The organism is Hydrogenophaga sp., assembly GCF_026125825.1.
GTDB lineage: Bacteria > Pseudomonadota > Gammaproteobacteria > Burkholderiales > Burkholderiaceae_C > Hydrogenophaga.
Window position 1 is genome coordinate 1 of the sequence record NZ_JAHCKK010000003.1, and the last position, 56,538, is coordinate 56,538.

Below are 56,538 nucleotides of genomic sequence, written 5' to 3' on the forward strand. Positions count from 1 at the left end.
CCAAGCCGCCTGCGCCCAGCCAATTCCGCTTCCGGCCAAGAGGGAGCGGGGCAATGAATCTTTGGAAGACACTGAAACTGGGGGGCGCGGCGCTGGCCGCCACCGTGGCGCTTGCGATCGCAGCGCCGGATTTGGCGCGCGCGCAGGACACCGTCACGGAGGCCGTTGTCGAAGCGGTCGAGGCGGTGACAGAGGCAGCGCCCGAAGCGGCGGAAGAAGCCGCCGCCGAATCCACCATTGATAGCGGCGACACCGCCTGGATGCTGACCTCCACCATGCTGGTCATCCTGATGACCATTCCGGGCCTGGCCCTGTTCTACGGTGGCCTGGCCCGCTCGAAGAACATGCTGTCGGTGCTGATGCATGTGTTCGTCATCTTCTCGCTGATCACCATCCTCTGGTGTGTCTACGGCTACAGCCTGACCTTCGTGGGTGAGGGCAAGTTCGTGGGCGGCTTCGACAAGGTCTTCCTCAAGGGCATCACGGCCGACACGCTCTCGGGCCTGCTGCCGACGATCCCCGAGTTCGTCTTCGTGGCCTTCCAGTCGACCTTCGCGGCCATCACCTGCGCGCTGATCGTGGGCTCGTTCGCCGAGCGCATCAAGTTCTCGGCCGTGCTGCTGTTCTCCGTGATCTGGTTCACCTTCAGCTACATCCCGATGGCCCACATGGTCTGGGGCGGTGGCCTGCTGGGCGCCGACGGCGCGCTGGACTTCGCAGGCGGCACCGTGGTGCACATCAACGCCGGTATCGCCGGTCTGGTGGGCGCCTATGTGGTCGGCAAGCGCATCGGCTACGGCAAGGAAGCGCTCACGCCGCACAGCCTGACGCTGACCATGGTCGGTGCCTCGCTGCTGTGGGTGGGCTGGTTTGGCTTCAACGCCGGCTCCGCAGGTGCGGCCAACGGCGTGGCCGGTCTGGCCTTCATCAACACCATCCTCGCCACCGGCGCGGCCACGCTGTCCTGGATCGCGGGTGAAGCGCTGCACAAGGGCAAGGGCTCCATGCTGGGTGCCGCCTCGGGTGCCGTCGCCGGTCTGGTGGCGGTCACGCCGGCCGCTGGCTTCATCGGCCCGATGGGCTCCATCGCCCTGGGCCTGATCGCTGGTCTGGTCTGCCTGTGGGGTGTGGGTGGGCTCAAGAAGATGCTGGGTGCCGACGACGCGTTCGATGTGTTCGGCGTGCACGGTGTCGGCGGCATCGTCGGTGCCATCCTGACCGCGGTCTTCGCTGCGTCCAGCCTGGGCGGCGTCAAGGCCGACGACTACGCCATCGGCGCACAGCTGTGGGTGCAGGTCAAGAGCGTGCTCGTGACCGTCGTCTGGTCGGGCGTGGTCTCGTTCGTGGCCTACAAGATCGTGGACATGATGGTCGGCCTGCGCGTCAGCGAAGAAGCCGAACGCGAAGGCCTGGACATCACCTCGCACGGCGAGACGGCCTACAACCGCTGAGTTCTCCTGGGATCGGCCTTCCCCCCGGGGGAGGTCCAGCCCGCGAGCCGAAAGGCCCGCGGGCTTTTTTCATGGCTCGGCCTCTGCCGCGATCCCCCTCGGGTGGGGGGCCCCTGCCGCGCCTATGATGTGCGCCGGACACACACCATCCAGGAGGAGCCCATGTCCCGTGCAACGTCCCGCTTTGCTGCTGCCGCTCTGTTCGCCATGGTCTGCCTGAGCAGCCTGCCGGTGCAGGCCGCCAGCGACGGCCAGCGCAAGCCCCCGTCCAAGGTCACGTTCCACCGGGCCCCTTCGGAAGAGGCGCCCGCTGCGCGCGAGAAGCGCCTCCAGCGCGAGTGCAAAGGCCGCGCCAACGCCGGCATGTGCATGGGCTACACCCGGTAGGCCCTGCCGGGATTGCATCGCCGCGTGCAGAAAATTCAAAGCCGGCGCAGGGCGGCGCGACTACCATCGTCGCCATGTCCTTCCCGTCCCACGAGATCCCCGGTGAACTGATCGACCGGGTCCGAGCCGCCGCGGCCGCGCGCTCCCCTTTGCACCTGGCCGGTGGCCACACCAAGGCCTTCTATGGCGAGGCGGTCGCGGGTGAGGTCCTGTCCACCACCGGCTGGTCGGGCATCGTCAGCTACGAGCCGACCGAGCTCGTGGTCACCGTGCGGGCAGGCACGCCGCTGGCCGAGCTGGAGGCGGTGCTGGCCGAACGCGGCCAGTGCTTCCCCTTCGAGCCGCCGCACTTCGGCCCTGGTGGCACCGTGGGGGGCATGGTCGCCGCGGGCCTGGCCGGCCCGGCGCGCGCCAGCGCCGGCGCGGTGCGCGACTTCGTGCTCGGCGCACGCTTCATCAATGGGCGCGGCGAACTGCTCACCTTTGGCGGGCAGGTCATGAAGAACGTGGCCGGTTACGACGTGAGCCGCGTGCTCGCGGGCTCCCTGGGCACGCTGGGCGTGATCACCGAGGTCAGCCTCAAGGTGCTGCCGGTGGCACCGGCCGAGGCCACGCTGGCGTTCGCGCTGGGCCAGCACGACGCGCTGGAACAGCTGCACCGCTGGGGCGGCCAGCCGCTGCCGCTCAACGCCAGCCGCTGGGCGGCAGACCGCCTGACCGTGCGCCTGCGCGGCGCGGTCGCGGCGGTGGAGGCCGCCTGCGAGCGAATGGCGCGCGAGGCGGGTGGCACCCGCCTGGAGCCGGCGCAGGCCGGCCGCGATTGGGCCGACGCCCGCGACCACCGACTGCCCTTCTTCCAGGCGCCAGCCGCCGGGCTGGGGCTGTGGCGCCTGTCGGTGCCGCAGACGGCACCGGTGCTGGACCTGCCCTGGGCCCCGCTCATCGAATGGCAGGGCGCGCAGCGCTGGCTGTGGGCGCCCGCCGGGGCGGCCGGCCAGATCCGCGCGGCCACAGCCGCCGTGAATGGCCATGCCACGCTGTTCCGTGCCGGGGCCGATGGCGCACCCGGCGTGCCGCGCTTTGACCGGCCGGATGCGGCCATCCAGACCATCACCCAACGCCTGCGCGCCGAGTTCGACCCGGCGGGCATCTTCACGCCGGGCCGCATGGGCTGACCGGAACCGACCATGCAAACCCAGCTCTCTCCCGAATACCAGCAGCGCGCCGATGGCCGCGCGGCCGAAGCCATCCTGCGCAAGTGTGTGCACTGCGGCTTCTGCACCGCCACCTGCCCCACTTACCAACTGCTCGGCGACGAACTCGATGGCCCACGCGGGCGCATCTACCTCATGAAGCAGGTGCTCGAAGGCGCCGAGCCCACGCGCAAGACCCAGTTGCACCTGGACCGCTGCCTCACCTGCCGCAATTGCGAAAGCACCTGTCCCAGTGGCGTGGACTACGGCCACCTGGTCGACATCGGCCGCCAGATCGTGGATGAGAAGGTGCCGCGCCCGATGGGTGAACGGGCCGTGCGCTGGCTGCTCAAGGAAGGCCTGACCTCGCCGCTGTTCGCGCCGGCCATGAAGCTCGGGCAGGCGGTGCGCCCGCTGCTGCCCGGCGTGCTCAAGGACAAGGTGCCCGCGCCGCGCGCGCAGGGCGTCTTGCCCACGCGCACGCACGCGCGCCGGGTGCTGTTGCTCGCGGGCTGCGTGCAGCCGGCGATGATGCCAAGCATCCACGCCGCCACGGTGCGCGTGCTCGACGCCGCTGGCATCCAGGGTGTGCTCGCGCCCGAAGCCGGTTGCTGTGGCGCGGTGAAATTTCACCTCAATGACCAGGACGGCGGGCGTGCCCAGATGCGCGCCAACATCGACGCCTGGTGGCCCTTCATCGAAAGCGGCGTCGAGGCCATCGTGATGAACGCCTCGGGCTGCGGCGTCACGGTGAAGGAATACGGGCACCTGCTGCAGGACGACCCCGCCTATGCCGCCAGGGCCGCGCGGGTGAGCGAGCTCACGCGCGACCTGAGCGAGTTGCTGCCCGCGCTGGTGCCCGTGTTGCGGCCCTTGTTGAAACGTGCGCCCGACGCGGCGCGCGTGGTGGCCTTTCACCCGCCGTGCACGTTGCAGCACGGCCAGCAGCTCAAGGGTGGGGTGGAGCAGCACCTGGGTGCGCTGGGCTTCACCGTGCTGGTGGCGCAGAACGAGGCCCACCTGTGTTGCGGGTCTGCGGGCACCTACTCGGTGCTCCAGCCCGAGATCGCTCACACCCTGCGCGACCGCAAGCTCGGCCACCTGGGCGAGCTGCAACCAGCGGTGATCGCCAGCGCCAACATTGGCTGCATCACCCACCTGCAGAGCGGGACGGCCACGCCGGTGCGGCACTGGGTCGAGGTGCTCGACGAAAGTCTGGCTTGACCCTCCGCGCCGGCTTCGCCGGCGCCCCCAGGGGAGTCAGCTCAACGCCGCCTCGATGTCCTTCGAAAGCTTCTCCGGCGCATCTTGCGGCGCGTAGCGCTTGAGCACCTTGCCGTCCTTGCCCACGAGGAACTTCGTGAAATTCCATTTGATGGCCTTGCTGCCCAGAAGGCCCGGCGCCTCGGCGGTGAGCCACTGGTACAGCGGGTGCGCGTTCGCGCCGTTGACGTCGATCTTGCTCATCATGGGAAAGCTCACGCCGTAGTTGAGCTGGCAGAAACTGGCGATCTCGTCGTTGCTGCCCGGGTCCTGAGCGCCGAACTGGTTGCTCGGGAAACCCAGCACCACCAGACCCCGCGACCCGTAGGTCTGGTGCAGCTTCTCCAGCCCGCCGAACTGCGGCGTGAAGCCGCAGGCGCTCGCGGTGTTGACGATCAGCAGGGGCTTGCCCTCGAACTGCCGCAAAGGCACGGGCTTGCCGTCGATGGACTGGGCTTCGAAGTCGTAGATGCTGCTCATGCGGGGGCTCCTGGAACGGGGTGGATGCAGTGTGACGGATTGTGCGCCGGGGCGAAGATGTACGACGAAAGGTGCATTTGCCGGCGCTGGCGTAACGCTTCCCTCTTCCAGCCCCCTGGGCGCGCGGGCATACTGGCCCGCAACATCCGATAACAAAGCTGGGGCTGGAGATGGTGGCTGCATACACGGTGGCGCTGGTGGGTTTCTCGCAGGCCGAGTCGTCCACATTTGAATCGTTCTTCCGTCTGGCGTCGCGCCGCCCTCCGGGCTACCTCGTGCAGGACGAGGTCATGGACGCGCAGATCCTCATCGTCAACGCCGACAACGTGCAGGCCGTGCAGTTGGTGCGCGACGCCGAACTGCCCGGCCGTGTGATGCTGGTGGGCAGCGCCGACGGCGGCACCGGCTGGCCTTTGCAGCGCAAGCCCGTCAAGCTCGTTGCCATGCTCGCCGCGCTAGACGAAATCGTGGGCGCGACCCGTCCTGCGCCGGTGCGCCGCCGCGCAAGCGGTGCGGCCCAAGGCGCCGGGTCCTTCCCGCCGTCCCAGTTGCAGGGCCTGGACGCGAGCATGAAGCTGGCCAGCGGGCGTGCGATGCCCATCGAGCACCCGCCTCAGGTGTCGCCCGGCGCGGGCGCCGACCGGGGCTTTGCCCTCACCCAGCCGTATGGCGCCTTGTTGCCGCTGCCCGCCGTGGCGCCGGCCGCGCGCGCCGGCCGGCGCCGCTCGCCCGACACCGAGTTCCCGCCCACGCGGCCGCTGTTGCGCGGCGAGGCCGTGGCTTCTGCGCGCGGCAGCACCGCGCCAGCGCCCACGGCACGCCCTGGCGTGATGCGCATGACCGACTTCGGCAGCCTCGAAGACCTGCCCTCGCCGGCTGCGCCGCGCACCCGATCACCCAGGTCGCGCCTGAGTGCCGACAAGACGCCCGTGCCGGAGGTGCCGCGCGGCGACATGCTGCTGGTCGCCGAAAGCCTGGTGGAAGGGCGCATCCTGCTCAAGCGCTTCAAGAAGTACGGCTTGAGCGTGGACTGGTCGCGCGAGGGCGCGCAGGCCCTGGTGATGCTCAAGGCCCATGCCTACCGCGTGGTGGCGATCGACCGCCTCAAGGGCGAGCCCGACGCCAACCACATCTGCCGCGCGGCCAAGCAGGCCAAGGGCCCCAAGGGCGCGCCCGTGGTCATCATGTTCGCACCCACCGCCGGCAGCATGGACCGCATGAAGGCCGGGCTGGCCGGCAGCGACGCCTACCTCTCGCGCTCGGTGGGCGAGGCCGAGCTCTACAAGGTGCTGGCGCAGCACCGCCTGGTCAGCCTCAACGGCTTCGCGCCGACGAACATCGGCTTCTGACGCGGGCCCGGCGCGCCGGGCGATCAGCCGTGCAAGTCGTCGCGGCGCGCGATTTCGAGCAGGCGCTCCAGCTCGTGCGGATGGCGCTTCTGGTTGTCGCGGTGCCACAGCGCGATCAATGCCATGCAGCCGGCCACCAGCACGCCAAAGGCCGTGATGGCCGCGAACGCCGACCAGCCCATGCCGGTGGAGAAGCTGTAGAGCGCGCCCAGGCTCAGGATGCAGGCCTGTTCGTTGAAGTTCTGCACCGCGATCGAGCGGCCCGCCCCCATCAGGTTGTGGCCCCGGTGCTGCAGCAACGCGTTCATCGGCACCACCAGGAAGCCGCCCAGGCCGCCCAGCAGCACCAGGAAGGGCGCGGCCAGCCAGACGTTGTCGATGAAATTCATCAGGATCACCAGCAGCCCCATCGCGATGCCCAGTGGCATCACGCGGGTGGCCTGGTCCAGCCGCATGCGCATCGAGGCGATCACGGCGCCCACCGCCGTGCCGATCGCCACCACGCCCACCAGCGAGGAGGCCTGGGTCGTGCCATAGCCCAGCGCGGCGCCGGCCCAGGCCAGCACGATGTAGCGCAGGTTGCCCGAGACACCCCAGAACAGCGTGGTGGTGGCCAGCGAGATCTGGCCGAGCCGGTCGCGCCACAGCCGGCTGTTGCAGCGCCAGAAATCGGGCAGCAGGGCCAGCGGGTTCTTCGGCATGGGCCGCGGCGTCACGCCGGTGAGCGGGATGCGGGTGTTGAACCAGGCCGCCAGCGCGTACACCACCACCAGCGCGGCGATGGCCGCCTCGGCCGCGTGGTGGATGCCAGGCAGGTCGACGGCCAGCAGCCGGGCCGAGATCCAGGGGCTCACCAGCTGGCCGCCGAGCAGCACGCCCAGGATGATGGAGGCGATCGTGAGGCCTTCGATCCAGCCATTGGCCTTCACCAGTTGCGAAGGCGGCAGCAGTTCGGTGAGGATGCCGTACTTGGCCGGCGAGTAGGCCGCCGCGCCCAGGCCCACCAGCGTGTAGGCCAGCAAGGGATGCACACCCGCGAGCATGAGCAGGCAGCCGGCCACCTTGATGGCGTTGCTGATGAACATGACCTGGCCCTTGGGCCTGGCGTCCGCGAAAGCCCCGACGAAGGGTGCGAGCACCACGTAGAACAGGGCGAAGAGAGGCACCAGGGCGGCGCTCTGCCATTCAGGTGCGCCGCGTGTGCGCAGCAGTTCGATCGCAGCCACGAACAGCGCATTGTCCGCCAGCGAACTGAAGAACTGCGCCGTCATGATGGTGTAGAAGCCGCGCTTCATGGAGATGATTTTGTGTGCCGGGATGCTTCAGCCAGGGGGAGCTGAGCCGATGGGCCGGCCTTTTTTATGCGACAGTTGACGGGTCTCCAGACGATGCCGGGTTATAGCACGCCACCCTGAAAATACCGGGGCGGGTTCCACCGGGTTTTCACCCCGGCAGTCCAACCCGCGACTTCCCGCACGCCGCCGCCCCTCGACGAAGACAGCCACCCGCCATGCCCCGTCCCATTCTTGCCACCGTCCATCCTGACGCCCTGCAGCACAACCTGGCGCGCGCGCACCATTTCGCGCCCGATGCGCGCGTGTGGGCCGTGGTCAAGGCCAATGCCTACGGGCACGGCATCGAGCGGTGCTTCGACGCGCTGCGCAGCGCCGACGGCTTTGCGCTGCTTGACCTGGCCGAGGCCGAGCGCCTGCGCGCGCTGGACTGGCGCGGCCCCATCCACCTGCTCGAAGGCGTGTTCGAGCCGCGCGACCTGGAGCTGTGCTCCCGCCTGCACCTGTGGCACACGGTGCACTGCACCGAGCAGATCGACTGGCTGGCCGCGCACAAGACGCAGGTACCGCACCGCGTGTTTCTCAAGCTCAACAGCGGCATGAACCGCCTGGGCTTCACGCCAGCGGCCTTCCGCAGCGCCTGGGCGCGGCTCAACGCGCTGCCGCAGGTGGACGAGATCTCGCTCATGACGCACTTCAGCGACGCCGATGGCGCGCGCGGCATCGCGCACCAGGTGGCCGCCTTCGAGGCCGCCACGGCCGACCTGCCGGGCGAGCGCACGCTGTGCAACAGCGCCGCCATCCTGCGCCACGCCAAGCTGGCGCTGCGCGGCGCGCAAAGCCTCTCGGCCGATTGGGTGCGCGAGGGCATTGCGCTGTATGGCAGTGCGCCCGACTTCCCCGAGAAGCGGGTGAGCGACTGGGACCTGCTGCCGGCCATGACGCTGTCCAGCCGGGTGATCGGCACGCAGACGCTGCAGGCGGGCGATACCGTGGGCTACGGCTCCACCTTCACCGCCGAGGGGCCGATGCGCATCGGGGTGGTGGCTTGTGGCTATGCCGATGGCTATCCGCGCCACGCGCCCACGGGCACGCCCGCGCTGGTGGACGGGGTTCGCACGCGGCTGATCGGGCGGGTGAGCATGGACATGCTCACCGTCGACCTTTCTTCCCTTCCCTCTGCAGGCATCGGGTCAGAGGTGGTCTTGTGGGGACGGGCTTCATCCTCCGCCGAGGTGTTGCCGATCGATGAGGTGGCGTCTGCCGCCGGAACCATCAGCTATGAGTTGATGTGCGCGGTGGCGCCTCGCGTGCCCTTCGCGTCTTCCTGAGGTGACGTTTTTTCCTTCGTGGCGAGCCGAAGTCCGGGGCTCTCCGGGCTTTCCTTTTAACGTCCTGGCGAGCAGTGCGCGAACCCGTAGCGTTCGCAGAACGGGCTGCCGAGGATGGGCAGCCAGGTCGGGATGTCGTGGAATTCGCGGGCGACTTCGGCCAGCACGGTGTCGTGGAAGCGCTGGTACTTGAAGCCCTGGCCATCGACTGCGTAGAAGGCCACGCCGTCGACCTCGAAGCGCTTGGCGCTCACGCGTTCAAAGAAGGGCTCAAATTCTTCCAGCCTGGGTTCGTCGTAGAGGAACACGCGGATGGGCTGGCCGTCGTAGCGGCGGAAGTCGATGATCTGGTCGTCCTGCCGCGCATGGTGTTTGCCCACGCCGAAGACGGGCACGTACTGCTTGTGGTGGAAGGCCAGCATGGCCGCCGGGTTGTAGGTGCGGCCCATGAGGGTGGCGCCTGCGGGCAGGTCCTTTTCGAGCGCGGCGACCACGGCCGCCGTTTCGCGCAGGAAGACCGCGCGGTCGTGGATCTTGAAGGGCTGCCACCAGGACAGCGGTGCCCAGGCGATGGCGGCCACCACCAGGAGGTGGGGCACCGAAAGCGCGATGGTCCAGTTCAGGCAACGGCGCAGGGCACGCGCGTCCAGCCGCAGGCCGGCCCAGACCACGAACAGGGGCACGAAGCCCAGCACCCAGTGCAGGCCGATGGTGCGGCGCAGGCTCAGCAGCGCGAACAGAATCAACGGGAAGAGCCACAGCACGGCCAGGGTGCGGCTCGTGCGCGGCGAGACGCCGCCGGCCGTTTGCGAAGCCAGCGAGCGCCACAGCAGCCAGGGCGTGAGCAGGTACAGCGCCATCGCGAGGTAGACGCCGAAGGTCTCGAACGACCAGCTGGTGCCTTCATTGCGGTTGAACACGTTGAACATCACGTTGCTCCAGCCGTGCGTGGCGTTGAAGGCGATGTTCAACGCGATCGATGGCAAGGCGAGCACGAAGATGAGGAACGGGGCCCACCAGCGTTCGCGCCGCCAGCCGAAGCAGTGCGCCGCGTAGGCGAAGCCCAGCAGCGCGGCGAAGTATTTGGAGAGGAAGGCCAGGCCCAGGAAGGCGCCGGCCAGTGCGTACCAGGGCAGGCTGCTTTGGCGCTGCGCGCTGGTGTCGGCGCGCAGGTAGCACCAGGCCGAGAGCACCATGAAGAAGATCAGCGGCGTGTCGGTGGTCACCAGCACGAACATCCACGACCAGGGCATGGCCAGGTAGACCGCGCCGGCCAGCCAGGCGCTGGCCTCGCGGTCTTCGGGCAGGAAGCGGCGCAGCAGGTCCACCACACCGAGCGCGATCAAGCTGGTGAGCAGCAGCGTGAAGCTGCGCAGCGCCAGCGGGTGGTCGCTGACCTGGCGCAGCGCCGCGATCAGCCAGCCCACCATGGGCGGGTGGTCCGAGTAGCCCCAGGATGGGAACACGCCCCACTGATAGAAGAAAGCCTCGTCGCCGGTGATGGGGAAGCTGGCGGCGATGACGAGCTTGAGCAGGAGGGTCGCGGCGAATGCGGCCCAGAAAACCTGGCGCGAGGCGTGGGCGGAAAGTGGGGAAGCGTGCATGGGTGCAGGGTCAGGCGTCCAGGGCCAGCAGCGAGACGCCCACCACGATCAGCGTGCAGCCGGCCACGCGCAACCACGAAAAGGGCTCGCCCAGCCAGAGCACGCCCAGCGCGAGCGTGACCACGAAGCCCAGGCTCACCAGCGGGTAGGCCACGCTCACGTCCAGCCGCGAGAGCACCCACAGCCAGAGCACGGCGCTGGCGCCATAGAGCATCAGGCCGACCCACACGAGCGGGCTGCTCAGCGCCTGCATGTAGGTGCTGCCGACGTCCGCGGCGGCGCTGGGCGCGCCCATGCCGCGCTTCATGGCGATTTGTGCGGCCGAAGACAGCAACACGCAGAACAGGGCCAGGCCCAGGGCGATGGATTTCATGGGAAGGGTGTCCTGGGTTCAGAAACCGACGGTGGCCACGAAGCCGATGCCGCCCATCACGAGCAGCGTGACCCAGCTGAACGGGTCTTTGAGCGCGAACTGCAGCGGGTCTTCGCCGTGCAGCTCGCGCCGCCCGGTCTTGAGCCAGATGCGCATGATCCACAGCAGCAGCACCGGCGCGGCGGCCCACAGCCAGTCGGCGTGGGCGTAGAGCTTCTGGCTGTTCTGGCTGTCGATGTACAGCGTGAGCACCAGCACCGCCATGAAGCCGCTGGACATGCCCATGGCGCGCAGCGAGGCCAGGTCGCGCGGCTGGTAGCCCCGGCCGGGCGCCAGCGTGCTGCGGTCGTCCACCAGCTCTTCGAGTTCGGCGCAGCGCTTGACCAGCGCCAGGCTCAGGAACAGGAAGATCGAGATCGCCAGCAGCCAGTTGGACAGGTCCACCCCGCTGGCCACCGCGCCTGCGCCGATGCGCAGCGTGTACAGGCCCGAGAGCACCAGCACGTCGATCAGCGCCAGCCGCTTGAGGTACATCGAGTACGCCAGCGTGGTCACGGTGTAGGCCAGCAGCATCACGGCAAAGCCGGTCGAGACCCCGAAAGCCAGCACGAAAGCCAGCACCAGCATGGCCGCCCCCAGCCCCACGGCCGTGGTGATGCCAATGGCCCCCGAGGCCAGGGGACGGTTGCGCTTGATGCGGTGGGCGCGGTCGTTGGGCAGGTCCAGCAGGTCGTTGACCAGGTAGGTGGCGGAGGCGCACAGACCGAAAGCCACGAAGGCGAGCAGGACGGCGCCCCAGAGCGCCGGGTCCAGCGAGTGCGCGGCCAGCAGCGGCACGAACAGCAGGCCGTTCTTGGACCATTGCTTGAGCCGGATCGCGCGCAGCACGGTCTTGAGGCTCAGCGGCTCGCGCTCGAACACGCGGGCCTGCGGGTGCGTGCGCTGCAGCGTACTCACCACGCCGCTGGGGGCGTTCACCGCCACCGCCTCGGCGCTGCCGGCCCACACCTCGAGGTCGTCGCGGCTGTTGCCGGCATAGGCCCAGGTGGCGTGCCCCTGGGCGCGGGCGTGGGCGTCGATGGCCGCGCGCTTGTTGCCGCGGCTGAGGTTGATGCCATCGGCCTGCGCGTTGGTGCCCAGGCTGTCGTGGAAGACGGCCAGGTGCGAGGCCACGTCCTGCACGATGCGCGCATCCGCCGCGCTGGCGAGCACCAGGGGCCGGCCGCGCGCGTGTTCGTCACGCAGGTACTGCACAAAGGGCTCGTTGTAGGGCAGGCGCGCGGGGTCGGGCCTCACTGCGCTGGCCAGCCGCTGCTTGAAGCCGGCCTTGCCCAGCGGCAGCCAGCTCAGCATCCGCAGCAGGTTCAGCGGGTTGGCGCGCACGAACAGCATGGCCGATTCGTGCAGGGTGTCGCTGCGCGTGAGCGTGCCGTCCAGGTCCACATAGAGCGGGCGGGCGTCGGTCGGCGCGGGGGTCGTATTGGGCGTCAAGGTGTGCGTCCAGGGAAGTGTGGGCCGATTTTAGGGGTCGGTCCTCACTTCCCTTGTGACGCGCCGGCCCGTTTATCCCTGGTCCGTGCATTGCGCAACGCTGGTGTGGTTTTGGCGCGCCGCGCCCCCCGGGGCTTTCAGCCCCTGGCGGGCCGGGGCGGCAGTTTCAGGCGGCCAGCGAGCCAGTGCAGCCCGAGCGCCGGCACCAGCAGGCACAGCAGGCCCAGCGCCCAGGCGGTCCACACCAGGGGCGTGACCCAGGCCATCAGGCCGTCGCCGGAGGGCAGCACCTGCCCGAGCCACTGCACCAGGCTCAGCCACGCGCCCTGCATGGCCGTGATCCAGGCCGGGTCGATCCACAGGGCCAGCCAGGCCGGCACCGGCCATTGGCCTGCGGCGGTGGCCACGTCGGTCGCCTGGCCCGAACTCGCCAGCGTGAGCAGCCATTCGGTGATCTGCACCGAGGCCGCGGCCAGGCCGGTCCAGCACAGGGCGAGCAGGGCGAACACCCCCCAGATGAGTGGCTTCATGACAGGGCCCCCACCGACCAGCTGGGCCGGCGCGCCGCCGGCCGTTCGCGCCAGGCGCGGGTGAAAGCGTCCAGCAGGGCCGCCTCGCCATCGGCCTCGTGGCCGTCGGCCTGCACGATGGCCAGGCACAGGTCCAACACCAGCGTGCGCAGGGCGGGGTCGCGCACCTCGTCGAGCAGTTGCTGGCGCAGGGCCTCGTCCATGTCGGCCGAGCCGCTCCAGCGGCCGTGGGCGGCGACCAGCAGGTCCTCGCAGAAATGGTCCAGCACGGTCTTGAGGGATTCGGCGCTCAGGCCGAGCCGGCGCGAGGCCTGGATCCGGTCGAGCGCGCGGATTTCGGTCAACGAGTAGTTGCCGTCGGCCACCAGGGCCATGGCCAGCAGGCGCGCGGCCGCCTGCGGGCTGTTGGTGGGATAGGTGCGCATGGGTGGTGAATTCCTTGGAAGGAGAAAGCCTCGAAGGTATGCGGTCTGGAACTTCGTAAAAAGCAGCAAATCAGAGAACCAATATCCTAAAAATACGAAGCATGGACGCCGAACTCAACTACAAGCACCTGTACTACTTCTGGGTCACGGCCAAGGAGGGCGGCATGTCGCATGCGGCGGCCCGCCTGGGCATGGCGGTGCAGACCGTGAGCGCGCAGGTGCGCCTGCTGGAGCAGTCGCTCGGCCATGCGCTGTTCAAGCCGGCCGGGCGCGGCCTGGCGCTGACCGAAGCGGGGCAGACGGCACTGGCGCTGGCCGAACAGATCTTCGCGCTGGGCGAACAGCTGCGCGGCGCGGTGAGCGACGCCGCCAGCCAGCAGCGGGTGCGCCTGGTGGTCGGCATTTCCGACGGCCTGCCCAAACTGGCGGTGCGCGAGCTGCTGTCGCCGGTTCTGACCGAAGCGAACCTGCGCCTGCTCTGCCACGAGGACAGCTTCGACGATCTGCTGGCGGCCCTGGCGCTGCACCGGCTGGACGTGGTGCTGTCGGACCGGCCCGCGCCGGCCAACCCCAACCTCAAGCTCTACAGCCACGCGCTGGGTGCCTCGCCGCTGGGCTGGTATGCGCCTGCGGCCCTGCTGGACCAGGCGCAGAGCGGCTTTCCGCGCGGTCTGGCGCAGGTGCCAGTGCTGCTGCCCACGGCGCAGTCGTCGGTGCGCCTGCGCATCGACCAGTGGTTCGAGCGCCATCGCGTGCAGCCGCGCGTGGTGGGCGAGTTTGAAGACAGCGCGTTGCTGGCCACCTTCGGTGCCTCGGGCATGGGCGTGCTGCCGGCCGCCGAGCGCATGCGCGAGCAGCTCGCGCAGGCCTATGGCCTGGCCTGGGTCGCGCCCTGCGACGGGGTGCAGGAGCACTTCTATGCGATCGGCACCGCGCGCAAGGTGCAGCACCCGCTGGTGCAGCGGCTGCTCAACGCGGCGGCGGTCTGAGCCGCCAGCGGTCGCGGCCGATCAGCAGGCCGCTTCAGCGCGCGGCCGGGGCGGTGTTGGCGGGGCAGACAAAGACGCAGCCCGGCGGCGTGCGCCCGACGAAGCGGCCGTCGGGACACTGCAGCACGTCCTGCGTGCACACGATGGGTGAGCGCTCGCTCGCAGGGGGCGCGGGCGTCGTCGGGGCACAGGCGGCCAGCCAGGGCAGCAGCGCGGCGGCGAAGAGCGCGGGTGTGTTCATGGGGTGCCTCTTCATGGGGGCGCGCGGCCGGTGTCAGCGGCAGGCGAGGGCGGGTCGATGGGGGGCGGCACGGCGGGGTCGGCCGTCTCGCTGCCGAAGGTGGCTGCGCGCGCGCGCACCCGGGTCGCGGTCTGTATGCCCCATACCGCGACGAACATGGCCGCGATCACCGGGCCGATCACGAACCCGTTGATGCCCATGACCGCGATGCCGCCCACCGTGCTGATCAGCACCAGGTAGTCGGGCATGCCGGTGTCCTTGCCGACCAGCAGCGGGCGCAGCACGTTGTCGACCAGGCCGATCACGAGGACGCCGTACAGCGCCAGGGCCGCAGCCTGCCAGACCTCGCCCGTGGCGAACAGCCAGATCGCCACCGGGCCCCAGACCAGGCCCGCGCCCACCGCGGGCAGCAGCGAGAGCACCGCCATCAGCACCGCCCACAGCAGCGCGGCGTTCACGCCCAGCACCCAGAACGCCAGGCCGCCCAGCGCGCCCTGCACCAGCGCCACCACGAGGTTGCCCTTCACCGTGGCGCGCAGCACCGTGCCGAACTGCTCCAGCAACTCCTGCTTGTCGTCGGGCGGCAAGGGAATCGCCATGCGGATCGAGCGCACGATGGAGCCCCCGTCGCGCACCAGGAAGAACGCCAGGTAGAGCGCGATGAACAGCCCGACCACCAGGCCCAGCATGTCCTGCCCCAGGTTGAAGGTCTGTGTGGCGATGAACTGGCTGCCCTGGGTGAGCGCCTGCGTGAGCTTGCGCTGGATCAGGTCGAAATTGCCCATGCCGAAGCGCGCGAGCAGGTCGGTGAGCCAGTCGGGCAGGGCATTGAACAAGCCGCGCAGCCACAGCGCGGGCTTGATCTCGCCCGACTCGATGCGCGCGTAAAGCTGGCTGGCTTCGCGTGTCAGCGAGGCAGCCACCAGCACCGTGGGCAGCACCACGATCACCACGGCGGCCAGCATGGTGGTCAATGCCGCGAGGTTGCGCCGCTGGCCCATGCGGGGCAGCAGCCAGCGGTTCAGCGGAGCGAAGAGCAGCGCGATGATCGCGCCCCAGAGGACCGTGCCGTAGAACGGCAGCAGGATCCAGATGAAAGCCACCGTCACGGCCCCCAGCAGCACGCGCAGCATGAGCGAGCCGGAGACCGGCGACATGGAGGGCGGGCTGGGGCGGGGGGGCTCTGGCGTCGGAGCCGGTGGCGCTTCGTGGGCAGGTGGCATGGGCACTGGGAGAAAAAAGGGTGCTCAAAGTATGGGGCCGATTGCGCCGCCCTTGGAAAGCTGTTTAAATGCCATCCATGTGGAATCCATATGGATGGTGAAATGACCCCTCGAACCCTTGAACCCAAGCCCCGCGTCGGGGATTCCGAGAAGATGACCGTGAACCTGGGTGTGGTCGATCTCGGCCAGGTGGACCTGCTGGTGCAGGAGGGCTTTTATTCCAACCGGTCCGACCTCGTCCGCACGGCGGTGCGCAACCTGCTGGCCCAGCACGGCGACACCTTGCGGCAGACGGTCGCGCGCCGCACCCTCACCCTGGGCCTGCAGCACCTGCGCCGGGCCGATCTCGAGCGCGCCGTGGCCGCCGGCGAGCGCCTGCGCGTGCAGGTCGTGGGTCTGGCGCGCATCGACGACGACGTCACCCCCGAACTCGCGCGCGATGCGATCGAGTCTGTTTCGGTGCTCGGTGCCTTTCACGCCAGCGCAGCGGTACGCCGCGCCTTGGCCGACCGCACGGTCTGAGCCCTTTTTTCTTTTGTCTTCTTCCATTCCGAAAGCGCCCATGAACGCCCCTCCCACGATTCCGTTGAGCGTGCAGCGCACCATCGAGCAGGCCCTGGCCCGCGCCGGGCTGGGCGCCGGCCCGGGCCCGCTGCTGGGCGTCACCGACACCAGCCGCCCGGCGCGGGCCAGCGCCGGCCTGGCTGGCGCGTTCGCCCCGCAGCAGCCGGCCGCGCCGGCACGGGCCGCAGGCCATGAGGCGGTCATCGACGTCGTCGCGCGCGAGTCCGGCGAACAAGGCCGCGCGCCCGAACCGGGTGTGGCGCGGGGCGAGGGCCGGTTCCTGCGCCGCAGCTTCAGCCATGCCGTTGGATCGCGCGACTACAAGCTCTACGTGCCTGCCGGGCGCGCCGGCGCAGGCCAGGCCGCGCCCCTGCCGCTGGTGGTGATGCTGCACGGCTGCACGCAGTCGGCGGACGATTTCGCCGCCGGCACGCAGATGAACCGCCTGGCCGACGCCCACGGTTGCCTGGTGGTCTACCCCGAGCAGCCGGCGGGCGCCAATCCCTCGCGCTGCTGGAACTGGTTCCGGGCCGAGGACCAGGGGCGTGAGGGCGGCGAGCCGGCCCTCATTGCCGGCATCGTGCGGGCCGTGGCGGCCGAGCACGCGGTGGACATGCGCCGCATCTTCGTGGCGGGACTTTCCGCCGGCGCGGCCATGGCGGTGATCCTGGGCGAGACCCATCCCGATCTGTTCGCCGCCGTGGGGGTGCACTCGGGCCTGCCCTACCGCAGTGCGAGCGACATCCCTTCCGCGCTGGCCGCGATGAAGGGCCGGGGCGCCGCCACCCCGCCGCCCACCGGACGGGCCGTGCCCACCATCGTCTTCCACGGCGACCGCGACCACACCGTGCAGGCGCGCAATGGCCAGCGTGTGGTCGAACACGCCGCCCAGGCCCATGGCCCGCAAGGGCTGCGGGTCCACACCGACACGGCCACCGTGCCTGGCGGCCGGCGCTACACCCGCACCGTGCATGCCGACGCTTCGGGCCGGCCCCGGGTGGAGTGGTGGACCCTGCACGGCGCCGGCCACGCCTGGTCGGGCGGACATGCATCGGGGTCGTACACCGATGGCAGCGGCCCCGATGCCTCGGCCGAGATGCTGCGCTTCTTCCTGGCGCAGGCCCCCGCGCCATGACGCCGCCGCGCCCTCGCGCCTCGCTGGCCGCGCGCGCCGGCCTGTTGCTGGCCCGCTTCGACGGCGCGGTGATGCGCGTCGAACCGGTGCGTCCCATCGCCGGGCAGGCGCTTGCTTGCCAGGCCCCGGCCACCTGGGCGGCCCTGCAGGCCTGGTGCCGCAGCGGCGCGCACTTTGCGGTGGCCACGCTCCTGCAGGGACCGCCGGCCCGGCGCGATGGCCTGGTCGAGGCCTTCTCGCGCGAGCTCGACGGCAGCAATCAGCTCGCCGCCGCCGGTGGCCGGTTGGCGGGCCTGCTGCTGCGCCTGCGCGTCAAGGCCCGCGACGCGATGTGGTGGCGCGCGCGCCAGCCCGCGGACCCGTGGGATGCCGGCTACCTGATCGGCGACCTGCAGGCGCTGCGGCTGTTCCGGCCGCGCCGCGCCACCTTGATGGTGGCGCAGGCGACGCTGGAGGAGGCCGTGCTGCGCGAGGCGGTGCAGATCCTGTCCGCCCACAGCGCCGGCTTTCAGCACCCGGTGCGGCTGCTGCTGCTGGGCCGCAGCATCGACGCACGGGCCTGGTCCAGCACCCCGAGCAGTTCCGAGGCCATCACCGAGATCGCCTGGTCGTGGGAGGCTGGCCCGTCCGCGAGCGCCTCCACGGCCAGCGCCAGCCGGTAGGCCCGTTCCAGGGCCTCGGCCAGTGCCAGTGCGTCGGGGCCGGGGGACATCCAAGGGGGCCTACAGGGCGCGCGCCAGCATGAGCGCGCCCAGCGCGAGGAACACGCTGTAGAGCGCGCGCTGGAACACCAGGATCGGCAGGCGCTGGCGCAGCAGCGAGCCGAACCGCAGCCCGGCGAAGGCCGCCCCCAGCGCGATGGCGTGGCCGGTCAGCGGCACCGCCGCGCCGCTGAGCACCGCCAGCGGCCCCAGCCGCACGGCCAGCGCCAGCGTGGCCACCAGAAAACTCAGGCCCAGGGCCTGGATCATCGCGTCCTTCTCCAGCCGCAGCGACTGCAGGTACGGGACCATGGGCATCACGAACACCCCGGTGGCGGCGGTGAGCAGACCCGAGAGCGCGCCGGCCACGCCGCCCAGGGGGCGTTCGAACCGCCCCGGCCCACGCAGTGCGGGCCGGGCCAGCCCCCACACGCCGTAGGCCACCAGCACCCCGCCCAGCGCGGCGCGTGCGCCCGCGCCCGCGCTGCCGAGATCGGGCAGCGGGCTCCACACCGTGGCCACCGCGAGCATCAGCCACAGGGGCCACAGGCGGCGCGCCAGGGCTCGGGCGTGCGGCCCGATGCATTGGGCGATGTTCGTCAACAGCGAAGGCAGCAGCATCAGCGTGGCCGCCGTGGCCGTCGGCATGAACAGGCCGAGCAGCGCGACGGAGAAGGTGGGCAGGCCCATGCCGGAAACGCCTTTGACCGCACCGGCAGCGAGGAACACGACGGCAATCAGCCCGAGCAGCAGAAGATCCATGGGGCTGCATGCTGCGGCCGCTGGCGCGGCCTGTCCATCGCGCATTGGCGGAGGTATCCTTCGCCGATGCCGGAGGATTGCCCATGACCGCCCCGCGAGCCGCGCCCACCTACCGTGTCGACCCATTCGACCTGCGCCTGTTCGCCGCCGTCGTGGAGCACGGCTCCATCACCGCCGGGGCGCGTCACATTCATCTCTCGCTGGCGGCCGCGAGCGCGCGGCTGCAGCAGTTGGAGCACGCGCTGGGCGCCACGCTCCTGCGGCGCTCCAAGCAGGGCGTGCGAACCACCGACGCCGGCCGCACCCTGCTGCTGCACGCGGCGCGTCTGCAACGCGGCATGGAGGCGCTGCACGCCGACATGGCGGCCCACGCCCACGGGGTGCGCAGCACGGTGCGCGTGGTCTGCAACACCGCCGCCATGACCGAGCACCTGCCGGCCCTGCTGGGCCGCTTCCTGGTCGAGCACCCGGACTTCGACGTGGACCTGCGCGAACTCAGCAGCCTGGACGCGCTGCTCGGCATGCGCCAGGAGCAGGCCGACATCGGCATCGTCTCCGACCACGTGGGCACCGAAGGGCTGAACACGCGGCTGTTTCGCCAGGACCGGCTGGTGGCGGTGATCCCCCGGGCGGGTGCGCGCGGTGGGCGCCGGCCGCTGCCCTTCGTCGACCTGCTCGAGCGCCCCTTCGTCGGACTGCCCGCGCAGAGTGGGCTCAGCCGCCTGCTGCATGAGCAGGCCTTGCAGCACGGCCGCGGCCTGCACCACCGCGTGCGGGTGCGCGGGCTGGACGCCGTGATGCAGCTGGTGGGCGACGGCGTGGGCGTGGCGGTGGTGCCCCAGGCCACGGCGCAGCGCCTGGCCAGCGAGCGGGTGGTGATGCGCCCGCTCAGCGACCCCTGGGCCACGCGGCGCTTGCTGCTGTGCACGGCAGGCGAGGCCCTGCCCGGTGCGGGCGCAGCCGCCCTGCACGCCTTTCTGGCCCGCCAGGCCGACGCGTAGACCGGCCGCAGCACCGCGCTTCGCGCATCGGCCATCGCGCCGGGGCCTCCGAGAGGGGGCCCCGGCGTTCTTTTTGGCGCCGCCAGCCTCCATTCCGCCCATGACCGTTGGTCGGATGATCGTTTAACAATCTTTTAACTAATTCGCACCTAATCTAAGTTAGCAAGCACACACGTTTGCTATGGAATATAGAGCGGCTGTTTTCCGCAACCTCGTCGATGAATTGTTAAAAATTCAATAAAAACAACAATCTATTAACAATCGACGAAGGTAATCCCAGGCGATTTGCCTAACGCACTTTGTTCGAATCATGACTTTTAACGCACTAATTGAGTCGTGAATCTGTAACAAATCGCGTGTATCGATACATTACACGCCTGTAACCAAATGCACTGACGCGCCGCGGAGCCCGTCCGCAGCAGCGGGTGCGATGGCGTTTCAGGTCCACCGGGCCGGGCGCCCCAAGGGACACGCGACCTGCGTTCGCGTGCCGCTCAGAGGGAAACAACATGCTTCGATTTTTTGCACGTGGCCAGGCCACGGGTCAGGGCGCGCCTGCGCGTTTGCCAGCCATCCTGCGCGGGCTCGCCCTTGGCGCGGCGGCCACGGTGTTTTCGGTGGGCGCGGCCCACGCGAGCCTGGTGGTGAGCCAGGCGGTGAGCGCCAGCACGATCGCGGTGGGCGAGCGCACCCGGCTGACCATCACCATCAGCAACAGCGACACGCAGGAAGACAACGCCTCGCTGACCAACACGCTGCCGCCGCAGCTGCGCTTTTATCCCGCAGGCCACCCGGGCCACGTGGCGCCCACGAGCACCTGCGCGGGCGCGGCGATCAACCTGGGCGCGGGCCCCGGGGGCGTCGACCGCCTTGAGGTCACCGGTTTCAGCATCCCGCCTCATGTCGGCGGCGTGGACGGCAGCTGCACGATCTCGGTGGACCTCACCTCCTACGACGGCGGCGGCACCTGGGACAACGTGATCAACGCCGGCGACCTCGCGCCGGCCGCGGTCTCGGGCGCGACGCAGAGTGTGGCCGTCACCGAGCTGCGCAACCCCACGGTGGCCAAGGACCTGGGCGGCGCCACGCTCACCCAGGGCCTCTCGCGCACCGCGACGCTCACGCTGAGCAACCCCAACAGCGCGTACAACATCCCCCTGACCAGCTTCACCGACAACCTGCCCTCGAACCTGCAGGTCACCGGCCTGGTCTCCAACACCTGTGGCGGCACGCCCGGCTTCACGGCCGGCAGCGTCACGCTCACCGGCGGCGCGATCCCCGCCGGCTCGCCCGGCACCTGCCAGCTGCGCTTCACGGTGCTGGGCGTGCTGCCGGCCGGCACCGCCTCGCAGGCGGGCGCCAACAGCCTGCCTGCCGGGGCCTTGGGCAACACGCGTGGCCTGACCTCGCCCGCGGTCACCACCCCCATCACGGTCAACAGCCCGATCACCGTGGCCAAAGGCTTCTCGGTCACGCCGCTGACCGCAGGCGCCGACTCGCTGATGACGGTGCGCATCGGCAACAACAGCGCCGCCGCGCTGACCAACGTCGGCCTGAGCGACACGACCGCGGGCGCGCGCTGGCCCGCTGCGCTGAACAACACCGGCGCCATCGGCGCGGCCCAGCTCAATGGCTGCGGCGCGGGCGCAACGCTGGTGGCCGGTGCCGGGGGGCAGGGCTTCGTGCTCGCCGGGGCTGAGATCGCCAGCGGCGGGGAATGCCGCATCCAGTTCAACGTGACCTCCACCACCACGGGCACGCACACCAACGCGCTGCCCGGCGGCGCGGTGAGCAACGCGCAGGGCTTCACCTCGCCCGCGAGCTCGGCACCGATCGAGGTGCGCGACAACGCGCTCACCGTCGCCAAGTCGATCGTCCCGAACACCGTCGCCCCCGGCGACGTGGCCCTGTTCTCGGTGGCGATCACCTCGTTCAGCCTCGCGCCGCAGACCAGCGTGAACTTCACCGACACCCTCGCTCGCGGGCATGTGTTCGTGGACGCGGGCAGCGGCGGCATCACGCCCGTCATCAACGGCGGTTGCACCTTTGCCGCTGGCGTGCCGATGCCGGCGCCGCTGGCCACCGCGCCGGGCTTCAGCATCCATTTCCCCGGCGCGGCGCCGGGCGGCACCACCTGCGTGGTGAGCTTCACCGCGCGCGTGCCGGCCAACGCCGTGCCGGGCACCACGCTCACCAACGGCAGCTTCAACGCCGGCAACGGCACGGTCTCGGGCACGTCGGGGGCGGTGAGCCTCACGGCGGTCAACCCTCTGGTGGTCACCAAGACCTTTGACGGCGTGACCGCGCGCCAGCGCTTCCAGGGCGCGCCCTCGGTGGCGCAGATCGAGCTGACCAACAACAACTTCTCGCCGCTGGCGGGCCTGAACTTCACCGACACGCTGCCCGCCGGTCTGCGCGTGGCCGACCCGGCCAACGCCACCACCACCTGCGGCGGCAGCGTCAGCGCCAACCCCGGTGATGCCTCCTTCTCCCTCAGTGGCGGCAGCCTGCCCGCGCGCGCGGGCACCAGCCCCTTCGCGCCCGGCCAGTGCAGCGTGCGCGTGAACGTGGTCGGCGGCACCATCGGCGTGCACACCAACAGCATCCCGGCCTACGATGGCAGCAACGCGGGCGCCACCGTCAGCGCCACCGGCACCGTGGGGAACGTGCCCGGCACGACGGTGCGCAACCTCAACGCCACGGCCGCCACGCTGGAGTACCTGCCTGCGCTGACCGTGGCCAAGACCTTCCTGACCAACCCGGTGCAGGCGGGGGGCACCAGCCGCGTGCGCATCACGCTGGGCAACACCGGCAATGGCCAGCTCACGGGCGTGCGCGCCACCGATGCGCTGGCCGGCACCGGCCTCACGCTCGCGACCCCGGCCAAGGCCAGCACCACCTGCGCCGGAGCGGTGGTGCTCAGCGCGCCCGATGGCGGCAACACCGCCTCGATCAGCGGCGCGACCATCGCGGGCGGCACCAGCTGCGACTTCCTGTTCGACGTGCTGAGCACCAGCAGCTCGCCCTCGGTCAACACGCTCGCGCCCGGCGCCGTCACGGCCGACGGCGGCGTGGCCAACACCCACCCGACATCCGCCACGCTGAACAAAGTCAGCAGCCGCGTGAACCTCACCAAGAGCTTCGCGCCCACGTCCATCGCCGGCCCGGGCAGCGTCTCGCGCCTGACCATCGTCATCGACAACACCACCGCCACCGCGCTGACCGAACTCGCGCTGGCCGACAACATGCCCCCCGGCATGGTGGTCGGCGTGGTGCCCAACGCCAGCACCACCTGCCCGGGCGGCAGCGTGGAGGCCGCAAGCGGCACCCGCCTGGTGCGCCTGAGCGGCGGCACGCTCGCCGGCAACGCGAGCTGCACGGTGTCGGTGGACATCACCTCCAGCGTCGTGGGCACGCTCAACAACACCCTGCCGGCCGGTGCGATCACCAACACGCAGGGCGTGACCAACACCAACCCCTTCACCGCCAACCTCGGTGCGCTCGCGGGCATGGGCGTGGAGAAACACTTCGAGCCCTCCGCCGTGGCGGCGGGCCAGCCCGCGCGCCTGGTGATCCAGGTGCGCAACTCGCTGCCGCAGGCCCTCACCAACATCTCCGCCACCGACAACCTGCCCGCCGGCATGGTCGTGGCCACCCCGGCCAACGCCAGCACCACCTGCGCGGGAGCGGTGATCACCGCCGTCGGTGACAAGGTCTCCTTCCGGGGTGCGCAGCTGCCCATGGGCCCCAGCGTCTGCGAGGTGCGCGTCAACGTGGTCGTGCCGGTCGCGGGCGCCTACGTCAACACCATGCCAGGCGGCACCGTGATCGCCAATGACGGCGCGGTGACCAACCCGCAGCCCGGCCCCAGTGCCACGCTGCACGTGCTGCAGCCGCCCACCGTCGCCAAGGCCTTCGCGCAGGGCACCGTGGCGCCCGGCGTGCCCAACCGCCTCACGGTGACCCTCAGCAACCCCAACGCCGCGCAGGCCTTGACCGGCGTCGCGCTGCGCGACGCGCTGCCCGCCGGCCTGTTCGTCGCGCAGGTGCCCAACGCCTCGACCACCTGCGCCGGCGGCACGGTGAGCGCCGTCGCCTCGGCCGACAGCGCCCAGATCGCCGGCGCCACGGTGCCGGCCGGCGGCTCGTGCAGCTTTGCCTTCGACACCGTCTCCAACGTGCCGGGCCTGTACACCAACACCATCCCCGCCGGTGCGATCACCAGCAACGAAGGCGTGAGCAACCCCGACCCGGCGAGCGCACCCGTGCGCGTGCTCGAGCCGCCCACGGTGGTCAAGGCCTTCGTGCCACCGAGCATCTCGCCCAACGGCGTGTCCCGCCTGACCATCACGCTGGGCAATGCCAACCCGGCGGCCCAGACCCTGGCGCAGGCGCTGGACGACATGCTGCCGGCCGGCGTGCTGGTCGCGCCCACGCCGGCCATCGGCGGCACCTGCAGCACCGGCTCGGTCACGGCCGCGGCTGGCACGGCGCTGGTGCGCTACGCCAGCGGCGCGAGCATCCCGCCAGGCGGCTGCACGATCTCGGTGGACGTGACGGCCGCCGTGGCCGGCACCTACCCCAACCGCATCCTGGCCGGCGCGCTGCGCACCGACGCAGGCAGCAACCCCACGCCGGCCGAGGCGCCCCTGGTGGTCAGCCCGCTGGGCTCGATCTCGGGCCGCATCTACCTCGATGCCAACAACGACGGCGCCTTCACCGCGGGTGAAGCGCCTCTGGCCGGCCAGGCGGTGAGCCTGCTGCGCGCCAGCGACGGCCAGGTGCTGCAGAAGACCACCACCGATGCGGGCGGCTTCTACGTGTTCAGCGGTCTGGCGGATTCCGCCACGCTGGGCTCGGCCTACACGGTGCGCTACCTGCGCTCGGGCAGCGACTCGGTGGGCGGCAGCGCGCTGGCGCCATCGAATGCGCTCAACGCGTCGAGCCGCAGCTACCAGGCCCGTGTGACCGGCGCCACCGCCGCCGAAGCCAGCCTGGTGGGCGGCACCGGCCAGGTGGCCACGCCTTCGGTGGACGCCGCGAACGCGGTGTCGTTGCGCAGCGGCATCCGGCTCGACGCGGCCGGCGGCAACGTCGCCAGCTCGGTGGGCAACCATTTTGGTGAACTGCGGGCGTCCGAGATCGCCGGCCAGGTCTACCGGGACGACAACCACAACGGCGTGCGCAACGGCACCGAACCCGGCCTGGCGGGCGTGCAGATCACGCTCGTGGGCGTGGACGACCGGGGCAACCCGGTCTCGCTGAGCACCACCACCGACGCCAACGGCCTCTACCGCTTCGCCGACCTGCGGCCCAGCTGCAGCCCGCTGGCGGCCCCGGCCTGCCCGGGCTACGTGGTCACGCAGGGCGCGCAGCCCGCCGGCACGGTCAACGGCATTCCCTCGGCCGGCACGGTCAACGACCTGGGTTCGGGCGGCGCCACCGGCACCGCCGGCACCGCGTCGAACAACGCGCCCGCCATCGCCCACGGCGCGCCGGCCTACAGCATCCCGGCCGGCACCAGCCGCATTGCCGGCATCGTGCTGCCGCCCAACGCCCGCTCGGCCGGCAACAACTTCGGCGAGATCGGCAACGACCGCAGCATCAGCGGCCGCGTCTTCACCGACGCCAACGGCGACGGCGTCTTCAACGGCGGCGATGCCGGCGTGGGCAGCGGCGCCAGCGGCGCGAACAACCAGCCCCAGACCCTCACGCTGACCGGCAACGACCTCGGCGGCAACCCGGTGTCGATCACCACCACCACCGACGCCTCGGGCCAGTACAGCTTCACCGGGGTCCCGCCCGGCACCAGCTACACCGTGACCTGCACCAGCTGCGCCCCCCCGGCGGGTTTCATCAACAGCACCACACCGCTGGCCTGGCCCGGCAGCACCGGGGGGGCGGCGGGCGGGACCCAGGCCGTGCCGGCGATCACCGGCATCGACCTCAGCGGCGTGAAGACCGCATCGATGGACAACCACTTCACCAAGACCCTGCCCGGCAGCCAGATCTCGGGTGTCGTCTACTTCGACCCCGACAACAGCGGCGGCGTGTTCACGCCCGACGACCAGCCGGTGCCCGGGCGCACCCTGGAGCTGCGCGACCAGGCGAGCAACTCGCTGATCGCCACCACCACCACCGACGCCAGCGGCGCCTACAGCTTCGTCGGCCTGCCGGTGGGCAACTACCGCGTGCTCATGCCGGCCCTGCCGGCGGGCACCACCCACGGCATCACCAGCGCGGGCACGCTGGCGGGCGCACCCAACGGGACGCCCAGCGCGCCCGGCGCGTCCCCCGCGTCCATCGCCAGCATCACCGTGGCCGCGAACCAGAGCACGGCGAACCACAACTTCCCGCTGGTCGCCAACATCCAGGTCGCCGGCCGCGTCTACGAAGACCGCGACTTCGACGGCCAGTTCGGCGGCGCCGATGTGGGCCTGCCCGGCAGCACCCTGGGCCTGATGGGCACCGACGCGTTCGGCAACGCCATCACGCGCTACACCACCACCAACGCCAGCGGCCAGTACAGCTTCACCGGTCTGGCCCCGGGCAACTACACGGTGCGGCAAACCCAGCCGCTGGGCTACACCAGCGTGGCCAACACGCCCGGCCCCGTCACCGGCGGCAGCGCCGGCACCGTGGGCCCGCTCGGCGGCGCGGTCGAGACCATCGCGCTGCGCTTCGTCGCCACCCCCGGTGCGGCGCTGCAGGTGAACTTTGGTGAAACGCAGGGCGAAGGCGTGCGCGGCTACAAGTCGGCGCGCATCGTCTCGCCCGCCGGCGCCGTGGGCGTTTCGCCCGGTGCCGAGGTGGTCTGGCAGGTGATCTACCAAAACGACAGCGCCTACCCGGTCACGGTCGATGTGCGCGACACACTGCCCGATTTCATGACGCGCGCCGGCGCGCCCGCCATCACCCATGGCGGTGGCAACGGCGGCGTGTTCACGCCCAACGCAGGCTTCACCGGCAGCGCGGGCGGCGACCTGCTGGGCTCGGCCAACCTGCCCGCGGGGACCTGGGTGTCGGTCGACATCCCGGTGCTCGTCACGGCCGGCGCCACCACCACGCGCTTCAATCAGGCCACGGCCGGGCCGACCGGCATCCGCACCGATGCGGTGGACAACGGCACGCCCACCGGCGGGCCGGGGCAGCCGCCCCCGGGCGTGATCCCACCGGGCAGCGTGCCCCAGACCCCGTACCAGACCCCGGGCCTGGACGCCACCGGCGTGCCGCTGTCCTCGCTGCCGGCCGCGCTCTCCGGCTTCGTCTGGCGCGACAACAACGGCGACCGCCGCCGCGACGGCAATGACACCGCCATCCCCGACTGGGCGGTGGAAGTGGTGGGCAGCGACGGCCAGGCCGTGGCCTGCCGCCTGGTGCCGTCCAACAGCGCGCAGGGCTGCGTGAGCATGCCCGATGGCCGCAGCCTGTTCCGCACCGGGGCCGACGGCGCCTACGGCGTGATCGGCCTGGTGCCCGGCGACTACAAGGTCTTCTTCCGCGACCCGGCCAACAACGTCATCTACGGCACGCCGCAGAACAGCGGCGGCGACACCAACTCGCGCCTGTCGCGCGAACGCGACCACCTGGCCGTCTCGCTGCAGCCCGGCGCCAACCTGCAGCAGCAGGACCTGCCGCTCGACCCCTCGGGCGTGGTCTACGACGCCAACACCCGCGCGCCGGTCGACGCCTCGCTGGTGCGCTTGTGCGGCCCGGCCGGCTTCAACCCGGCCACCATGCTGGTGGGCGGCGCCAGCTACGTGGCCGTGGGCCACTGCGCTCAGATGACGACCGGGCCGCAGGGCTTCTACCAGTTCCTGCTGGCCCCCGGTGCACCCACGGGCGAGTACACGCTGAGCGCCTCCGCGCCCAACTACGCGCCCACGCCGATCGCGTCCATCCCGCCAGCGCCCGGCGTGTTCGCGCCCTCCGGTGCCTCGCCCTACCTGGTGCAGGCCCAGGCCGGCCCGCCGCCCATCGGCCAGCCCACCACCTACTACCTGCGCCTGAACCTGGCGCCGGGCATGCCCGACCTGATCCACAACCACATCCCGCTGGAGCCCTTCAACGGTGCCGGCCTGTTCCTGCAGAAGCAGGTGCTGCGCGACGTGGTCGAGATCGGTGACTCGGTGCAGTACACGCTGCGCGTGCAAAGCCCCAACGGGGCGGCGAGCAACGTGGTCATCACCGACAGCCTGCCCGCCGGCCTGCGCCTGATCCCGGGCACGGTCGCGCAGGACGGCGTGGCCGTGGCCGACCCGGCCGGCTCGCCCGGCCCGGTGTTGAGCTTCGCACTCGGCCACTTCGCCGCCAACACGCCGGTCACCGTGACCTACCGCGTGCGCGTCGGTGTCGGCGCCCAGCAGGGCGACGGCATCAACCGCGCCCAGGCCGCCGGTGTGGTGGGTGGCGTGCCCGTCACCTCCAACCGTGCGCAAGCCCGCATCCGCATCACCGGCGGCGTCTTCTTCCAGGAAGCCTGCGTGATGGGCAAGGTGTTCATGGACTGCAACCGCAACCGCATCCAGGACGCCGAGGAAGTCGGCATCCCCGGCGTGCGCCTGTACCTGCAGGACGGCACGCACCTGGTCTCCGACAGCGAAGGCAAGTACAGCATCTGCGGCCTGCCCGCGCGCACCTCGGTGCTGCGCGTGGACCCGACCACGCTGCCCGACGGCAGCCAGCTCGTGACCAGCAGCAACCGCAACGCGCTGGACGCCGGCAGCCTGTTCCTCGACCTCAAGTTCGGCGAGCTGCACCGCGCCGACTTCATCGAGGGCAGCTGCTCGCCCGCCGTGCTCGAACAGGTGGAAAACCGCCGCCGCCTCGGCCAGATCGTCGCCCCGCTGGTCGACCCACCGACACCCACCCCGCGTGTCTTCCGCTCCGGCCCGCCGGCCCGCGTGGGAGGTGCGAAATGAAGGCCCGTCTTGCCATGCTGCCCCTGCGATCCGCTCTGACCTCGGCCGTGCTGCTCCTGCCCCTGGGCCTGGTGCTCGCGCAGACCGCCGCACCCCAGGCCTCGCGCTTCACGCCCCTGGCCCCGGGCAACGATCCGGCCCGAGGCCCTGGTGAAACCGCGCTGCCCGCGCCCACCACCTCGCTGCCGCTGGCCGCCAACTGGCGCGCCACCAGCCTGGCCGACCACGGCCAGCTGGTGCTCGAAGCCGCGCAGGACCAGGTCAGTGCCGACGGCCGCTCGGTGGTGCGGCTCACCCTGCGCCTGTTCGACCGCGACGGCCAGAAGGTGACCGCACCCACCGACGTGACCGTGGCCACCACCCGGGGCCGCGTGCGCCTGCCCAACGCCGCCGTGGACGAGCCGCCGCGCCAGAACCTGCGCCTTTCGGTGCGCGGCGGCCAAGCCGTGGTCGAGCTCGTCGCCTCGCACGAACCGGGCGATGCCGACCTGCAGGTGCAGTCCGGCAACGTGGTGGTGCAAGGGCGCGTGGCCATGGTGACCGAGCGCCGGCCCATGATCGCCGTCGGCGTCATCGAAGGCACGCTCGACCTCAGCCGCCTCCAGGCCTCGCAGGTCAGCCCCGCGCGCGAGAACGACGGCTTCGAGCTGGAGATCCAGCGCCATGCCAATGGGTTCGACAACGGCAAGGGCTCGCTGGGCGCGCGCACCGCGTTCTTCCTCAAGGGCGTGGTCAAGGGCGAGACCCTGCTCACCCTGGCCTACGACTCCGAGAAGGAAAGCCGGGGCCGGCTGTTCCGCGACATCCAGCCCGACCAGTACTACCCGATCTACGGCGACTCCTCGCTGCGCGGCTTCGACGCGCAATCGCGCCAGCGCCTGTACGTGCGGGTCGACCAGGGCCGCTCCTTTGTGCTGTTCGGTGACTTCAACACCGGCACCGGCGGTCCCGCGCGCGAGCTCAGCCGCCTGAACCGCTCGGTCTCGGGCCTGCAGCTGCACCACGAGGGCGACACCTTCGAGGCCAATGCCTGGGTGGTGCGCGACAACGTCGCCCAGGTGGTGGACGAACAGCCCGCGCGCGGCGTCTCCGGCCCGTACCGGCTCTCCAGCAGCGAGGGCATCTCGGGTTCCGAGAAGGTCGAGATCCTCACCCGCGACCGCAACCAGCCCTCCATCATCCTGCGCGCCGAGCCCATGGTGCGCTTCGTGGACTACGAATTCGAGCCCTTCGCCGGCAGCGTCGTGTTCCGCGCGCCCGTGCCCTCGGTGGACGCGAACCTCAACCCGATGTCGGTGCGCATCACCTACGAGGTGGAGCAGGGCGGGCCCAAGTACTGGCTCGGCGGCGTGGACGGTTCGTGGCGCATCACGCCTGCGCTCGAAATCGGCGCCAGCCACGTGGCATCGCAGGACCCGTCCGACCCCTACACGCTCAGCGGCGTGAACGCCACGCTGCGCCTGGGCGAGCAGAGCTGGGCGCTGGTGGAACTGGCGCGCTCCGACCGCGAGGCCCTGGGCGAGCGGGGCAAGGGCGACGGCGCGCGCATGGAAGTGCGCCACCAGGGCGAGCGGCTCGACGCCCGCCTGTGGGCCGGCGAGACCGACCGCGGATTTCACAACCTTTCGTCCTCCTACAACGGCGGGCGCGCCGAAGCCGGTGCGGTGGCCACCTACCGGATCGACGAAGACTGGTCGCTGCGCGTGGACGCCATGCGCTCCGAAGACAAGGCGGTGCAAGCGGTGCGCGAGACGGCCTACGCCGGCGTGCAGTACCGCCTCACGCCCAAGTGGACCGTGGGCGTGGGCCTGCGCCACGGCCGCGACGAAGGCGGCGTGCCCAACGCGGCCTCGGCCTGGGGCGTGAACATCCCGCAGACCTCCGGCTTCACACCGTTCCAGATCAACGCACCGCTGTTCTCGGCCGCGCCGGGCCAGACGCGCAGCTTCACCGCGCTCTCGCTGAGCGCGCAGGGCCAGCTCAGCGACCGCCTGAGCGTGCTCGGCGAGTTCGAGCAGGACGTGGAGAACGCGCGCGGCCAGCGCATCACGCTCGGCGCCGACTACCGGCTGAGCGAGCAGTTCCGCGCCTACGGGCGGGCCGAAGTGTCCAAGGGGCTGGGCGGCGTCAATGGCCTGGCCACCGATGGGCGCGAGACCGCGCTGGTGGCGGGCCTGTCCAGCGAGACCTTCCGCGACGGCGAGGTCTTCAACGAGTACCGCCTGCGCGACGCGATCTCGGGCGAGGACGCGGTCAACGCCATCGGCCTGCGCCAGACCTTCCGCGTGGCCGAGGGCGTGCGCTACAGCGCCAGCGTCGAACACCAGAAAGCGATCGCGGGCGATGCCTCGTCCGCCACCGCGCTCACCGGCGGCATCGACCTGGCCTACGACCCGACCTGGCGCGCCACCGGCCGCCTGGAATGGCGCCGCGACCGCAACCACGACGCCTGGCTCTCCACGCTGGGCACCACCGTGAAGATCGACCGCGACTGGTCCTTGCTCGCGCGCAACACGCTCTCGCTGCAGAACGCGCGCCACGCGGGCGCCTACGACCAGTGGCAGGACCGCTTCCAGGTGGGCGCGGCCTACCGCCAGACCGACCTCAACCGCGTCAACGCGCTCGGCCTGTACGAGCTGCGCGCCGAGAACGATCAGAACCCCGGCGTGGAATACCGCCGCACCTCGCACGCGGTATCGCTGCACGCCGACTACCACCCCAGCCGGCCCTGGTGGCTCACCGCTCGCCTGGCGGGCAAGCGCGTGTCCGAGCGGTTCCTGGGCGGCATGCGCGCCAACTACACCGCCTGGCTGGCCGGTGGCCGCATCACCTGGGACCTGTCCGAGCGCTGGGACGTGGGCCTGCAGCACTACCTCATGTGGAGCCCGCAAGGCAACACGCGGCAGGACGCCTTCGGTGTCGAAGCGGGCTACCTCGTGAAGGCCAACCTCTGGCTGTCCTTCGGCGTGAACCTGCGGGGCTTCCGCGACGATGAGCTGACCGGCGCGGCCTACACCCGCAAGGGCGTTTACCTGCGGTTGCGCTTCAAGTTCGACGAAACCCTGTTCCGGGGCAGCGATCCCGCCACCAACCGCGCCCTGAGCCCGCTGGCTTCGGCGGCCCGTCCCTGATCTGTTGAGAGGCCCATGCCATGACATCCCATCGCTTTCTTCTTTCCCTGCTGGCACTGGCGGCCCTGAGCGGCTGTGCCGTGACCGACCCGCGCGCCACCGACCGCGCCCCCGGCGCCGTGCCGCCCTTTGCCCAGGCCACGCGCTTCACCGACGAGGCGCAACGGGCCGACCACCGCGCGCTGCAGTCGGTGCAGGACCGCCTGGCCGCCTTGCAGAAAGACGGCCGCGTGCCGCAGACCAGCGGCCCCTGGGCCAAGGCGCAATGCTGGCTCGACATGGCGCGCCAGAACTACCACGAGAACGACCGCGGCCCCGTCATCGGCGAGGCGCTGGCCGAGTCGGTCAGGCTGGTCGAGGCGCTGGAGCAAGGCGCCAGCCCCGAGCAGCGCACGCCCCTGATCGGGGGCAGCGTGCGCCTGCGTGAAGACCTGTGGGCGCGCGCCGAACGCGGCCGCAGCGGGCCCGGTGCGGCCTGCGTGGCCGCGCAGGCCGCCTGCCTGGAGGTGCAGCTGGTCTGGATGGGCCACGAGTACGCCGAAGGCGGCTGGCGCCACGCCAACCCCTACATCGGCATGGCCGAGACCATGGCCGCGCGCATGGAAGCCGGGCAGGCCGCCTGCGCCACGCCGGCCGTGGCCGCCGCGCCGGCGCCCACGCCGGCGGTGGTCGAGCGCGTCATCGAGCGCCTGGTGCTCGCCACCGACGCGGTGTTCGAGTTCGACCGCGCGGGCCTCAACGACATCGGCGCGGCCGGCCGTGCGCGGCTGGACCGGCTGGCCGATCGCGCCAAGGGCCTGCAAGGCATCGAGCGCATCGTGCTGGTCGGCCACACCGACCGCCTGGGCAGCGACGCGCACAACCAGCCGCTCTCGCTGCAACGCGCCACCGCCGTGCGCGACCACCTGGTCGCGCGGGGCATGGACGCCGCACTGTTCGTGGTCGAAGGCCGCGGCAGCGCCGAGCCGGTGAAGACCTGCAGCGACGAATGGCCGCGCAGCGCGCTCATCGCCTGCCTGCGCGACAACCGCCGCGTGGAGGTGGAGATCCGGGGCCGGGTGGTGAACCCGGCACGTTGAGGCTCAGGGCATCTTCTTGCGGATGGTGGCCTCCAGGGCCTGCAGCTCCAGCGTGGCTTCGCGCACCACTTGGCTGCCCCAGGCGTCCTGCATCTGGCGCTCGTTGCGCACCATCACCAGCCGGCTCGGCCGGCTCGGGCCCTTGAGGCGGCGCAGCACCACCTCGCGCGGCGCCATCAGCGTGCACGACGCGGGCACGATGGCCACGCCCAGGCCGCTGGCCACCATCGACAGCACGCTCACGAACTGTCCCGCCGTGTGACGAAGGTCGGGCGTGAAGCCGGCTTCCTCGCACAGCGCGGCGGTCTGGTCGAAGTAATCGCTCTCGGCATGGCGCGAGAAGCTCACGAAAGGTGCCTGCGCCACCGACTTGAGCGACAGCGGTCCGCGTGTGGCGGCCAGCGGGTGATCGGTCGCCAGGGCCAGGCAATAGGGGTCGTCGATGCTGGCCACGGCCTCGGGCGGGGCGCTGCTGGTGCCCGGGCGGATGAAGCCCAGGTCGACCTCCGCGTTGCGCAGCGCCTGCAACTGGCGCGCCGACGGGATCAGCTCGTGCGCCTCCACGCTGACCTGAAGGCCGGCGCGCGCCAGCCGCTTGAGCAGGCCGGGCAGCACGGTCTGCGTGGCCGAGGGCATGAGGCCCACGCGCAGCACGCTGCGCTGGCCGGCCTGCCGCTCGCGTGCCCGCGTGGTGGCCTGCTGCGCGCGGGCCAGGATGGCGCGCGCATCGACCAGGAAGGACTCGCCCGCCGGCGTGAGGCGCACACCGCGCGGCAGCCGCACCAGCAGGGCCGCGCCCACTTCGTCTTCCAGCTGCCGGATCTGGGCCGACAGCGGCGGCTGCGCCATGTACAGCTTGCTCGCGGCGCGGCTCACGCTGCCGAGATCGGCCACGGCGACGAAATAGCGCAGGTGTCTGAGTTCCATGGTCAGGCTCCAGCCGGTGGGGGCATATCCATTGAGTATGCCTTGCATACAAAATGAGTATTTGACGTATGGATGCAGGCCGCCGAGACTGCGGGCCTTACCCGCCGAGTGCCGCCCATGAAGTCCCTGCAGAAGTCCCACCCCGCCCCCGGCCTTGAATGGCGCGAAGCCGCCGTGCCCACGCCCGGCCCGGACGAGGTGCTGCTGCGGGTCAGGGCCACCGGCGTCTGCGGCACCGACCTGCACATTGACGAATGGACGTCGAGCTACCACTTCATGGCCCGCGCGCTGCCCGTCACCATCGGCCACGAGTTCAGCGCCGAGGTGAGTGCCTGCGGCGACCGCGTCAGCGGTCTGGCGCGTGGCCAGTTGGTCACCGTGCGGCCCTCGGTGGTGTGCGGCGTCTGCGCCGCCTGCCGTGGGCAGGACTTCGACGCCTGTGTCACGCGCCAGGGCATGGGCGTCACGCGCCATGGGGCCTTCGCCGAATGGGTGGTGGCGCCTGCGCGCAATTGCGTGCCGGTGCCTGCCGGCGTCGATCCCCTGGTCGCGGCCCTGGCCGAGCCGCTGTCGGTCAGCCTGGAGGCGGTGCGCACCGGTGGCGTGAAACGGGGCGACCGCGTGCTGGTGCTGGGCCCGGGCAACATCGGCCAGGGCATCGCCTTGTTGGCCCGCGAGGCCGGTGCCGCCCAGGTGGTGGTGGCCGGGCACGGCGATGCGCCGCGCATGGCCGTGCTGCAGCGCCTGGGTTTCAACGACCTCATCGACAGCGCGCAGGGCGGCCTGGCCCATGGTCTGGCGCCTTACCTGGCGCAGGGCCGGTTCGATGTGGTGATCGAGGCCACCGGCGCGGCGGCCGTCATCGGCCCCGCCTTGCAGGCCTTGAAGAGCCATGGGGTGCTGGTGATCACCGGCATCCATGCCGCGCCCGTGCCGATCGACCTGACCGCCCTGGTGCGCCAGCACCAGAGCCTGCGCGGCTCCTACCGCGCGCCCGAGGCGGCCTGGCCCGAGGTGGTGGCCTTCATCGCCCAGCACCAGGACCAGCTGCGTCACATGATCACGCACCGCGTGCCGCTGTCCGAAGCGGCGCGGGGCTTTGCGCTGGCGCGCGAGCGCATCGCCACCAAGGTGATGGTGCTGCCCGATGCCGGGTGGACGCCCGAATGAACCCGGTGGGTGCCCACGCCTTCCTGGCCTTGTGGAACAGCGTCGAGCGCGAAGGCGTGGCGCACGAGTACGAGGTCTGGCACACGCATGAGCACGTGCCCGAGCGCGTGGGCTCGCCGGGTTTCATCGAAGCGGTGCGCTGCCGTTCGGTGGGCGACGCCACGCGCTTCTTCACCTGCTACTGGCTGCGCTCGCTGGACGCGCTGAGCAGCGACGCGTACCGGCAACTGGTCGCGCACCCCACGCCGTGGTCGCGCCGCATGCGTGCCGAGCTCGGGCACTTCGTGCGCATGCCCTGCGAGCTCTCGGGCAGCGTGGGCGTGTCTTCGGCGCGCTACCTCGCTGCGCTGCACCTGGGCGAGCGGGCCGGCGGCGCCGAGACCGGCATCGCGGCCATGCTCGCGCGCGAGCAGGCGCGGGCCGGCCTGGTCAGCGCGCAATGGGGCCGCTGCCATCCGGCGGACGATTTTCCGCTGGCCAACCAGACCCCACGCAGCGAGGCGCCCTCGCACGTGTTGCTGCTGCAGCACACGGAGCTGGCGGCGCTGCGCGAGCGCGTGCAGGCGCTGCTGCGCGCGCTCGCGCCCCTGGCCCGGCCGCTGGCCGAGCCCGATGTGTTCGAGTGCCTGACCCAGGTCCGGCAGAGCGCTTTGAAAGCGCCGTTGACCCGCCGCCAGCCGGCGCGGGCAGATCTGTTTGAACGATTCCATCCAGGAGACAAGGCATGATTTCCCCCCGCAAACGTTCCCTGCTCGCCCGAGCGCCCCTGCTCGCGCTCGGCCTGGCCTTGCTGCCGCTGCCGGCCCTGGCGCAGGCCTGGCCCAGCAAGCCGGTGCGCATGATCGTCGGCTACCCCAGCGGGTCCTCGCCCGACATGCAGGCGCGGCTGATCGCCGAGCCCTTGTCGCGGGCGCTGGGCCAGCCGGTGGTGGTCGAGAACCGGCCGGGCGCCAGCGGCAACATCGGTGCGGACCTGCTGGCCCGTGCCGACGACGGCCACACCATCGGCGTGATCGGCAACGGCCCGCTGACCAGCTCGAAATACCTGTACGCCAGGCTGCCCTACGACCCGGCGAGCGCCTTCGCTCCGATCGCGCTGATCGGTGCCGCGCCACTGATCTGGGTCACCAACCCCTCGGCCGGCGGCGAGCGGCCCGTGGCCGAGGTGCTCCAGCAGATGCGTGCCGAGGGCGACAGGCTGTCCTACGGTTCCATCGGCCCGGGCTCGGGCGGGCACCTGGGCATGGAGCTGCTCAAGCAGGCGCTGGGCATCCAGCCCCTGCACGTGCCCTTCAACGGCGGGCCGCCCATCATCAACGCCATCCTGGGTGGGCATGTGCAGATGACGCTGCTGCCGGCCTCCACCGTCAACCCGCTGGTGCAGGCCGGCAAGCTCCATGCCGTGGCCGTGACCTCGGCCAGGCGCAGCCCGCTGGCGCCCACGCTGCCGTCCATGGAAGACATCGGTGCCAAGGGCATCAACATCGAGGTGTGGAACGCCGTCATGGCGCCAGCCGGCATGCCGGCGGCGCACCAGGCGAGGCTGAGCAGCGAGCTTGGCAAGATCCTCAACGAGCGCGAGATGCGCCAGAAGCTGTTCCAGCAAGGCTGGCGGGTGGACGACCCCAGCCCCAGGAGCCTGAGCGCGCGCATCGCGCAGGACAACGCCATCTACCGCGAGGTGATCGCGCGCAACAAGATCCGCCTGGACTGAGTGCCGCGCACGCGCTAGGTGCGCCGCAGCTCGAACAGGCAGTGCGGCGCGCCGTTGCACGCGCAGGCGGTTTCCCGCGCGCTCCACCCGCCCGGCAGGCCGGCACGCTCGCTGGCGCACGACAGCCCGCCGGCCAACGAGCCTTCGAACACATGGCAGACCGCCCGCCCGGCCTGGGGTCCGTACTCGGCGGCGTAGACCGATTGCTCCACCTTCACCTGCGCGGTGCCCAGCGCCAGATCGATGTGCAGGGGCGTCATCCGCCCATACCCTCGCGAGCCCGCGCTGCGCAGGTAATGTTCGAAGAGGGGCGCGCCCGCGAGCTGGAAACGCTCGCCCTGCTGGGTGCACCAGGTCTTCGCGGCCGAGTGGCTGGCCTCCCAGAACATGGCGCGCGCCGCGGCCAGCCCCAGGCCCTCCTCCAGCGACTTCTGCACCCGCACCCAGAGATGGCGCGGTATGAGCAGCACGGGCATGCCGTCCACCGACCAGGCCGCGGTGGAGGGGTCCACCCGCACCGGCACGGGCAGCTCGCAGACGTGCACGGGGGGCGTGCTCACGGCAGGGCCTTCCACACCTGGCTGGTCACGCGCAGCCAGTTCTCACCCAGGATGCCCTCCACCTCGCGCGCCGAGAAGCCGCGCCGCAGCAGCAGGTTGGCCAGATCCGCCACCTGCTCGGGCTGCACGAAGGCCAGCTCCTTGTCGTAGCCGCCACCCGAGGGGTACTGCGCCGCGCTGGAGCGGGCCTTTCGGATGATGCTCTCGGTGTCGAAGGAAAAGTCCACCCCCAGGCCCACGTGCTCGGCGCCGATGAGGTCGCGGTAGTAAGCCACCAGGCGGTACAGCGCTTCGGTCGAGGCGTCGTTGTCGCCCATGAAGATGCCCACGCCGTTGACGCCGACCACGCCGCCGGTGGCCGCGCTCGCCTTCGCCTGGTCGTTGGTGATGTTGCGCGGGTGGTCCCACAGCGCCTTGGGGTTGGAGTGGGTGAACACCACCGGCTGTGTCGAGGCCGCGATCACGTCCATGGAGGTGCGGTAGCCGGTGTGGCTCACGTCCACCAGCATGCCCACGCGGTTCATCTCGGCCACCAGATCGCGCCCGAAACGGCTCAGGCCGGCATCGGTCAGTTCGTGGCAGCCGTCGCCCACGGCGTTCTTCTGGTTGTAGGCCATCAGCATGTGCCGGATGCCCAGCCGGTAATAGGCCTCGACCATGTGCAGGTTGCGCGCGAGCGCATTGGTGCCCTGGAAGTGCATGGCCACGGCGAGCTTGTCCTGGGCCTTGGCGCGGCGCACGTCGTCGGTGGTTTCCACCAGCACGTACAGATCGGGCCGCGAGAGGATGTGCGCGCGCTCGTGCGCGATCGCCTGCGTCGTCGCCTCCAGCGACTCCTCGTCCGTCGCCATGGTGAGCGAGACGCAGGTGTAGCCGCAGGCCTTGAGCCGCGGCAGCACGGCCGGGCGCAGTTCGGGCCGGCCAAAGCCGATCCACGGCAGGGTCATGTCCCAGACGATGGACGACCGGTAGACATCGGTGTCGAGCGTGGCGTTCATGGACGGCCCTTGTGTCGGGAGGGCGCTGCGGCCTCGAAATGGCCCGCCGAGATCGCCTGGGCGATCACGCCGCCCAGAATCTTCAGTTGCCGGTTGAAGAAGCGCTGATCCTCGTGCCGGTAGAGCTGGATCAGCGCCAGGCCGCGCAGGGTGGAGATGGCGAACTGCATGAGGTCGGTCTGCTGCTGGGCGCTGAGGGTGGTGTGTGCCATCAGCTGTTTCCATGGGGCCATGTAGCTGGCCACGATCTTCTCGCGCAGCGCCGTGATCTCCTGGTGCAGCGCGGGGTTGGTCCGCGCGCCGACCACGATCTCCTGCACGGCGACGTTGAGATCGCTGCCATAGAAGTCCCACATGGTGGCCACGATCTCGCGCGCCTCGTTGTCCGGCCCGCGCGACTGGGGGGCGCGCGCGCGCAGCGCGTCCAGGCGGCGGATGAACTCCTCGAACAGAAAGGCGAGGGCGGCGGTGATCATCTGGTCGCGCGTGCCGAAGTGGTGCTGCACCGCGCCAGGCGAGGTGCCGGCACGATCGGCCACCACGCGGATGGTGGTGTTGGCATAGCCGGTCTCCTGCAGGCAGGCCACCACGGCCTCCAGCAGCCCGGTGCGCGTGATCACCGACCGCTCCTGGCTGGGCGATGCCGTTGTGCTTGGGGTCTTTTTCATGAAATAAAAAAATACGACTGTATTGACGTAAATACGACTGTATCGTAAATTGCGGCCTCCAACAAGGAGAACGCAATGGCAGTGGACGTGAAGTGGAATTTCCGGTGCCTGGTCGCCGGTCTGGTGGTGGCTCTGGCGGGGGGTTCTGCGGTGGCGCAGCCGTTGCCCAAGACACCATTGCAGGTGGTCGGGTCGATCTCCAACCTCGCGCAATACCGAGAGTTCGAGGTGCCGTTCTGGACCCGGACGCTGGCGCAGAAGAGCGGCGGCGCGGTCACGGCCGAGATCAAGGCCTTCAATGAGATGGGGCTCAAGGGGCCGGAGGTGCTGCGGCTCATGGGCCAGGGGGCCATACAGGCGGGCGCGGCGCTCATTCCCTATCTGGCGGCCGACGACCCCGCCAACGAGATGCTGGACCTCGCGGGCCTGCTGCCCGACCTGGCGACCGCGCGCAAGGTCACCGAGGCCTTGCGGCCCTTCTACACACAGCTCTATCGGGAGAAGTTCGGTGTCGAGCTCCTAGGCCTGGGCACCTATCCCGCGCAGGTCTTGTACTGCAATGGATCGATCGCCAGCCTGGCCGAGCTCAAGGGCAAGAAGGTGAGGGCCGCCGGTCGCTCGCAAAGCGAGCTGATCCAGGCACTGGGCGGCACGCCCGTCACCCTGCCGTTTGGCGAGGTGGTGCCCGCGCTGCAGAACCGCGCGGTGGATTGCGCCATCACCGGCACGCTGTCGGGCAACGTCTCGAAATGGCACGAGGTCACCACGCACCTGTTCGCCCTGCCGCTGTCGTGGGGCGCGATCGGCTATGCGGTGAACAGCAAGGCCTGGAACGGCTTCGACCCGCGCGTGCGGCAGCTGATCCAGACCGAGATGCAGGAACTGGAGCGCAGCCTGTGGGGCGCGGCGCAGGAATTCACCGAGCAGGGCTATGAATGCAACGCCGGGACGGCGCAATGCCGCCTGGGCCAGAAGGGCAGGATGACCGTGGTGGCCCCCAGCGCCGCCGACCTGGCGCTGCTCAAGAAAGTGCTGGCTGAGGTCACCTTGCCGAAATGGGCCGAGCGCTGTTCCGCGGCCTGTGTGAACACCTACCAGAACGCCGTCGCGCCGCTGGTGGGCGTGGCGCTGAGGAAGTGAGCGATGTCCCTCGACAACGCACTCGACAAGGCCGTTGATTTCGCGCATCGGGGTGCGACCGTGGCCGCGCTGGCCGGCGGCGCGCTGCTGCTGGGTGCCGCCGTGCTGGTGGCGGTGGAGGTGCTCCTGCGCCGCACCGCCAACATCAGCCTCGGCGGGGCCGATGAACTCTCCGGCTACGCGCTGGCGATCGGCTCCACCTGGAGCTTCGCCTTCGTGATGCTCCAGCGGGGCAACATCCGCATCGACGCGCTCTACCAATACCTGCCGCGCCCCCTCGCGGCCTTGTGCGACCTGCTGGCCCTGGGCGCACTGCTCGGCTTCTTCGGCCTGGTGGCCTGGCACGGCGGTGGCGTGCTCGCGCAAAGCTGGAGGCTCGATGCCCACAGCAACACCGCGCTGGGCATCGCACTGGTCTGGCCGCAAGCCCTCTGGTGGCTGGGCTACGCGTGGTTCATGGTTTGCGGCGTGCTGCTGTCGCTGCGAAGCCTCAACGCCTTCATGAAGCGCGACTGGGCGGGCGTGAACCGCCTGGTGGGTGCGCGCACCACCGAAGCCGAAGCGCGCGAGGAGATCGAGAACAGCGTGCGCGCGCCGTCCGGAGCGGGCCGATGATCGCCACCGCGCTGCTCACCCTGCTCGGGCTCATGGCCCTGGCGATTCCCGTGGCGGCGTCCATGGGCGTGCTCGGACTCGTGCTGGGGCACTTCTACTCGTTCCTGCCGGTGAGCAAGGTCGCGGGCGAGATCGCCTGGACGAGCAGCAACGAGTTCCTGCTCGTCTCGCTGCCCCTCTTCGTGCTGCTGGGGGAACTGCTGCTGCGTTCGGGGCTGGCCGACCGCATGTACGAGTCGCTCTCGCGCTGGCTTTCCTGGCTGCCAGGGGGCCTGATGCACTCCAACATCGCGGCCTGCGCCGTGTTCGCGGCCACCTCCGGCTCCAGCGTGGCCACCGCCGCCACGGTGGGCACCGTGGCGCTGCCGCAGGCCCGCCGCTTTGGCTACAACGAGCGCCTGTTCCTGGGCTCGCTGGCCGCCGGGGGCACGCTGGGCATCCTGATCCCGCCCTCGATCAACATGATCGTCTATGCCGTGCTCACGAACACGTCCGTGCCTCGGCTCTACCTCGCGGGCATCGTGCCGGGGCTGCTGCTCGCGCTGGGCTTCATGGTTGTGATTGCCGTGGCCTGCGTGCTTCGGCCTGCCTGGGGCGGGCGGCAGGTGCGCGCCAGCCTGGCGGCCAGCGTGGCCGGGCTGGTGCACCTGGTGCCACCCATGGGCATCTTCCTCGTCGTGGTGGGCTCCATCTATGCCGGGATCGCCACCCCGACCGAAGCGGCCTCGCTGGGTGTGATGGCGGGCTTGGGCCTGGCCGCGTGGAACCGTTCGCTCTCGCTGGCGATGCTCAGGACCGTGCTGCTGGGCACCATGCGATCGACCGGCATGATCATGCTCATCATCGTGGCGGCCTATTTCCTGAACTTCGTGATGTCGGCCACCGGCCTGACCACGCGCCTGACCGACACCGTGCAGGGCCTGGGCCTGTCGAAGACGGAAATGTTCCTGGCGGTGGTGGTGTTCTACCTGGTCATCGGGTGCTTCATGGAAACGCTCTCCATGATGATCACCACCATTCCCGTGGTGGCGCCGGTGATGCAGGCGATGGGCTTCGACATGGTGTGGTTCGGCATCGTCGTGGTGCTGTTGGTCGAGGTGGCGCTGATCACGCCGCCGGTGGGCCTGAACCTGTTCGTGGTGCACAACATCCGCAAGGGTGGGTCGATGAACGACGTGATCATCGGCGCCTTGCCCTTTCTGGCCGCCATGTTTGCGTTGCTGCTGCTGCTGGCGATGTTCCCCGGCCTGGCGCTGTGGCTGCCTTCGGCGATGGGCTGAGCCGGTGGCGCTCAGACCTCGAAGCCCGCTGCCAGCGCCCCGCGCAGCCACACCACGAAGGCTGAGACCGCGCGGGGCACGTGGCTGGCGTAGGGGCGGATCGCGTAGATCTGCGGGCTGAAGCTGCCCACCGAGGCCCAGTCCTCCAGCACCTCCACCAGCTGGCCCGAGCGCAGCGCCGCCTGCGCGCTGAAGTCCGGCACCAGCGCGATGCCCAGGCCGGCGATGGCGGCGTCGCGCAGGGCCTCGCTGTTGTTGGCGCAGAAGGGGCCCGACACCGGCACCGTGACCCGCTGGCGCGCCGCCTTGCGCCGGCCCTCGGGTGGCAGGAAATGCCAGGCCGGCGTGTCCTGCGCGCGCGGGTAGTGCAGGCAGGGGTGCTGGGCGAGATCCTGGGGCGTGGCCGGGTGGCCGTGGCGCCGCAGGTAGTCGCGGCTGGCCACCAGCACCGAGCGCGTGGCGCACAGCGGCCAGGCCACGTGCGTGTCCGGCGGCGCGGCGGTGTGGCGGATCGCGAGGTCGAAGCCCTCGGTGGCCAGCGAGCAGAGCCGGTCTGACAGGTCCAGCTCCAGCCGCACCTTGGGATGCTCGCGCGCGAAGGCCGCGATGCGCGGCACCAGCTGCTGGCGCGCCAGCGCCACCGGGGCCGTGACCCGCACCAGGCCAGCCGGCTCGTCGGCCAGGTCGCGCACGCTGGAGAAGCTCAGCGCGATGCGCTCGAACGGGTCGCGCAGGCCGTCCACCAGGCGCTGGCCGGCCTCGGTCAGCCGCACGCTGCGCGTGGTGCGCTGCACCAGGGGCAGGCCGGCGGCGCGCTCGAGCTCGCTGATGCGCTGGCTCATGGCCGCCTTGCTCACGCCCAGGCGCTGCGCCGAGGCGGTGTAGCTGCCCTGCTGCGCCAGCACGGTGAGCCAGTGCAGGTGCGTCCAGAGGTCTTCCACTTTTTTGTCGTTCATGGTTCTATTGTTCACCATCGCAAACAATCAATTCAGACCAGGCCACTAGGCGGGGGGGGTGCCGCTGCCTAAACTGGCCTTCCTTCCTTCGCCACCTTCTCGCGAGAGCGCCATGCCCACCATGCCCCACCCCATCGATCACTTCATCCACGGCGCCGTGAGCGCCGGCAGCTCGCCGCGCCGGCAGGACGTGTACAACCCCGCCACCGGCGCGGTGAGCGGCAAGGTTGCCCTGGCGAACGCGGCCGACGTGGGCGCGGCCGTGGCCGCCGCGCAGGCGGCTTTCCCGGCCTGGGCCGACACGCCGCCGATCCGCCGCGCGCGCGTGATGTTCAGGTTCCTGGAGCTGGTGAACCAGCACAAGGATGACCTGGCCCGCCTCATCACCGCCGAACACGGCAAGGTGTTCACCGACGCGCAGGGCGAGGTCTCGCGCGGCATCGACATCATCGAATTCGCCTGCGGCATCCCGCAACTGCTCAAGGGCGACTTCACCGACCAGGTGTCCACCGGCATGGACAACTGGACCCTGCGCCAGCCGCTCGGTGTGGTCGCCGGCATCACGCCCTTCAACTTCCCCGTGATGGTGCCCATGTGGATGTTCCCGGTGGCGATCGCCGCGGGCAACTGCTTCGTGCTCAAGCCCAGCCCGATCGACCCCTCGCCCTCGCTGTTCATGGCCGAGCTGCTCAGGCAGGCCGGCCTCCCCGATGGCGTGTTCAACGTGGTGCAGGGCGATAAGGAGGCGGTGGACGCCCTGCTGGTGCACCCGGACGTGAAGGCCATCAGCTTCGTGGGCTCCACGCCGATTGCCAACCACATCTACGAAACGGGCGCGCGCCACGGCAAGCGCGTGCAGGCCCTGGGCGGCGCGAAGAACCACATGGTGGTGATGCCCGATGCCGACCTGGAGCAGGCGGTGGATGCGCTGATCGGCTCGGCCTACGGTTCGGCCGGCGAGCGCTGCATGGCCATCAGCGTGGCGGTGCTGGTGGGCGACGTGGCCGAGCGCATCATGCCCAAGCTGATCGAGCGCACCAAGGCGCTCAAGGTGCTCAACGGCACCAACCTCGCGGCCGAGATGGGCCCCATCGTCACCGCCGCCGCACACACGCGCATCGCGGGGTACATCGAGGCCGGCGCGAAAGAGGGCGCCACCCTGCTAGTGGACGGCCGTGGCTTCCAGGGCAGCGACGCCGGCGAGGGCTGCGACCAGGGTTTCTGGATGGGCGGCACGCTGTTCGACCACGTGACCACCGACATGAAGATCTACAGGGAAGAGATTTTCGGCCCGGTGCTCAGCTGCGTGCGCGTGCCCGACTTCGCCAACGCGGTGCAGATCATCAACGACCACGAGTTCGGCAACGGGGTGAGCTGCTTCACGCGCGATGGCAACGTGGCGCGCGAGTTCGCGCGGCGCATCCAGGTCGGCATGGTGGGCATCAACGTGCCCATCCCGGTGCCCATGGCCTGGCACGGTTTCGGTGGGTGGAAGAAGAGCCTGTTTGGCGACATGCACGCCTACGGGGAGGAGGGCGTGCGCTTCTACACCAAGCAGAAGTCCATCATGCAGCGCTGGCCTGAAAGTATCGGGAAAGGTGCCGAGTTCATCATGCCGACTGCGAAGTAGCCCCCCTGCGCGCCTTCGGCGCTTTCCCCCGAAGGGGGGGACGCTGTCTTGGGCCGGCGCAGCCGGACCCTTGACAGCCCTGGTATCTTCGCCGGCGACGTCACAACGAAAACAACAGTGAGACAAGCATGAGTGAGACGACCTTCGACTACATCGTGATCGGCGGCGGCACCGCCGGCTGCCTGATGGCCAACCGGCTGTCTGCCGACCGGAGCAAGCGCGTGCTGCTCATCGAGGCCGGTCGCAAGGACGACTACCACTGGATCCACATCCCCGTGGGTTATCTCTACTGCATCGGCAACCCGCGCACCGACTGGCTCTACCAGACCGAGGCCGAGGCCGGGCTCAATGGCCGCGCGCTGCGTTACCCGCGTGGCAAGACGCTGGGCGGCTGCTCCAGCATCAACGGCATGATCTACATGCGCGGCCAGTCGCGCGATTACGACCAGTGGGCCGCGCTCACCGGCGACGATGCCTGGCGCTGGGAGAACGCGCTGCCCGACTTCAAGCGCCACGAGAACCACTACCTGGGCGACGAGCAGAACGCCGCCCAGCGCGACCCCAACTTCCGCGCATACCACGGCCACGGCGGCGAATGGCGCGTGGAGAAGCAGCGCCTGCGCTGGGACGTGCTCGACGCCTTCGCCCAGGCCGCGCAGCAGGCCGGCATCCCGCACACCACCGACTTCAACCGAGGCGACAACGAGGGCGTGGGCTACTTCCAGGTGAACCAGAAGGCAGGCCTGCGCTGGAACACCGCGCGCGCCTTCCTGCGCCCGACCTGCTATGGCCGGCCCAACTTCGAGCTGTGGAACAGCGCGCAGGTCACGCGCCTGGTGACACAGCGCGGTGCCGACGGCGAACTGCGCTGCACCGGCGTGGCCGTGTGGGATGGCGTGGCCCATGTGACGGCCGAAGCCACCAGCGAGGTGGTGCTCTGCGCCGGCAGCATCGGCTCGCCGCAGATCCTGCAGCTCTCGGGCATCGGCCCGGCCGGGCTGCTGCGCCAGCACGGCATCGACGTGGTGGTGGACCTGCCGGGCGTGGGCGCCAACCTGCAGGACCACCTGCAGATCCGCTCGGTGTACACCGTCAACGGCGCGCCCACGCTCAACGTGCTGTCCTCCTCGTGGATGGGCAAGGCGCGCATCGGGCTGGAATACCTGTTCAAGCGCAGCGGGCCCATGAGCATGGCCCCGTCGCAGCTCGGTGCCTTCACGCGCAGCGACCCGGCCCGGCCCTACGCCAACCTGCAGTACCACGTGCAACCCCTCTCGCTGGAGGCCTTCGGCGAGCCGCTGCACAGCTTCCCGGCGTTCACCGCCAGCGTGTGCAACCTCAACCCCACGAGCCGGGGCACGGTGACCATCCGCAGCGCGAACTTCGCGGACGCGCCGCTGATCGCGCCGAACTACCTCAGCACGCCCGAAGACCGGCAGGTCGCGGCCGACAGCCTGCGCGTGACGCGCAGGATCGTCGCGCAGCCGGCGCTGGCCAGGTACCAGCCCGAGGAATTCAAGCCCGGCCCGCAGTACCAGACCGACGAGGAACTCGCGCGCCTGGCCGGCGACATCGCCACCACCATCTTCCACCCGGTGGGCACCACCCGCATGGGCCGCGCCGACGACCCGATGGCCGTCGTCGACAGCCACCTGCGTGTGCGCGGTGTGGCCGGGTTGCGCGTGGTGGACGCGGGCGTGATGCCCACCATCACCAGCGGCAACACCAACAGCCCCACGCTCATGATCGCGGAGAAGGCCGCTGCCTGGATCATGGCCGGGGACTGAGCCGGTCCCCCGGTGCCTCTGGATTCGGTCACCTCAATCTGCCGACGTATTGGTGCCCGTCGGGTGTGGACGCGCTGCGCAGCGCATCGGCCGCCACGTCGAGCAGGGTCTTGCGCGGCGGCACCCCCATGGCGGGGATGGCGGCCTCCAGTTTTTCCGCCCAGGCCAGCAGCTCCTCGTGCCCGTCGCTGGCGGCTTTTTCCCGCGCATGGCGCACGATCTCGCGCGCGTAGTCGGCGTTGGTGGCCATCCACTCCGTGTCCGTCACCCGCCCGGTCTTGCGCCGCAGCAGCACGTGCAGGTGGGCGGCGATGGCGAAGGGGTCGGGTGCGCTGCTCATGGGGGCCGCTCAGTGGCCGAGCTGTTCGTTGTGCAGGGAGACGTCCAGCCCTGCGCGCTCCATGCCCTCGCGCACGCGCAAGGTGGTGAAGCGCGAGGTGATCCACAGCACCACGGCCGTCATCACCAGGCTGTAGGCCAGCACCGCCACGCAGGCGATCAGCTGGGAAAGCAGGCTCGCCTGCACGCCCGAGATGGCCGGATCGGCCAGCACGCCGGTGAGCAGCGCGCCCACCAGGCCGCCCACGCCGTGCACGCCGAACACGTCCAGCGAATCGTCTGCGCGCAGCTGGCGCTTGAGCGCCGTGGCGCCCCAGTAGCAGGCCACGCCGGCCACCAGGCCGATGAGGAGCGCACCGCGCGGTGTGACAAAGCCGGCCGCCGGCGTGATCGCCACCAGCCCGGCGACCACGCCCGAGCACAGGCCCAGCAGCGAGGCGCGCTTGCGCGCCAGCCACTCGGCCGCCATCCAGGCGATGGCGCCCGAGGCGGCGGCCACGTGGGTGACCAGCAGGGCCAGGCCCGCGCGGCCATCGGCGGCCAGGGCCGAACCGGCGTTGAAGCCGAACCAGCCCACCCACAGCAGCCCGGTGCCGGCCATGGTCAGGCCCAGGTTGAACGGCACGAAGGCTTCCTGGCCGTAGCCCGAGCGAGGGCCGAGCGCGTAGGCACACACCAGCGCGGCCGCGCCGGCATTGATGTGCACCACCGCGCCGCCGGCGAAATCCAGCGCGCCCAGCTGCGCGAGCCAGCCCCCCGGCTCCCACACCCAGTGCGCGATCGGCGCGTACACCAGCAGCAGCCACAGGCCGGCGAACAGCAGCAGCGCGCCGAAATGCATGCGCTCGACCAGAGCGCCCACCACGAGCGCGCAAGTGATGATGGCGAACGTGAGCTGGAACATGGCGAACACCGATTCCGGCACATGCTGGGCGATGTGGCTGACCGCCACCTGGCCGGTGCTCCCCAGGTACTCCATGCCCGAGAAGCCCATGCGGCCGAGGCCCCCGATGAACCCGCCCAGCGCGCCGCCGGGGGTGAAGGCCAGCGAATAGGTCAGCGCGAACCACAGCACGCTGACCACGGCAGCGATGCCGACCACGCTGGCCATGGTGTTGATCACGTTCAGGCGGCGCACCATGCCGCCGTAGAACAAGGCAATGCCCGGCAGGGTCATGAGCAGCACCAGGGCGGTGCTGACCATGAGCCAGGCGGTGTCGGCCCCCTGGATGGCGCTGGCGGCGACCAGCCCTGGTGCATCCAGTGCGACTTTTGTCACGGAATCTGCGGCTGAGGCCCGAGAGCTGGCCAAAAGCGGCCAGAGCAAGGTGGGCAGGAGCCGGCCCAACCGAACGAAATAGCGGTATTGGTGCATGAGTAGCTCTTTTCCAACGACGGAATGAACACTGCATTTCCTGTGCCAAATGGTGAAAAAGCAAGGGAAAGCCCGGATGCACAGCCGTGGTGCGGGCCGCTACAGTGCATGCACTCGCCAACAGCGCCCAGCGCTGGTGACCGCGGGGGACCGAGGAGACAACCCAGTCCAATTCGAACAACGGTTACAGCGTCCCCTAGAGATGCCAGATTCCTCGAGCCGACCCCGCAAGGGTCGGCTTTTTTTTGCCTGCGGGGGCCTGGCGTCGCCCGGCGACAATCCCGGGCATGGAACTCCTCCTTGTCTCGCTGGCGTCGCTGTTCGCCGGTTTCGTCGATTCGATCGTGGGTGGCGGCGGCCTCATCCTGGTGCCGGCGCTGTTCGCCATGTTTCCCACCACCCATCCCGCCACCTTGTTTGGCGTGAACAAGGGCGCGTCGGTCTGGGGCACGGCGGCGGCCACGCTGCAGTACGCCCGCCGCGTCGAGATGCCCTGGCACGCGCTGCTCCCGGCGGCGGCGGTGGGCTTTGCCGGGTCCATGGCGGGCGCCTGGACCGTCACGGTGATCTCCCCCGACTTCCTGCGCCGCGCCCTGCCGCTGGTCTTGCTGCTGGTGCTGGGCTACACCCTGGCGCGCAAGGAGCTGGGCCGGCACCACACGCCGCGCTTCAGCGGCCGGCAGGAAATGCTGGCGGCCAGCCTGCTCGGTGGTGCCATCGGTTTCTACGACGGCTTTTTCGGCCCTGGCACGGGCAGCTTCTTCGTCTTCCTCTTCGTGCGCTGGCTGGGCTACGACTTCCTGCACGCCAGTGCCAGCGCCAAGCTGTTGAACACGGCCACGAACCTGGCCGCGCTGATGCTGTTCGCCTGGAAGGGCCATGTGTGGTGGCATTTCGTGCTCGCCATGGCCGTCGCCAACGTGGTGGGCAGCCTCTTGGGCACGCGGCTGGCGCTCAAGCATGGCAGCGGGTTTGTGCGCGTCGTGTTCATCGTGGTGGTGAGCGCGCTGATCCTCAAGACGACGTACGATGCCTGGATCCGGAGTTGATACCCACTTACAAGGAGTCTTCCATGCCACCTCGTTCTCGTTGCGCACAAACCCTGGGTTTTCTGGGCTGGCTGGTGCTGGTCCTGCTCGCCGGCGGCCTGGGCGCGCTCGCGTCGGTGGAGGCGGCGTCGTTCTACGCACAGCTCAACCGGCCGGGTTGGGCGCCGCCTGCGGGCGTGTTCGGGCCGGTCTGGTCGTTGCTTTATGTGTTGATGGCGGTGGCGGCTTGGCTGGTCTGGCGCGAACCGGTCCAACCGTCGCGGGCGCCGGCGCTGGGGGTCTTCGTGCTGCAGCTGGCGGTCAATGCGCTGTGGTCCTGGCTGTTCTTTGCCTGGCACCGCGGGGCCTGGGCGTTGGCCGATGTGCTGCTGCTGGTGGCGCTGATCGCCGTCGCCATCGTGCTGTTTCGGCGCGTGCGCCCGCTGGCCGCGTGGCTGCTGCTGCCGTATCTGGCCTGGGTCGCTTTTGCCAGCGCGCTCACCTGGGCGGTGTGGCGGGCCAATCCGGGCGTGCTGTAGCGCGCCGCCTCAGGGCGCCACGGGCGCGTCGGGCGGCCAGGGCAGGCTGCTGGCCTTGAGCGGCGTGCCAATGGGGGCACTGGCCTGGCCCACCCGCACGGCGGCCAGGTCTTGCGGGTTGGGGTACTGGTCCATCAGCAGGTAGTCGAACACGCGGCGCGCGATCGGGGCGGCGTGCGCCGCACCAAAACCCGCGTTTTCCACAATCACCGCCAGCGCCACGCGGGGCTGGTCCACCGGCGCGAAGGCCAGGTAGAGGGAGTGGTCGCGCTGGTGTTCTTCGAGCCGGCGCGCGTCGTAGCGCTCTTTCTGGCCGATGGTCACGGCCTGCGCCGTGCCGGTCTTGCCGCCGCTGGCGTAGCCCGCGCCGGCGAACACGCGGGTGGAGGTGCCTTCGGTGGTCACGGCTTGCATGGCGTTGAGCACGATGCGCACGTTCTCGGGCTTGAAGCCGAGGTTTTCGGGGGGTGGGCCGGGCAGCGGCACGCGCTCGCGCGTGATCACGTTCTCGGTCGCCATGGTCAGGTGCGGCTTGTACTTGATGCCGCCGTTGGCCAGCGTGGCCATGGCGTGGGCGATCTGCAGCATGGTGAAGTTGTTGTAGCCCTGGCCGATGCCCAGCGAGATGGTCTCGCCGGCGTACCAGCGCTGCTGCTCGGGCCGCTTGTAGGTGTTGCGCTTCCAAGCCTGGCTGGGCAGCACGCCGCGCACCTCGCCCTTGAGGTCGATGCCGGTGATCTGGCCGAAGCCCAGCGGCTTCATGAAATCGTGCATGGTGTCCACGCCCATGTCGTTGGCCAGGGAGTAGAAGTAGGTGTTGCTCGACTTGACGATGGCGCGGTGCATGTCGACCGGGCCCAGGCCGTCGCCATGGCTGCGGAAACGGTGGCCGCCGAACATCCAGTAGCCCGGGTCGTTCATCACCAGGCTGGCGCTGCGCGAGCCGGTTTCCAGCGCGGCCAGTGCCATGAAGGGCTTGTAGGTGGAGCCGGGCGGGTAGGTGCCGCGCAGGGCCCGGTTGAGCAAGGGCTTGTCCATCGACTCGTTGAGCGCGCGCCAGTTCTCCACGTCGATGCCTTCGACGAAGAGGTTGGGGTCGAAGGTGGGCTTGCTCACGAAGGCCAGCACCTCGCCCGAGCGGGGGTCGATCGCCACCAGCGCGCCGCGCCGCTCGCCGAACATGTCTTCCACCAGCTTTTGCAGCTGGATGTCGATCGACAGCACCACGGCATTGCCCGGCGTGGCCGGCGTGTTGGCCAGCGAGCGCACGGCACGACCGCCGGCCGAGGTCTCCACGCGCTGGAAGCCGGTGATGCCGTGCAGTTCGCGCTCGTAGCTCTGCTCCGCGCCGAGCTTGCCGATGTATTCCGTGCCCCGGTAGTTGGCCTGGTCTTCCTCCGGCCAGTCCGCGATGAGTTCGGTCTCGCGCTGGTTGATGCGCCCGATGTAGCCGATCACATGGCTGGCGACCTCGCCGTTGGGGTACTGGCGCAGCAGGCGCGCGCGGACGTCCACGCCGGGGAAGCGGTAGCGTTGGGCGGTGAAGCGCGCGACCTCCACATCGGTCAGGCGGGTGCGCAGCGGCAGCGAGTCGAAGCGGTGCGACTCCTCCAGCAGCTTGCGAAAGCGGCGCTGGTCGCGCGGCGTGACCTCCACCAGCTCGCTCAGGCCGGCGATGGTGGCGTCCATGTCCTCCACGCGCGAGGGCGTGATCTCCAGGGTGTAGGCCGAATAGTTCGTGGCCAGGATGCGGCCCTTGCGGTCCAGGATCTGCCCGCGGTTGGGCACCACCGGCAGCACGGCCGTGCGGTTGCTCTCGGCCTGCGCGGCCAGGTCTTCGTGCCGGATCACCTGCAGGTAGACCATGCGCGAGGCGATCAGGCCGAAAGCGAACACCACCGTGAGGCCGATCAGCAGTGCGCGGGTGCGGAACTGCGCCAGATCGGCTTCGACGTTGCGGATTTCGGTCATGACTACAGCGGTCGGTTGTCGTCGGGGTTGGGTGCGCGCCGCTGCGGCGCCAGCAGCAGCACGCTCACCACCGGCCAGAGCGCGGCCTCGATCACCGGGGCCAGCAGGTAGAGCACGCCGGGGAAGCTGCCACCGGAGGCCAGGCGCACCAGCATTTCAAGCACGTGCGCGGCCACGAACAGCGGCAGCACCTGCACCGCCTGGTTGGGCACGCTGAACCAGAGCAGGCGCCGGTGCATGGAGATGCCGAGGAAGCCGAGTGCGGTGTACGCCAGTGCGTGCTGGCCGAGCAGGGCACCCTGGTGAACGTCCATGGCCAGGCCGAAAGCGAAGGCCACGCCCACACCGATGCGCAGGGGCTGGTGCACGCTCCAGAACACCAGCACCACGGCCAGCAGGTCGGGCACCCAGGCGGCGCGGCCGAACAGCCCCATGTTCAACAGCATGTTGAACACCAGCGCGGCCAGCAGGCTGAACCAGATGAAACCGGGGTTGGCGGGCAGCAGCAGCTGCTGGCCGGGGCGCATGATCATGGGGCGGTGCTCCGGACACCCGGGCGGTTGGCGCGGGTCGGGCGCGGGGCGTCGGTGGGCTCGGCCAGCGGCGAGGGCGGCAGGGCGGACGCGATGGAGCCCAGCACCAGCACGTGCAGCGTGCCCTGCACGCGGGCCAGCGGCTCGCACTGGATGCGCGCGAACGAGGATTCGGCCTGGCGCTCGACCAGGGTCACGCGCGCCACCGGCAGGCCGGCGGGGTAGACGCCGTCCACCCCGCTGGTGGACAGCAGGTCGCCTTCGGCGATGTCGGCGCTGGCCAGGGTGTAGCGCAGCTCCAGGCCGTCGCCATTGGTGGAGGGCTGGCCGTAGGCCACGCTGCGCACGCCGGTGCGGGTGTTGAGCACGGGGATGGCCTGGTCGCGGTCGATCAGCAGCGTGACCTCGGACACCAGGGGGTAGACCCGCGTGACCTGGCCCAGCACGCCGCTTTCGTCGACCACCGGCGAGCCGGCCTCGATCCCGTGCGTCTGGCCCCGGTCGATCACGATCTTGCGCGAGTAGGGATCGGCCGCGTCGTACAGCACCTGGGCGCCGATGGCCTGGGTGCCGATGCGCTCGCGCATGGCCAGCAGTTCGCGCAGGCGCTGGTTTTCCAGGGTGATTTGTTCGAGTTGCAGGCTGCGCTCAGCCTGCACCGCCAGGCGCTGCAGGGCCTCGCCTTCGCTTTTCTGCGCCGCGTGCAGCGAGGTGAAGTAACCCCCCGCCATGGCCGCGAGCTGCACCGGCTGGAGCACCGCCCACTGCACCGGGTAGAGCACCACGGCCATGGCGGTGCGGATCGGCTCGGTGAGCCGGAACCGCAGGTCGGCCACCATGAGGAACAGCGCCAGGGCACTGAACACCACCAGCTTGGACAGGGCCGACGGGCCCTGTTTGAAGAACGGGGGCGGGGTGCGGTCCAGGGTGCCCAGTGGCATGGCGCTCGGAGGGGGCTGGTCGGTGTTGGAGAGGCGCAGCCGCCGGGAGGCGGCCGGGGTTTATTCGCTGGTGAAGATGGTGCCCAGGCGCTCCATGCGCTCCAGGGCCATGCCGCAACCGCGCACCACGCAGGTGAGCGGCTCCTCGGCCACCAGCACCGGCAGGCCGGTTTCTTCGGCGAGCAGGCGGTCGAGGTCGCGCAGCAGCGCGCCGCCGCCCGTGAGCATCATGCCGCGCTCGGCGATGTCGGCGCCCAGTTCGGGTGGCGTGTGTTCCAGCGCCATCTTCACCGCCGTGACGATGTTGTTGAGCGGGTCGGTCAGGGCTTCGAGGATCTCGTTGCTGGAGATGGTGAAGCTGCGCGGCACGCCCTCGGAGAGGTTGCGCCCCTTGACTTCCATTTCCTTGACCTCGCTGCCGGGGAAGGCCGAGCCGATCTGCTTCTTGATCGCTTCGGCGGTGGGCTCGCCGATCAGCATGCCGTAGTTGCGGCGGATGTAGGCAATGATGGCGTCGTCGAAGCGGTCACCGCCCACGCGCACGCTGCCCTTGTAGACCATGCCGCCCAGGCTGATCACGCCCACCTCGGTCGTGCCGCCGCCGATGTCGACCACCATGGAGCCGGACGCATCCGACACCGGCAGGCCGGCACCGATGGCCGCGGCCATGGGTTCCTCGATCAGGTAGACCTCGGAAGCCCCCGCGCCCAGGGCCGATTCGCGGATGGCGCGGCGCTCGACCTGGGTCGAGCCGCAGGGCACGCAGATGATGATGCGCGGGCTGGGCTTGAACATCGAGCGCGGGTGCACCATCTTGATGAACTGCTTGAGCATCTGCTCGGTCACCGTGAAGTCGGCGATCACGCCGTCCTTCATGGGGCGGATGGCCTCGATGTTGCCGGGCACCTTGCCCAGCATGGCCTTGGCCTCGTGGCCCACGGCCTGGATGGTCTTCTTGCCCTGGGGGCCGCCTTCGTGGCGGATCGAGACGACCGAGGGTTCGTCGAGCACGATGCCCTTGTTGCGCACGTAAATGAGGGTGTTGGCGGTGCCGAGGTCGATGGCCAGGTCGGTCGAAAATTGCCGACGGAAAGCTTCAAACATGGTGCATGGGTCCTGTGGGGCACGGGCGCGGCTGTGTGCGCTCGTCGCCGGGTATGGGGCCGGGTCGTTGGCCGGGCATCGGTGCTAAGTGGTTGATTCCAAGGCGAAAACCGCAACGGCACGGGCGCTGCCGTTAAACCTTGGATAATACCGTATCCCCTGTGTACAACTGCTCCCAAACAGGGGGCAATTTGTCCAGTTACAAGCCGTTTCAGGGCAGAAAACCCGCAGACGGTGCGTCCTTTCCCCATCCGCAACCCTCTTTTTGCCATGTCCCTGACCCCGTCCGACATCGGGCGCATCGCCAACCTCGCGCGCCTGGAAATCTCCGGCGCGCAGAGCGAGACCATGCTTGCCCAGCTCAATGGCTTCTTCGACATCGTCGAGCAGATGAACGCGGTGGACACCACCGGCGTGGAGCCGCTGGCCCACCCGACGGCGGTGATCGACCACGTCTCCTTGCGCCTGCGCCCGGACGTGGCGAGCGAGCCCAACGACCGTGAAGCCAATCAGAAAAGCGCCCCGGCGGTCGAGCGCGGCCTGTTCCTCGTGCCCAAGGTGATCGAATGAGCGATTTGCACACCCTGGGCGTGGGCGAGCTCGCCAGCGCCATCGCCGGCGGGAAGACCAGCAGTGTCGAGGTCGCCCGGCACCTGCTGGCGCGCGCGCAACAGCACGGCGCGCTGGGCGCCTACCTGGCTCTGGACGAGGACGTGACGCTGGCCCAGGCCCGCGCCGCCGATGCGCGCATCGCCGCTGGCGAGCGCACGCCGCTGCTGGGCGTGCCCCTGGCCCACAAGGACATCTTCGTCACCAAGGACTTCGTCACCACCGCAGGCTCGAAGATGCTGGCCGGCTACCAGAGTCCGTTCGACGCGACCGTGGTGCAGCGCCTGGCCGCGCAGGGGGCGGTGACGCTGGGCAAGCTCAACTGCGACGAGTTCGCCATGGGCAGCAGCAACGAGAACTCGGCCTTTGGCGCGGTGCGCAACCCGTGGGACACCGCGCGCGTGCCGGGCGGCTCCTCTGGCGGCTCGGCCGTGGCGGTGGCCGCGCGCCTGGCACCGGCCGTCACCGGCACCGACACCGGCGGCTCGATCCGCCAGCCAGCCAGCTTCTGCGGCATCACCGGCATCAAGCCCACCTATGGCCGCTGCTCGCGTTACGGCATGGTCGCCTTCGCCTCCAGCCTGGACCAGGCCGGCCCGATGGCGCGCAGCGCGGCCGACTGCGCCGTGCTGCTCAGCGCCATGGCCGGCCCCGACATCGACCGCGATTCCACCAGCCTGGACCACCCGGCCGAGGACTACACCACGCTGCTGGGCCAGCCGCGCGAAGGCGCCACCGCGGCCCAGCCGCTCAAGGGCCTGCGCATCGGACTGCCCCGGGAGTTTTTCGGCGAAGGCTGCGCGCCCGACGTGCTTGCCACCGTGCGCGCCGCGCTGGCCGAGTACGAAAGGCTCGGCGCCACGCTGGTCGAGGTCTCGCTGCCGCGCACCGAACTCTCCATCCCGGTCTACTACGTCATCGCGCCGGCCGAGGCCAGCTCCAACCTCAGCCGCTTCGACGGCGTGAAGTTCGGGCACCGCGCCGCGAAGTACGAGGACCTGACCGACATGTACAAGAAGTCGCGCAGCGAAGGCTTCGGGCCCGAGGTGCAGCGCCGCATCATGATCGGCACCTATGTGCTCAGCCATGGCTACTACGACGCCTACTACCTGCAGGCGCAGAAGATCCGCCGCCTCATTGCGCAGGACTTCCAGGCCGCGTTCGCGCAGTGCGACCTGATCGCCGGCCCGGTGGCGCCCACCGTGGCCTGGAAACTCGGGGAAATGAGCAACGACCCCCTGGCCAGCTACCTGGCCGACATCTACACCCTCTCCACCAGCCTCGCCGGCCTGCCCGGCATGAGCGTGCCTGCCGGCTTCGGCGCGGGCGGCCTGCCGGTGGGCCTGCAGCTCGTGGGCAACCATTTCCAGGAAGGCGCGCTGCTGCAGGCCGCGCACGCTTTCCAGCAGGCCACCGACTGGCACACCCGCGCTCCGCAAGGCTACTGACATGAGTTCCAGCAAATCCCTTCTGGTGGGCGGCTATGAAGTCGTGATCGGCTTCGAGACCCACGCCCAGCTCGCCACGCAATCCAAGATCTTCAGCCGCGCGCCCACGGCCTTCGGCGCCGAGCCCAACACCCAGGCCTGCGCGGTGGACCTGGCGCTGCCCGGCACGCTGCCGGTGATGAACAAGGCCGCGGTCGAACTGGCCATCCGCCTGGGCCTGGCGCTCGGTTCGCACATCGCCGAGCAGAGCGTGTTCGCGCGCAAGAACTACTTCTACCCCGACCTGCCCA

The 56,538-nt window shown here is 70.3% G+C and carries 48 protein-coding genes (1 of these 48 only partly in view); 27 read left to right on the forward strand and 21 right to left on the reverse strand.

From position 1 onward, the window contains the following. Window positions 1-53: 53 nt before the first annotated feature. The 4 genes from KIT86_RS02395 to glcF all read left to right on the forward strand — a co-directional run bounded on the left by KIT86_RS02395 (window position 54) and on the right by glcF (window position 4,255). A complete protein-coding gene (locus tag KIT86_RS02395) occupies window positions 54-1,451 on the forward strand; it encodes an ammonium transporter (protein ID WP_297394701.1) in 1,398 nt (465 codons plus the stop codon). A 162-nt stretch (window positions 1,452-1,613) separates the two neighbouring features. Next, the gene (locus KIT86_RS02400) at window positions 1,614-1,838 is read left to right on the forward strand and encodes a hypothetical protein (protein WP_297394703.1); all 225 of its coding nucleotides are present in this window, start codon (window positions 1,614-1,616) and stop codon (window positions 1,836-1,838) included. Window positions 1,839-1,912: 74 nt separating this feature from the next. Then, complete coding sequence (glcE, locus tag KIT86_RS02405) at window positions 1,913-3,013, forward strand: glycolate oxidase subunit GlcE (protein WP_297394706.1); 1,101 nt, start codon at window positions 1,913-1,915, stop codon at window positions 3,011-3,013. Between the two features lie 12 nt (window positions 3,014-3,025). After that, the gene (glcF, locus tag KIT86_RS02410; RefSeq protein WP_297394707.1) at window positions 3,026-4,255 is read left to right on the forward strand and encodes a glycolate oxidase subunit GlcF; all 1,230 of its coding nucleotides are present in this window, start codon (window positions 3,026-3,028) and stop codon (window positions 4,253-4,255) included. A 36-nt stretch (window positions 4,256-4,291) separates the two neighbouring features. Here the strand turns inward: glcF and KIT86_RS02415 are convergent, their stop codons facing one another. Continuing rightward, on the reverse strand, window positions 4,292-4,774 hold the full coding sequence (locus tag KIT86_RS02415) for a glutathione peroxidase (protein ID WP_297394710.1): 483 nt from the start codon (window positions 4,772-4,774) through the stop codon (window positions 4,292-4,294). 170 nt (window positions 4,775-4,944) lie between these two features. Between KIT86_RS02415 and KIT86_RS02420 the strand changes: the two genes are divergently transcribed. After that, entirely contained in the window at window positions 4,945-6,123 is a 1,179-nt protein-coding gene (locus tag KIT86_RS02420) for a hypothetical protein (protein WP_297394713.1), read from the forward strand. Between the two features lie 23 nt (window positions 6,124-6,146). Here KIT86_RS02420 and lplT read toward each other — a convergent pair whose 3' ends face one another. Continuing rightward, complete coding sequence (gene lplT / locus KIT86_RS02425) at window positions 6,147-7,418, reverse strand: lysophospholipid transporter LplT (RefSeq protein WP_297394716.1); 1,272 nt, start codon at window positions 7,416-7,418, stop codon at window positions 6,147-6,149. Between the two features lie 215 nt (window positions 7,419-7,633). Here lplT and alr point away from each other — a divergent pair, with 215 nt between their 5' ends. Beyond that, window positions 7,634-8,746, forward strand: coding sequence for an alanine racemase (gene alr, locus KIT86_RS02430; RefSeq protein WP_297394718.1), 1,113 nt, complete (start codon window positions 7,634-7,636; stop codon window positions 8,744-8,746). A 56-nt stretch (window positions 8,747-8,802) separates the two neighbouring features. Here the strand turns inward: alr and KIT86_RS02435 are convergent, their stop codons facing one another. The 5 genes from KIT86_RS02435 to KIT86_RS02455 form a co-directional block, all read right to left on the reverse strand. Further along, window positions 8,803-10,350: a glycosyltransferase family 39 protein gene (locus tag KIT86_RS02435; protein WP_297394719.1), complete on the reverse strand. Its 1,548-nt coding sequence runs from the start codon at window positions 10,348-10,350 to the stop codon at window positions 8,803-8,805. 10 nt (window positions 10,351-10,360) lie between these two features. Beyond that, window positions 10,361-10,723: an SMR family transporter gene (locus KIT86_RS02440; RefSeq protein WP_297394721.1), complete on the reverse strand. Its 363-nt coding sequence runs from the start codon at window positions 10,721-10,723 to the stop codon at window positions 10,361-10,363. 18 nt (window positions 10,724-10,741) lie between these two features. Continuing rightward, a complete protein-coding gene (locus KIT86_RS02445) occupies window positions 10,742-12,214 on the reverse strand; it encodes a UbiA family prenyltransferase (RefSeq protein WP_297394724.1) in 1,473 nt (490 codons plus the stop codon). A gap of 137 nt (window positions 12,215-12,351) precedes the next feature. Further along, window positions 12,352-12,744 carry a hypothetical protein gene (locus KIT86_RS02450; RefSeq protein WP_297394726.1) on the reverse strand — a complete coding sequence of 131 codons (393 nt, stop codon included), beginning with the start codon at window positions 12,742-12,744 and terminating at the stop codon, window positions 12,352-12,354. Continuing rightward, window positions 12,741-13,169: a TerB family tellurite resistance protein gene (locus KIT86_RS02455; protein ID WP_297394728.1), complete on the reverse strand. Its 429-nt coding sequence runs from the start codon at window positions 13,167-13,169 to the stop codon at window positions 12,741-12,743. Before KIT86_RS02455 ends, KIT86_RS02450 begins: the two co-directional genes overlap by 4 nt. 101 nt (window positions 13,170-13,270) lie before the next feature. Between KIT86_RS02455 and KIT86_RS02460 the strand changes: the two genes are divergently transcribed. Then, window positions 13,271-14,158: a LysR family transcriptional regulator gene (locus KIT86_RS02460; protein WP_297394730.1), complete on the forward strand. Its 888-nt coding sequence runs from the start codon at window positions 13,271-13,273 to the stop codon at window positions 14,156-14,158. 34 nt (window positions 14,159-14,192) lie between these two features. Here KIT86_RS02460 and KIT86_RS02465 read toward each other — a convergent pair whose 3' ends face one another. Together KIT86_RS02465 and KIT86_RS02470 are read right to left on the reverse strand one after the other, a co-directional pair. After that, the gene (locus tag KIT86_RS02465; protein ID WP_297394732.1) at window positions 14,193-14,399 is read right to left on the reverse strand and encodes a hypothetical protein; all 207 of its coding nucleotides are present in this window, start codon (window positions 14,397-14,399) and stop codon (window positions 14,193-14,195) included. Between the two features lie 11 nt (window positions 14,400-14,410). Continuing rightward, window positions 14,411-15,556, reverse strand: a complete 1,146-nt coding sequence (locus KIT86_RS02470) for an AI-2E family transporter (protein WP_297394734.1) — start codon at window positions 15,554-15,556, stop codon at window positions 14,411-14,413. Window positions 15,557-15,724: 168 nt separating this feature from the next. Here KIT86_RS02470 and KIT86_RS02475 point away from each other — a divergent pair, with 168 nt between their 5' ends. Genes KIT86_RS02475 through KIT86_RS02485 form a run of 3 tightly spaced genes read left to right on the forward strand, consistent with a single transcriptional unit; the run spans window position 15,725 to window position 17,983 of the window. Continuing rightward, window positions 15,725-16,144: a CopG family transcriptional regulator gene (locus KIT86_RS02475; RefSeq protein ID WP_297394736.1), complete on the forward strand. Its 420-nt coding sequence runs from the start codon at window positions 15,725-15,727 to the stop codon at window positions 16,142-16,144. Between the two features lie 40 nt (window positions 16,145-16,184). After that, on the forward strand, window positions 16,185-17,321 hold the full coding sequence (locus KIT86_RS02480; protein ID WP_297394739.1) for a PHB depolymerase family esterase: 1,137 nt from the start codon (window positions 16,185-16,187) through the stop codon (window positions 17,319-17,321). Next, entirely contained in the window at window positions 17,318-17,983 is a 666-nt protein-coding gene (locus KIT86_RS02485) for a hypothetical protein (RefSeq protein WP_297394741.1), read from the forward strand. Before KIT86_RS02480 ends, KIT86_RS02485 begins: the two co-directional genes overlap by 4 nt. Before the next feature lie 60 nt (window positions 17,984-18,043). Here the strand turns inward: KIT86_RS02485 and KIT86_RS02490 are convergent, their stop codons facing one another. Next, window positions 18,044-18,784 carry a sulfite exporter TauE/SafE family protein gene (locus KIT86_RS02490; RefSeq protein WP_297394743.1) on the reverse strand — a complete coding sequence of 247 codons (741 nt, stop codon included), beginning with the start codon at window positions 18,782-18,784 and terminating at the stop codon, window positions 18,044-18,046. Between the two features lie 83 nt (window positions 18,785-18,867). Between KIT86_RS02490 and KIT86_RS02495 the strand changes: the two genes are divergently transcribed. The 4 genes from KIT86_RS02495 to KIT86_RS02510 all read left to right on the forward strand — a co-directional run bounded on the left by KIT86_RS02495 (window position 18,868) and on the right by KIT86_RS02510 (window position 32,916). Next, window positions 18,868-19,785 (forward strand): LysR family transcriptional regulator, encoded by a 918-nt coding sequence (locus KIT86_RS02495; protein ID WP_297394745.1) that lies wholly within the window; start codon window positions 18,868-18,870, stop codon window positions 19,783-19,785. Window positions 19,786-20,294: 509 nt separating this feature from the next. Beyond that, window positions 20,295-28,706 carry an SdrD B-like domain-containing protein gene (locus KIT86_RS02500; protein WP_297394746.1) on the forward strand — a complete coding sequence of 2,804 codons (8,412 nt, stop codon included), beginning with the start codon at window positions 20,295-20,297 and terminating at the stop codon, window positions 28,704-28,706. Beyond that, window positions 28,703-31,837 carry a hypothetical protein gene (locus KIT86_RS02505; protein WP_297394749.1) on the forward strand — a complete coding sequence of 1,045 codons (3,135 nt, stop codon included), beginning with the start codon at window positions 28,703-28,705 and terminating at the stop codon, window positions 31,835-31,837. Before KIT86_RS02500 ends, KIT86_RS02505 begins: the two co-directional genes overlap by 4 nt. Before the next feature lie 20 nt (window positions 31,838-31,857). Then, entirely contained in the window at window positions 31,858-32,916 is a 1,059-nt protein-coding gene (locus KIT86_RS02510) for an OmpA family protein (RefSeq protein ID WP_297394752.1), read from the forward strand. Between the two features lie 3 nt (window positions 32,917-32,919). Here the strand turns inward: KIT86_RS02510 and KIT86_RS02515 are convergent, their stop codons facing one another. Beyond that, complete coding sequence (locus KIT86_RS02515) at window positions 32,920-33,843, reverse strand: LysR substrate-binding domain-containing protein (RefSeq protein ID WP_297394754.1); 924 nt, start codon at window positions 33,841-33,843, stop codon at window positions 32,920-32,922. A 117-nt stretch (window positions 33,844-33,960) separates the two neighbouring features. Here KIT86_RS02515 and KIT86_RS02520 point away from each other — a divergent pair, with 117 nt between their 5' ends. The 3 genes from KIT86_RS02520 to KIT86_RS02530 are packed head-to-tail and all read left to right on the forward strand — an operon-like array spanning window position 33,961 to window position 36,727. Beyond that, window positions 33,961-35,013 (forward strand): alcohol dehydrogenase catalytic domain-containing protein, encoded by a 1,053-nt coding sequence (locus tag KIT86_RS02520; RefSeq protein ID WP_297394756.1) that lies wholly within the window; start codon window positions 33,961-33,963, stop codon window positions 35,011-35,013. Further along, entirely contained in the window at window positions 35,010-35,741 is a 732-nt protein-coding gene (locus KIT86_RS02525; protein WP_297394757.1) for a DUF4286 family protein, read from the forward strand. Before KIT86_RS02520 ends, KIT86_RS02525 begins: the two co-directional genes overlap by 4 nt. Next, on the forward strand, window positions 35,738-36,727 hold the full coding sequence (locus KIT86_RS02530) for a tripartite tricarboxylate transporter substrate binding protein (protein ID WP_297394759.1): 990 nt from the start codon (window positions 35,738-35,740) through the stop codon (window positions 36,725-36,727). The genes KIT86_RS02525 and KIT86_RS02530 overlap by 4 nt, the downstream gene beginning before the upstream one ends. Before the next feature lie 14 nt (window positions 36,728-36,741). Here KIT86_RS02530 and KIT86_RS02535 read toward each other — a convergent pair whose 3' ends face one another. The 3 genes from KIT86_RS02535 to KIT86_RS02545 are packed head-to-tail and all read right to left on the reverse strand — an operon-like array spanning window position 36,742 to window position 38,953. Continuing rightward, entirely contained in the window at window positions 36,742-37,287 is a 546-nt protein-coding gene (locus tag KIT86_RS02535) for a 4-vinyl reductase (protein WP_297394761.1), read from the reverse strand. Then, a complete protein-coding gene (locus KIT86_RS02540; RefSeq protein ID WP_297394764.1) occupies window positions 37,284-38,285 on the reverse strand; it encodes a membrane dipeptidase in 1,002 nt (333 codons plus the stop codon). Before KIT86_RS02540 ends, KIT86_RS02535 begins: the two co-directional genes overlap by 4 nt. Next, entirely contained in the window at window positions 38,282-38,953 is a 672-nt protein-coding gene (locus KIT86_RS02545) for a TetR/AcrR family transcriptional regulator (RefSeq protein ID WP_297394766.1), read from the reverse strand. Before KIT86_RS02545 ends, KIT86_RS02540 begins: the two co-directional genes overlap by 4 nt. A 75-nt stretch (window positions 38,954-39,028) precedes the next feature. Here KIT86_RS02545 and KIT86_RS02550 point away from each other — a divergent pair, with 75 nt between their 5' ends. Genes KIT86_RS02550 through KIT86_RS02560 form a run of 3 tightly spaced genes read left to right on the forward strand, consistent with a single transcriptional unit; the run spans window position 39,029 to window position 41,988 of the window. Continuing rightward, window positions 39,029-40,093 carry a TRAP transporter substrate-binding protein gene (locus KIT86_RS02550; RefSeq protein WP_297394769.1) on the forward strand — a complete coding sequence of 355 codons (1,065 nt, stop codon included), beginning with the start codon at window positions 39,029-39,031 and terminating at the stop codon, window positions 40,091-40,093. Between the two features lie 3 nt (window positions 40,094-40,096). After that, entirely contained in the window at window positions 40,097-40,708 is a 612-nt protein-coding gene (locus KIT86_RS02555; protein WP_297394770.1) for a TRAP transporter small permease subunit, read from the forward strand. Next, complete coding sequence (locus KIT86_RS02560; RefSeq protein ID WP_297394771.1) at window positions 40,705-41,988, forward strand: TRAP transporter large permease; 1,284 nt, start codon at window positions 40,705-40,707, stop codon at window positions 41,986-41,988. The genes KIT86_RS02555 and KIT86_RS02560 overlap by 4 nt, the downstream gene beginning before the upstream one ends. Window positions 41,989-41,999: 11 nt before the next feature. On the opposite strand, the gene KIT86_RS02565 is transcribed toward KIT86_RS02560, so the two are convergent. After that, on the reverse strand, window positions 42,000-42,944 hold the full coding sequence (locus KIT86_RS02565) for a LysR family transcriptional regulator (protein WP_297394774.1): 945 nt from the start codon (window positions 42,942-42,944) through the stop codon (window positions 42,000-42,002). Window positions 42,945-43,065: 121 nt separating this feature from the next. Here KIT86_RS02565 and KIT86_RS02570 point away from each other — a divergent pair, with 121 nt between their 5' ends. Both KIT86_RS02570 and KIT86_RS02575 read left to right on the forward strand, forming a co-directional pair. Beyond that, window positions 43,066-44,574, forward strand: a complete 1,509-nt coding sequence (locus KIT86_RS02570; RefSeq protein ID WP_297394971.1) for a CoA-acylating methylmalonate-semialdehyde dehydrogenase — start codon at window positions 43,066-43,068, stop codon at window positions 44,572-44,574. Between the two features lie 128 nt (window positions 44,575-44,702). Continuing rightward, window positions 44,703-46,361: a GMC family oxidoreductase gene (locus tag KIT86_RS02575; protein ID WP_297394777.1), complete on the forward strand. Its 1,659-nt coding sequence runs from the start codon at window positions 44,703-44,705 to the stop codon at window positions 46,359-46,361. 28 nt (window positions 46,362-46,389) lie between these two features. On the opposite strand, the gene KIT86_RS02580 is transcribed toward KIT86_RS02575, so the two are convergent. Continuing rightward, window positions 46,390-46,701 (reverse strand): hypothetical protein, encoded by a 312-nt coding sequence (locus tag KIT86_RS02580; RefSeq protein WP_297394779.1) that lies wholly within the window; start codon window positions 46,699-46,701, stop codon window positions 46,390-46,392. Between the two features lie 9 nt (window positions 46,702-46,710). Next, window positions 46,711-47,979 (reverse strand): ammonium transporter, encoded by a 1,269-nt coding sequence (locus KIT86_RS02585; protein WP_367185413.1) that lies wholly within the window; start codon window positions 47,977-47,979, stop codon window positions 46,711-46,713. Between the two features lie 383 nt (window positions 47,980-48,362). Here KIT86_RS02585 and KIT86_RS02590 point away from each other — a divergent pair, with 383 nt between their 5' ends. Then, window positions 48,363-49,124: a TSUP family transporter gene (locus tag KIT86_RS02590; protein WP_297394784.1), complete on the forward strand. Its 762-nt coding sequence runs from the start codon at window positions 48,363-48,365 to the stop codon at window positions 49,122-49,124. Between the two features lie 23 nt (window positions 49,125-49,147). Continuing rightward, window positions 49,148-49,642, forward strand: coding sequence for a TspO/MBR family protein (locus tag KIT86_RS02595; RefSeq protein ID WP_297394786.1), 495 nt, complete (start codon window positions 49,148-49,150; stop codon window positions 49,640-49,642). A 9-nt stretch (window positions 49,643-49,651) separates the two neighbouring features. Here the strand turns inward: KIT86_RS02595 and mrdA are convergent, their stop codons facing one another. From mrdA to KIT86_RS02615, 4 genes are read right to left on the reverse strand one after another with little or no spacing between them, the layout of a single operon-like run. Continuing rightward, entirely contained in the window at window positions 49,652-51,613 is a 1,962-nt protein-coding gene (gene mrdA, locus KIT86_RS02600; protein ID WP_297394787.1) for a penicillin-binding protein 2, read from the reverse strand. 2 nt (window positions 51,614-51,615) lie between these two features. Then, window positions 51,616-52,146: a rod shape-determining protein MreD gene (gene mreD, locus KIT86_RS02605; protein WP_297394789.1), complete on the reverse strand. Its 531-nt coding sequence runs from the start codon at window positions 52,144-52,146 to the stop codon at window positions 51,616-51,618. Further along, window positions 52,143-53,087: a rod shape-determining protein MreC gene (gene mreC, locus KIT86_RS02610; RefSeq protein WP_297394791.1), complete on the reverse strand. Its 945-nt coding sequence runs from the start codon at window positions 53,085-53,087 to the stop codon at window positions 52,143-52,145. The genes mreD and mreC overlap by 4 nt, the downstream gene beginning before the upstream one ends. 60 nt (window positions 53,088-53,147) lie before the next feature. Then, on the reverse strand, window positions 53,148-54,191 hold the full coding sequence (locus tag KIT86_RS02615; protein ID WP_066269288.1) for a rod shape-determining protein: 1,044 nt from the start codon (window positions 54,189-54,191) through the stop codon (window positions 53,148-53,150). 270 nt (window positions 54,192-54,461) lie between these two features. Here KIT86_RS02615 and gatC point away from each other — a divergent pair, with 270 nt between their 5' ends. The 3 genes in view from gatC to gatB are tightly spaced (at most 1 nt apart) and all read left to right on the forward strand, a layout consistent with a single transcriptional unit that may run on beyond the window. Continuing rightward, complete coding sequence (gene gatC, locus KIT86_RS02620; RefSeq protein ID WP_297394795.1) at window positions 54,462-54,761, forward strand: Asp-tRNA(Asn)/Glu-tRNA(Gln) amidotransferase subunit GatC; 300 nt, start codon at window positions 54,462-54,464, stop codon at window positions 54,759-54,761. After that, window positions 54,758-56,248: an Asp-tRNA(Asn)/Glu-tRNA(Gln) amidotransferase subunit GatA gene (gene gatA / locus KIT86_RS02625; RefSeq protein ID WP_297394797.1), complete on the forward strand. Its 1,491-nt coding sequence runs from the start codon at window positions 54,758-54,760 to the stop codon at window positions 56,246-56,248. The genes gatC and gatA overlap by 4 nt, the downstream gene beginning before the upstream one ends. A gap of 1 nt (window position 56,249) precedes the next feature. Beyond that, window positions 56,250-56,538, forward strand: partial view of an Asp-tRNA(Asn)/Glu-tRNA(Gln) amidotransferase subunit GatB gene (gene gatB / locus KIT86_RS02630; RefSeq protein ID WP_297394800.1) — the 5' portion only. It continues 1,166 nt past the right edge of the window; the window shows 289 of its 1,455 coding nt (coding positions 1-289); it begins with the start codon at window positions 56,250-56,252; its stop codon lies off the right edge, out of view.

Coding starts and splice junctions, on each gene's coding strand:
- mrdA (WP_297394787.1), bottom strand. CDS start 51,613: ATGACCGAAATCCGCAACGTCGAAGCCGATCTGGCGCAGTTCCGCACC.
- KIT86_RS02395 (WP_297394701.1), top strand. CDS start 54: ATGAATCTTTGGAAGACACTGAAACTGGGGGGCGCGGCGCTGGCCGCC.
- KIT86_RS02540 (WP_297394764.1), bottom strand. CDS start 38,285: ATGAACGCCACGCTCGACACCGATGTCTACCGGTCGTCCATCGTCTGG.
- KIT86_RS02455 (WP_297394728.1), bottom strand. CDS start 13,169: ATGCGCACCTATCCCACCAACAGCCCGCAGGCGGCCGCGCGCCTGCTG.
- KIT86_RS02570 (WP_297394971.1), top strand. CDS start 43,066: ATGCCCCACCCCATCGATCACTTCATCCACGGCGCCGTGAGCGCCGGC.
- glcF (WP_297394707.1), top strand. CDS start 3,026: ATGCAAACCCAGCTCTCTCCCGAATACCAGCAGCGCGCCGATGGCCGC.
- KIT86_RS02465 (WP_297394732.1), bottom strand. CDS start 14,399: ATGAACACACCCGCGCTCTTCGCCGCCGCGCTGCTGCCCTGGCTGGCC.
- KIT86_RS02450 (WP_297394726.1), bottom strand. CDS start 12,744: ATGAAGCCACTCATCTGGGGGGTGTTCGCCCTGCTCGCCCTGTGCTGG.
- KIT86_RS02580 (WP_297394779.1), bottom strand. CDS start 46,701: ATGAGCAGCGCACCCGACCCCTTCGCCATCGCCGCCCACCTGCACGTG.
- KIT86_RS02565 (WP_297394774.1), bottom strand. CDS start 42,944: ATGAACGACAAAAAAGTGGAAGACCTCTGGACGCACCTGCACTGGCTC.
- KIT86_RS02400 (WP_297394703.1), top strand. CDS start 1,614: ATGTCCCGTGCAACGTCCCGCTTTGCTGCTGCCGCTCTGTTCGCCATG.
- KIT86_RS02485 (WP_297394741.1), top strand. CDS start 17,318: ATGACGCCGCCGCGCCCTCGCGCCTCGCTGGCCGCGCGCGCCGGCCTG.
- KIT86_RS02505 (WP_297394749.1), top strand. CDS start 28,703: ATGAAGGCCCGTCTTGCCATGCTGCCCCTGCGATCCGCTCTGACCTCG.
- alr (WP_297394718.1), top strand. CDS start 7,634: ATGCCCCGTCCCATTCTTGCCACCGTCCATCCTGACGCCCTGCAGCAC.
- KIT86_RS02475 (WP_297394736.1), top strand. CDS start 15,725: ATGACCCCTCGAACCCTTGAACCCAAGCCCCGCGTCGGGGATTCCGAG.
- mreC (WP_297394791.1), bottom strand. CDS start 53,087: ATGCCACTGGGCACCCTGGACCGCACCCCGCCCCCGTTCTTCAAACAG.
- KIT86_RS02500 (WP_297394746.1), top strand. CDS start 20,295: ATGCTTCGATTTTTTGCACGTGGCCAGGCCACGGGTCAGGGCGCGCCT.
- lplT (WP_297394716.1), bottom strand. CDS start 7,418: ATGAAGCGCGGCTTCTACACCATCATGACGGCGCAGTTCTTCAGTTCG.
- KIT86_RS02555 (WP_297394770.1), top strand. CDS start 40,097: ATGTCCCTCGACAACGCACTCGACAAGGCCGTTGATTTCGCGCATCGG.
- KIT86_RS02460 (WP_297394730.1), top strand. CDS start 13,271: ATGGACGCCGAACTCAACTACAAGCACCTGTACTACTTCTGGGTCACG.
- mreD (WP_297394789.1), bottom strand. CDS start 52,146: ATGATCATGCGCCCCGGCCAGCAGCTGCTGCTGCCCGCCAACCCCGGT.
- KIT86_RS02575 (WP_297394777.1), top strand. CDS start 44,703: ATGAGTGAGACGACCTTCGACTACATCGTGATCGGCGGCGGCACCGCC.
- KIT86_RS02525 (WP_297394757.1), top strand. CDS start 35,010: ATGAACCCGGTGGGTGCCCACGCCTTCCTGGCCTTGTGGAACAGCGTC.
- KIT86_RS02545 (WP_297394766.1), bottom strand. CDS start 38,953: ATGAAAAAGACCCCAAGCACAACGGCATCGCCCAGCCAGGAGCGGTCG.
- KIT86_RS02550 (WP_297394769.1), top strand. CDS start 39,029: ATGGCAGTGGACGTGAAGTGGAATTTCCGGTGCCTGGTCGCCGGTCTG.
- KIT86_RS02560 (WP_297394771.1), top strand. CDS start 40,705: ATGATCGCCACCGCGCTGCTCACCCTGCTCGGGCTCATGGCCCTGGCG.
- gatA (WP_297394797.1), top strand. CDS start 54,758: ATGAGCGATTTGCACACCCTGGGCGTGGGCGAGCTCGCCAGCGCCATC.
- KIT86_RS02435 (WP_297394719.1), bottom strand. CDS start 10,350: ATGCACGCTTCCCCACTTTCCGCCCACGCCTCGCGCCAGGTTTTCTGG.
- KIT86_RS02590 (WP_297394784.1), top strand. CDS start 48,363: ATGGAACTCCTCCTTGTCTCGCTGGCGTCGCTGTTCGCCGGTTTCGTC.
- KIT86_RS02495 (WP_297394745.1), top strand. CDS start 18,868: ATGACCGCCCCGCGAGCCGCGCCCACCTACCGTGTCGACCCATTCGAC.
- KIT86_RS02480 (WP_297394739.1), top strand. CDS start 16,185: ATGAACGCCCCTCCCACGATTCCGTTGAGCGTGCAGCGCACCATCGAG.
- gatC (WP_297394795.1), top strand. CDS start 54,462: ATGTCCCTGACCCCGTCCGACATCGGGCGCATCGCCAACCTCGCGCGC.
- KIT86_RS02470 (WP_297394734.1), bottom strand. CDS start 15,556: ATGTCGCCGGTCTCCGGCTCGCTCATGCTGCGCGTGCTGCTGGGGGCC.
- KIT86_RS02440 (WP_297394721.1), bottom strand. CDS start 10,723: ATGAAATCCATCGCCCTGGGCCTGGCCCTGTTCTGCGTGTTGCTGTCT.
- KIT86_RS02490 (WP_297394743.1), bottom strand. CDS start 18,784: ATGGATCTTCTGCTGCTCGGGCTGATTGCCGTCGTGTTCCTCGCTGCC.
- KIT86_RS02615 (WP_066269288.1), bottom strand. CDS start 54,191: ATGTTTGAAGCTTTCCGTCGGCAATTTTCGACCGACCTGGCCATCGAC.
- KIT86_RS02415 (WP_297394710.1), bottom strand. CDS start 4,774: ATGAGCAGCATCTACGACTTCGAAGCCCAGTCCATCGACGGCAAGCCC.
- KIT86_RS02510 (WP_297394752.1), top strand. CDS start 31,858: ATGACATCCCATCGCTTTCTTCTTTCCCTGCTGGCACTGGCGGCCCTG.
- glcE (WP_297394706.1), top strand. CDS start 1,913: ATGTCCTTCCCGTCCCACGAGATCCCCGGTGAACTGATCGACCGGGTC.
- KIT86_RS02530 (WP_297394759.1), top strand. CDS start 35,738: ATGATTTCCCCCCGCAAACGTTCCCTGCTCGCCCGAGCGCCCCTGCTC.
- KIT86_RS02515 (WP_297394754.1), bottom strand. CDS start 33,843: ATGGAACTCAGACACCTGCGCTATTTCGTCGCCGTGGCCGATCTCGGC.
- KIT86_RS02520 (WP_297394756.1), top strand. CDS start 33,961: ATGAAGTCCCTGCAGAAGTCCCACCCCGCCCCCGGCCTTGAATGGCGC.
- KIT86_RS02420 (WP_297394713.1), top strand. CDS start 4,945: ATGGTGGCTGCATACACGGTGGCGCTGGTGGGTTTCTCGCAGGCCGAG.
- KIT86_RS02595 (WP_297394786.1), top strand. CDS start 49,148: ATGCCACCTCGTTCTCGTTGCGCACAAACCCTGGGTTTTCTGGGCTGG.